Raw genomic sequence first — 45,099 nt, forward strand, 5'->3', positions numbered from 1 at the left:
GCCCACAGCTGGGCCTGGGATCGACCCTGGCCATGGGCGACGCGCTGGCCCTGGCGCGCGGGCTGCGGCGCACGGGCGACATCGAAGCGGGCTTCCAGGCTTACGCGCGGGAACGACGCAGGCGGGTGCAGGCCTTCCAGCTGCTGTCGCGCGCGCTCACGCCCTGTTTCCAGGCGGACCTGCCGGCGTGGTGGCGCGATCTGGCGTTCGGGCTGAGCGTGCGGATTCCGGGATTCAAGCGTTTGATGCGGGCCAGCGTCGGCGGCTGAGGCGGGCCTCGCGTGGGGAGCGCCGGGCGCGATGGTCCGCAGACCCGCCGCCTACCTCGCCATCACCGTCACCACCACATGCAGCACGAACTCCGGCCCATAGCAGGGCCGGCCGTCGCCGTGCTCCAGCCGCCAGATCGACGCCACCGTGCAGCTTTCCCTGGGCGCGGCGAACGACAGCTTCAGCCTGACGGGCTGCCCCGGCAGCGTGTCCGGCACGGCGATCTCGCGTTGCAGGCTGGCCAGGTGCACGTCCATGACGGCGTCCTGCAGGCGGCCCGCCGCGTCGCGGCGCGCGAGCACGTATTCGCCGTCCACGCGCGCGAGCCTGCGGCCGCGCCAGGGGCGGCTGCCCAGGTTCTGGATTTCCCAGACCTTCTCGAACACTTCGCCCGGCAGCACCATGCCCTGGTCGGGCATGGTCACGTCGGCGTTGAACACGGCCACGTCGCGCGGATCGTCCAGCCCCCGGGCCCGGTTGGTGGGCGCCAGCGTCGGCGCGCTTTGCGGCGCGCCCGACACGTCCGCGTAATAGCGGAACAGCAGCAGCGGCGACACGTCCAGCGCGCGCGACAGGCGCGCCAGGGTGCGCACGGACGGGTCCTGGGCGCGGCCCTCGGCCAGGGCATACAGGTGCGCGCGCGACAGGCTGGCCTCGCGGGCGATGGCGGTCATGGACTTGCCCAGCTCGCGGCCGCGCCGGGCGAGCAGCATGCGCAGGGTTTCCTGTTGCGTGACGGGCATGGTCGGCGGGTTCCGGGAATTCGATCGTTGCGATTGTTCCATCGTGCGACGCGCGCGTGGCCCGCGCGGCGAGCGCGTCGGCATTGATCGTAAAGCAAAGCAGACAGTCCGTATTCCCCCGTGGACGGGCGGCCGGGGATAGTGGCAGGCCTTGCGCGGCACCGCCGCGCGGCGGGCATTTTCTCGACCCACGGCTTATCCACAGATGACGCTTATCCACAGCGCGTCGCTTATCCACAGGAGCTTGCGCATGGCCCTTGCCGCTCACTTCACCGACGGACTGCTGCTCGGCCTGGGCCTGTTCGTCGCGCCGGGCCCGAAGGACACGCTGGTGCTGCGCCTGGGATTGGCCGGCGGCCCGCTGTGGCGCGCCGTGGCCATCTGCGTCGCCGCCGACGCGATCCAGATCGTGCTGGGCATGGCCGGGCTGGCGGCCGCGTTCTCGCGCCATCCGGCGGCGCTGTCGTTGCTGTTGCTGGCCGGCGGCGCGTATCTGCTGTGGTTCGCCGGCAGCCGCCTGCGCGCGGCCTGGCTGGGGCTGTCGGCGCAGGCCGCGCAGCACGTGGCGGCGGACCAGGGCGAGGCGCTGCGCAGCGTGGCGCGGCTCGGCTTCCTGAATCCCTATTCCTGGCTGGACACGGTCGTGCTGATCGGCCCGCTGGCGCTGGCTCGGCCGCCCGCGGGCCAGCCCTGGTTCGCGCTGGGCGCGATGGCGGCATCGCTGGCGTGGTTCGTCGTGCTGGCGCTGGCCAGCGCGCGGCTGGGCGGGGCGTTCCAGCGGGCCTGGACCTGGCGGGCGCTGGACCTGGGCGTGACGGTGATCGTCAGCATCCTGGCCGTGGATATCTTCATGGACCTGGCGCGGCGGCACTGGGCGGGCTGATCGGCGCGACAGCGCGTGGACAGGTTCCGCCGACGCGCACGATGAACCGTCACAATCCGTTCATCGCCCGCCGGCTCGCGGCGGCCTCATGGTCAGCCTCAAGCGCCGACCTGACGACGCACGGACCCGCTCAGCCATGCCCGCCCAGCAGCGCGAAATACTGCTGTTCCGCGTTGACGATGAACGCCAGCATGGCCGTCTTGATCTTGCGCGGATCGCGTTCCAGGAAGCCTTCGAGCAGCGCACGCATGCCGTCGACCACGATCTTCTGCGTGCCCGGGTCGCTCAGCGTGCCCAGCCGCACCTGCTGCGCGTGGTCGGTGAAGCGGCGGATGGTGTCCTGCAGGCGCGCGTTCTGCACGGCGCCCAGCCAGACGTCGCGGAACTCCATGTTGGCCTCGATCATCAGGGCCGCGTCGCGCTTGTCGTGGGCCTTGACGGCCTTCTGGAAGGCGCGCTTGAGCGCGGCGTCCTGGCGATCGTCCAGGATGGCGACGGCGCCGGCGGCCGCGCTGGGCTCGAGCAGGCGGCGCACTTCGAAGATCTCGTGGATGTCGTCGTTGGTCAGCGTGGGCGTGACGAAGCCGCGCGTGGTGCCGATCAGGTAGCCCTCGCTCACCAGCCGCAGCAGGGCCTGGCGCACGGGCATGCGGGTACAGTCGAATTCCTCGGCCACTTCGTAGTCCAGCACGCGGTCGTTCGGGCCGATCTCGCCGCGCTGCAGGCGCGAACGGATTTCCGCGTACACCGATTCGCTCAGCGTGGTCTGCTTGAGCGCGGTGCGGCGAGGCAATTTGACAACCTTGGCACTGTCTTGGGCCATCGTGAACTCCCGGCGGAACATGAATTCAGAATTCAAACGAGCCGGGGAATTATACGGTGGCGTGCAGGCTGCCGAAATTGCCATGGTGATAGACCAGGCTGGGTTGCAGCGCCGCGCCTTCGGCGGGCGTCACGCGCTCGACCGCGCCGATCACGATCAGGTGGCTGGCATGTTCGATCAGCTGGAACACGCGACACGAGAACGAGACCAGCGCGTCGTTAAGCACGGGCGTCTGGCCATCGGGCCGCGACCATGCGCCCAGCGCGAAGCGCGCCTCCTGGTCCAGGCCCAGCATGCCGCCAAAGGCGCGTGCCAGCCGCTCATGGCCGGCGCCCAGCACGGGGGCGGAGACGGCCAGGCCGGGCGGGAGGCCGCGGCGCGGGGCGGTGGCGCGGGGGACGGCGGCCGGCGGCGCGGCGGGCGCGGCGCTGAGCGAGCAGACGGCGGTCGCCGCCAGGCCGATAGGCGCGCCATCGGCGCCACTGGCGGCCAGCACGGTGACGGCGCCAGCCAGATGGCGCATGCCGGCGCGGAACGCCTCGGAGGAAATGCCGGCGGCCGGCGCGCGGGGCAGGGCGGGAGCGCTCATGACGAACCTCACGCGACGCGCAGGCCGGCGTCGCGCAGCAGGGGCAGGACCCGTTCGCAAAAGTAGGGCAGCTCCTGCACGTAGTTGACGAAGGTGAGCGCCGCGCCGCCGAAGCCGGCTTCGTGCATGCGCGCCAGCTCGGCCGCGATCTGCGCGGGCGTGCCGACCAGCGGATAACTGCCGGTGCCGGCGGCGAAGCGCTGCCGGTACTGCTGGTAGGCCTGCGCGTCGTGGCTGTTGGAAAAGCCCTGCTTCTGCTTCATGTGATAGTCCACCGCCGCCGTGTCTTCGTGCACGCGCGAGTAATGCTCGTAGTAGTCGCGCGCTTCCTGCTCGGTCTCGCGGCAGACCACGTGCGCGACCGTGTACACGCCGACGTCGCGCCCGGTCTTGAGCGCGCGGGCGCGCACGTCGGCGATGTGCTGGCGGCCGCCTTCGATGTCGGTAAAGGTGGTGAAGAGGTAGTCGCAATGCTGCGCGGCGAAGTCGCGGCCCGGCGGGCCAAAGGCGGCGTTCATGGTGACCGGGCGCGGCGATTGCAACGCGGCCGGCTTGGAGACCGCCTGCTTGAGCTGGTAGTAGCGGCCGTCGAAATCCAGCGGTCCCGTCGCGCTGTAGAGACGTTCCAGGATCTCGGCCCACTCGCCGGCCTGCACATAAGGCGTGTCGGTGAGCGTCTGGCCGAACATCGCAAACTCGTCGGGGTTCCAGCCGCAGACGATGTTCAGGCCGGCGCGCCCGTGGCTGATGTGATCGACCGTGGCAAGCGCCTTGGCCGCGTACAGCGGATGCACCAGCGGCACGTGCACGGTCATGAACAGCGCGATGCGCTGCGTGACGGCGGCCAGCGCGGCGGCGAAGGTGAAGGTCTCGAACGACCACTCGCGCGCCTGTGTCGTACCGCCGAAGCCCTTCCAGCGCGCGATGGGCAGGAAGAAGTCCATGCCGCCGCGATCGGCGATGACGGCGGCCTGCTGCACCTCGTCCCAGCGCGCGGCCCAGCGTTCCGGCACGGTGGTGAAGCTCAGGCCGCCATCGGCGTTGGCCGAGAACACACCCAGCTTGAATGGATTCGGGCCGCGCATGGGGTTGGGCAACAGGGCAGGGCTCGCATGCGGACGGGCGGTCGGATCGGGGATCTGGCTGGCGTGCTGGCTCATGGACGCTCCGTGGCGAAAAGGGCAGGCGGCGACTCGCCGCGAGGCGCAGGGTGGTGATCGCGCAATAAAAGAATTCTGAATTCAATTTATCGAATTGATGGCGGATTGTCGATCAGCGCAACGGCCGCCGCCATGCTCGGAATCCCTGAGGCGCCCAACCGCCCATTCACGTCCAGATGCTCGTTTACCCGCGATTTCACGCTTGCCGGCCAAAACAGGTTTGACTTTTCGCATAGGCATTCCTATGCTGAAAAAACGTACTGAATACTGAATTCAGAATAGACAAATCTGCGGCATCGGCGCCCTCGCCGCCTGCGGCACAGGAGCACCCTCCATGCTGTTTCCCTCCCTCAAGCCGATGCTGGCCGGCGACGGCTTCATCGACCTGATCTGGCTGTCGCTGGGCAGCGCGCCCATGGTGGCGTTCGCCGCGCATGCGCGGCCCGCCGCCATCGTGCTGGACCTGCAGCATGGCTTGTGGGAACGCGGCACGGTCGAGGCCGCCATCGCCTCGGCGGGCAATGTGCCGGTGATCGCCCGCTGCGCCGACAACACGCCCGCCGTCATCGCCCAGGCGCTGGATGCCGGCGCGGCCTCGGTGCTGGTGCCGCTGATCGAGACCGTGGACGACGCGCGGCGCGCGCTGGACGCCAGCCGCTACCCGCCCCACGGCAGCCGCTCCGCCGGCGGCGTGCGACCGCTGCTGGGCGGCATTGCCGCCATGCTGGACGCCGGCGCCCAGGTCGCGGTCGGCCTGATGATCGAGACCGTGACCGGCGTGGAGAACGCGGCGGCCATCGCGGCCCAGCCCGGCGTGGACTACCTGCTCATCGGCACCGGCGACCTGGCGCTGTCGCGCGGCACGTCCGACCCCGACGTGATCGCGCGCGACTGCGCCCGCGTGCTGGCGGCGGCCCGCGAGCAGGGGCTGCCCTGCGGCATCTATACCGGCAGCGCCGAGGCGGCGCGCCAGGCCCATGGCCAGGGCTACCGCATGGCGGTGGCGGCCAGCGACATCGACCTGCTCAAGCAGGGATTCCAGTCCGCCGTCACGGCGGCCCGCCTTTCCACGAGAGAAGGAGCATCGACATGCTGAAGATCCTGGCGCAAGCCCTGCAGAGCGGTTCCGTGCGCGTGGTGGACCTGAGCCAGACGCTGCACGCGCGCACGCCCATCATCCCGCTGCCGCCGCAATACGGACAGAGCGCGCCGTTCCGCCTGGACGAGATATCGAACTTCGACGAGCGCGGGCCGGCCTGGTACTGGAACAACATCTCCTGCGGCGAACACACGGGCACGCACTTCGACGCGCCGATCCACTGGATCACGGGCAAGGACTACCCGAACAACACCACCGAAACGATAGACGTGCAGAAGCTGGTGGCGCCGGCCTGCGTCATCGACGTGTCGGCGGAGGCGCGCGACAACCCTGACTACTTGCTCACCATCGAGCGCGTCGAGCAATGGGAAGCCGAGCACGGCCGCATCGCGCCGGGCAGCTGGGTGCTGATGCGCACGGACTGGTCGCTGCGCGACGATCCCGCCGCCTTTCTCAACCTGCGCGACGACGGCGCGCACACACCGGGCGGCCATCCCGATCTGCCGGCCTTCCTGGCGCGCGAGCGCGACGTGGTGGGCTGGGGCACCGAAGGCGTGGGCACCGATGCCGGGCAGGCCCATGCCTTCACGCAGCCCTTTCCCTGCCACTCGGTGATGCACGGCAACAACCGCTACGGGCTGGCCAGCCTGGTGAACCTGGACCAGCTGCCGCCCACGGGCGCGATCCTGATCACGCCGCCCTTGAAGATCCGGCGCGGTTCGGGCAGCCCGTGCCGGGTGCTGGCGCTGGTCGAGGCATAGGGCGCCGGTTCGGGTTTTTCCCAGGCTCCCGCGCGTCCGAAAACACGCTTGCGAGGTTTGACTTTTACCCGGGCCAGACCTAATCTTCACGCACAAAATAAAAACTGAATCCAGAATTCATAATCATGGGAGACAAGGCCATGAACCCCACCAGAGCATCGATCCTGACGATGCCCGATTCGCCCATCATCGATGTCTGGCGCCTGGGCCAGGGCCGCGCCGACGTCATCGGCCTGTGGGCCGGCGAGAGCGACCTGCCCACGCCCAAGGCCTACAGCGACGCGGCGGCGCAGGCGCTGGCCGCGGGCCATACCTTCTACTCGCAGAACCGCGGCATTCCCGCGCTGCGCGCGGCCATCGCCGGCTATTACGAACGCCTCTGCGGCGTGCGGCTCGATGACGAACGCATCGCCGCCACCTGCGCCGGCATGAACGCCGTGATGCTGGTGGCGCAGGCCATCGTCGAGCCGGGCGACAACGTGGTCTGCGTCACGCCGTCCTGGCCCAATATCCTGCGCGCCATCACCATCACCGGCGGCGAGGCGCGCGAAGTGGCGCTGGACCATGACGACAGCGGCTGGCATCTGGACCTGCAGCGCCTGTTCGACGCCTGCGACGGCCGCACCCGCGCCATCTACTACGCCTCGCCCGGCAACCCCACCGGCTGGATGCTCGAAGACGCGCAGCAGCGCGAGCTGCTGGCCTGGGCGCGCGAGCGCGGCATCGCCATCATCGCCGACGAGGTCTACCAGCGCATCGTCTACGACCGCCCCCACGCGCCGTCCATCCTGGAAATCGCCGCGCCGGACGACCCTGTGTTCGTGGTCAACAGCTTTTCCAAGTCCTGGGCCATGACGGGCTGGCGCATGGGCTGGCTGATCTATCCGCGCGGCATGGTCGACACCTTCGAGAAACTGATCCAGTTCAACACCAGCGGCGGCCAGGCCTTCCTGCAGGCCGGCGGCGTGGTCGCGCTGAACGAGGGCGAAGCCTTCGTGCGTACCTTCGTCGAGCGTTGCCGCGGCGGCCGCGCCATCGTGCTGGACCGGCTGGGGGCGCTGGATCGCGTGCGCATCGTGCCCAACAAGGCGTCCTTCTACGTGATGTTCGACGTGGACGGCATCGACGACTCGCTGGCGTTCTGCAAGCGCGCCGTGCACGAGGCCGGCGTCGGCCTGGCGCCGGGCATCGCCTTCGGCGCGGCGTCCGCGCGCCAGATCCGCCTGTGCTACGCGCGCAGCGACGCCCAGCTCACCGAGGCCATGGACCGCCTCTCCGCTTTCATCCGCCGCGCGCGCTGAACCGCCGCGGACCGGCCGGCCGCCTCATGCCGCGGCCGGCGCATTGCGCCGTCTTCGCTGTTCCACATACCGACAATCAGGGGAAGGTAGACCATGCAACGCAATCTCCGCGCGGCCGCGACGGCCGCGGGCTTGGCTTTGTGCGCCTGTGCGCAGGCCCAGAGCGCCAGCAACGTGACGCTGTACGGGATCATCGACCAGAGCATCCGCTACACCAATCACGTCGATGACGGCGGCGGCTCCAAGCTGCAGCTCGCCAACGGCGCCATCACCAACAGCCGCTTCGGCCTGAAGGGCGAGGAAGACCTGGGCGACGGCAGCCGCGCCGTGTTCCGCCTGGAGAACGGCTTCGATCCGCAGACCGGCATGGCCAACCAGAACGGCCGGCTGTTCGGACGCTACGCCTACGTGGGCCTGTCCAACGACCGCTGGGGCACGCTGACGGCGGGCCGCCAGGGCGCCGAGTCCTTCAACTTCTTCGGCGAGTTCGACCCGCTGACCGTGGGCAACTACATGGGCAATTCCTGGCCCTTCCTGATCACGGTCGGACGCCTGGACAACCTGCTGACCTACGCCGGCAAGTTCGGCGGCCTGAACCTGGGCCTGACCTACGGCTTCGGCAACCAGTTCGGCAGCATGCGGCGCGGCAGCTACTGGGGCGCGCGCGCATCCTACGACGCCGGCCCGCTGAGCTTTGGCGGCACCTACCAGGAAATGCGCGACCCCGACGACCGCGCCCAGCGCATGTGGGGCCTGGGCGCGCGCTACACGCTGGACGCGGCCAAGCTCTTCATCGGCTACATGGGCGGACGCGACGCCAGCGGCTTCGTCGACAGCCTGCTGAACGCGCCGACGCGCACCGTCGCGCAGGGCTCGCCCAGCGCCAACCCGCGCAAGGACATGACGCTGTACACCGGCCTGACCTACCAGGCCACGCCGCGCCTGGCGTTGACCGGCGCCTACTACTACAGCGACGCCAAGAACATCAACGGCTTCGAAGGCAACCGCGGCAAGCGCCACGCCGCCGTGCTGCTGGCCGAGTACAGCCTGTCCAAGCGCACCCAGGTGTACGGCACGGTGGACTTCAACCGGACCAGCGGCGGCGCCAACGCCGAGATGCCGAGCAAGAACAACCAGACCGGCCTGGGCGTCGGCCTGCGCCACATCTTCTGACGGCGCGCCGCGCCCGCGACATCCAAGGATCCCCATGAGCACGACACCCCAGGAACACGACAAGGCCGGCTGGCTGCTGTACCACTCGGTCGGCATGTTCCCCGGCCAGCAGGCCGCCATGCGCGCGGCGCTGGAAGGCTTCACGACCAGCTGGTGCAGGCCCGGCCTGCAACGCTGGGACGACGGCCTGGCGGCGCGCCGCCAGGTGCTGGACCTGTATGCGCGCCTGCTGCGCGCGCCGGCCGACGCGGTCTACGCGGCCGAGAACGTGACCCAGGCCTTCGCGCAGTTCGTCGGCGCGCTGGGTCGCGCACGGCTGGCCGGCAAGCGCGTGCTGATCGCCGCCGACTGCTTCCCCAGCCTGCACTACATGCTGACCGGCCTGGCGCCGCTGCTGGGCTACACGCTGGACACGGTGCCCGTGGACGCGGCCGCCGGCTACGTCACCAACGACGGCTACATCGCGCACTGGCAGGACGACGTGGCGCTGGCCATCATCACCCTGGTCACCTCGACCGCGTCCAAGCGCGCCGGCCTGCAAAGGCTGGCCGCCCATGGCCGCGCGCGGGGCAGCCTGATCGCGGTGGACATCACCCAGGCCGCCGGCATCGTCGACGTGGACGTCAGCGCCCCCGCCATCGACTTCGCCGCCACCACCACGCTCAAGTGGCTCTGCGGCGCGCCCGGCGCGGGCCTGGCCTACATCAACCCGGCGCTGCTGGACGAGCGCCTGCAGCCGCTGGTGCAGGGCTGGTTCAGCCAGCCCGATCCCTTCAACTGGGATCTGGACAAATACTCGCTGGCCACGCAGGCGCGCCGCTTCGACAACGGCACGCCGTCCTTCCTGCCCTATGTGGCCTCGGCGCCGGGATTGTCGTGGCTGCTGTCGCCGGCGGCGGACGGCATGCGCGCGCACAACCAGGCGCTGTCGCGCAAGCTGATCGCGCTGGCCGACGCCAAGGGCTACCGGCTGCGCTCGCCGCGCGAGGCGAACGAACGCGGCGGCAGCGTCATGGTCGAGCTGCCCGCGCATATCGACGCGCTGGCGCTGGAAGCGCGCCTCGCAACCGAGGGCGTGCTGGCCGACACGCGCGGCCAGGTGCTGCGCCTGTCGCCGGGCGTGCTGACGCAGGCCGCCGTGATCGATGAACTGGACCGCCTGCTGCCCGCGGCCTGAGCGCCGCGCCCTGAACTCATCCATCGCATCCATCGCACACCGCATATACACACACTAGGGGAACGCGGCATGGAATCATCCAACATCACCTCGCGCGAGGCCGGCCTGCACAAGGCGCTGACCAAGCGCCAGATCACCATGATCGCCATCGGCGGCGCCATCGGCACCGGGCTCTTCATGGGCAGCGGCATCGCCATCGGCTATGCCGGGCCGGCGGTATTGATCAGCTACGCCATCGCCGCGCTGATCGCGGTCATCATGGTGTTCAGCCTGGCCGAGATGGCGGTGGCGCATCCGTCGGCCGGATCGTTCGGCACCTACGCCGAGATGTACCTGAACCGCTGGGCCGGCTTCGTGGTGCGCTATACCTACTGGATCATCCAGGTCGTGGCCGTGGGCGGCGAGGCGGTGGCGGTGGGGCTGTACATGACCTACTGGTTCCCCGGCACGCCGGTATGGATGTGGTCGGCGGCGTTCGGGTTGATCCTGATCTACGTGAACTGCAAGTCGGTGGCCAACTTCGGCTCGTTCGAATACTGGTTCGCGCTGATCAAGGTGGCCGCCATCATGGCCTTCATCGTCATCGGGCTGGCGCACGTGTTCGGCATCGGCACCGGCCGGCCGCCGGTCGGCATGCACAACCTGACCGGGCTGGAGGGCGGCTTCATGCCGCACGGCTTCAGCGGCGTATGGATGGGCGTGTTGATGGCGATCTTCTCGTTCTACGGCGTGGAGATCGTGGCCGTGACCTCGGGCGAGGCGGAAAACCCCAAGCAGGCCATTCCGCACGCGCTCAAGTCCATGGTGCTGCGACTGACGCTGTTCTACGTGCTGGCGCTGGGCATCATGGTGGCCTACCTGCCCTGGACCGAGGCCGGCGCGAAGGTGGTGCAGCAAAGCCCCTTCGTGAAGCTGTTCGCGCACGCCGGCATCGCGCAGGCGGCGGGCATCATGAACTTCGTGGTGATCACCGCCGCGCTGTCCAGCATGAACACCAACATCTACCTGTCCTCGCGCATGCTGTTCTCGCTGTCGCGCGGCGGCTATGCGCCGGGCTTCGTCGGCAAGCTCACCGCCAACGGCACGCCGCTGCGCGCCACGCTGATCTCCGGCGCGGGCGTGCTGGCCACCACCAGCGTGTCCTTCTTCAGCCCGCACGCCTACAACTACCTGTTCGGCGTGGCGCTGTTCGGCGGCATCTTCGTCTGGATCATGATCCTGGTCACGCACCTGCGCTTCCGTCGCGCCTGGCGCGGCGCCGCGCTGCCGGTGCGCATGCCGCTGTTTCCCATCGCCCAGATCACCGGCATCGCGCTGCTGGTCGGGATCCTGGTCACGATGGGGCTGGACACCGAGTTCTGGAACATCTCGTGGATCATCGGCGTGCCATGGCTGATCGGGGTATCGCTGGCGTATGTGTTCTGGCGCCGGCGGCAGGGACCTGCCGGCGCGCCGGCGGTGGCGCGGGGGTAGGGCGTGACGCTCCCCGGGAGGCGGCGAATCCGTCGCCCCCGGGCCTCGGTCCCCGCAGTGCTGGTCTGCCAACAGGGTGGAAAAAGCAGGCTTGCCGTCGCGTTCCACAGGGAAAAGCCGCCACTTGCCCACACCCTGTCCACATCCTACGCACAGCCTGCCAACAGCTTGATCACAGACTAGCCAACAGGCTTATCCACAGGCATCCGGCCCGATTTCCCCGCAGCCGCATGGTTCCGGACGGATCCGTCCCCGTTCCTCCACAGCCTATTTTTCCTGCGCTCCGGTACAAGCCAGCGCCGCCCCCCGCTCATTAACGTAGCCCCATGGCCGTCCTCGAAGACGGCGCTCGATCAAGGGGAACATGATGAGCAAGCAAACCGCCGGCGCGCCGGTGGACCCGATCACGCTGGCCGTGGTGCGCGGCGCGCTGGAGACAGCGCAACGCGAGATGACGCTGACGCTGGAAAAGACCGGCCGCTCCAGCGTCTTCAACCTGGCGCACGACTACAGCAACGCGCTGTTCGACCATCACCCGGAAATGATCCTGCAGGGCCAGGACATCCCGATCCACCTGGGTTCGCTGATCCCGGCCATGAAGGCGGTCGCCGATTTCTTTGGCGACGACCTGCACGAAGGCGACATCATTTATCACAACGACCCGGTCTACCAGGGCAGCCACATCCTGGATTGCTGCATGTACAAGCCGGTGTTCCACGAGGGCGAGCTGGTGTTCTGGGCGGTCTGCAAGGGCCACCTGACCGATATAGGCGGCCCGGTGCCGGCCGGGTACAACCCGGATGCGCGCGACCTGTACGCCGAGGGGCTGCGGATCCCGCCGGTCAAGCTCTGGGACCGCGGCGTGCGGCGCGACGACGTGATCAACCTGCTGCTGTGCAATATGCGGGCGCGGCGCGACCAGGAAGGCGACCTGAACGCGCAGTACGGCGCCTGCCGCGTCGGCGAGCGCCACCTGCGGGCGCTGCTGGCCAAGTACGGGCTGGCCACCGTGCAGGCCGCCATCGCCGAGCTGAAGGACATGGCCGACCGGCACATGCGCTCGCTGATCGCGTCGATCCCGGATGGCACCTACCACGGCCGCGCGCGGCTGGAGGACGCCGGCCACGGCCATGGCGACATGACCATCTCGGCGGCGGTGACGGTCAATGGCGACAGCGTGCACATCCGCATCGACAGCCCGCCGCAGGTGCCGTACTTCATCAATTCCTACGCCGGCAATTCGCTGTCGGGCATCTACCTGGGCCTGATGATGTTCGCCCAGGTGCCGCCGCCCTACAACGCCGGGCTGTACCGCTGCGTGACGGTGGACCTGGGCGAATCGGGCACGCTGTGCAACGCGCGCGAGCCGGCGCCGCACGTGAACTGCACCACCACGCCGATGGAGACGCTGACCGACGCGGTGCGCCAGGCCTTCGAGGCCGCCGCGCCGGAGCGCGTGACGGCGTCCTGGGGCCATGCCAGCGGCGTCAATATCGCCGGCGTCGATCCCAAGACCGGCGAGCAGTACGTGACCATGGTGCTGGCCTCGATCATCTCGGGCGCGGGCGCCACGCGCCAGATGGACGGCTGGCACGCCTGCGGTCCGCTGTGCTGTTTCGGCGCCCTGAGCTCGGGCGACATCGAGCTGCTGGAATACGCCTATCCCATCATCATCCACCGCTATGGCCTGCAGCAGGACAGCGGCGGCGCCGGGCAGCATCGCGGCGGCAGCGGCACCGTGTGGGAAGTGGAGCCGATCGGCCACGAGATGACCGTGGTGGCCTTCGGCGAGGGCCGGCAGATTCCGACCGGGGGCGCGGCGGGCGCCTACAACTCGTTGCCCGAGCGCAAGCTGGGCCGACTGGAGCACCGCCACGCCGACGGCCAGGTCACCACGCATCGCAAGAACACCATCCTGAAGGTCGCGCCGGGCGAGCGCGCGCGCAACGTCAATCCGGGCGGAGGCGGCTACGGCGATCCCTACAGCCGCGCGCCGCTGGACGTGGCGCGCGACGTCGGCAACGGCCTGGTCTCGCGCGAGGCCGCGCAGGCCGAGTACGGCGTCGCCATCGGCGCCGACGGCCAGCCCGACCTGACCGCCACCCATGCCCTGCGCACCCGCGATCCCCGTTAAGGAGCCCACCATGCAAGGACAATATCGCCTCGGCGTGGACGCCGGCGGCACCTTCACCGATTTCGTGCTGGCGGGCCGCGACGGCAAGATCCGCCTGTTCAAGAGCGCATCGACGCCGCAGGACGGCACCCGCGCCATCGCCGCCGGCCTGGCGCAGATGGCCGAGGAACTCGGCCGCCCGGTCGAGGACATCGTGCGCGACTGCGATCTGTGCATCAATGGCACCACCGTGGCGCTGAACGCGCTGATCGAGTTGAAGGGCGTCAAGGTCGGCCTGCTGTGCACCGCCGGCCACGAGGACAGCATCGAGATCCGCCTGGGCCACAAGGAAGAGGGCTACCGCTACGACGCCGATTACCCGCCGGCGCCGCAACTGGTGCCGCGCCGGCTGCGCCTGCCAGTGCGCGAGCGCGTGCTGGCCGACGGCTCGGTGCGCCAGCCGCTGAACGAGGACGACGTGCACGCCGCCATCGAGGTCTTCAAGCGCGAGGGCGTGCAGGCGGTGGCGGTGTCCTTCGTCTGGGCGCCGGCCTATCCCGCGCATGAACAGCGCGCGCTGCGGATGGTGGCCGAGGCCATGCCGGATGTGTTCGTCTGCGCCGGCCATGAGGTTTATCCACAGGTGCGCGAATACACGCGCACGTCCACCACCATCGTCAACGCCTACCTGAGTCCGGTGATGGCGCGCTACGTGGCGCGCATCGACGACTATTTCCGCGGCCTGGGCGCGCGTGGCGCGGTGCGCTACTTCCAGTCCAACGGCGGGCTGGCGGGGGGCGAGATCATGCGCCGCCGCGCGGTCAACGCCATCAACTCCGGCCCGGCCTCGGCGCCGCAGGCGGGCCTGTACGTGGCCGCGCCCTTCGGCATCGACAACATCATCACCGTCGACATGGGCGGCACCTCGTTCGACATCACCCTGGCGCGCGGCGGCCAGACCAACCTGAACCGCAACATCGATTTCCTGCGCCACCGCATCGGCGTGCCGATGATCCACGTCGAGACGCTGGGCGCGGGCGGCGGCTCGATCGCCCACCTGAACGCCTTCGGCATGCTGGAAGTGGGGCCGCGCAGCGCCGGCGCCATGCCCGGGCCGGCCTGCTACGGCCAGGGCGGCGAGGAACCGACCGTCACCGACGCCAACATGGCGCTGGGCTACCTGCGCCCGGACGCGGTGCTGGGCGGCGCCATCCGCCTGGACCGCGAGCGCGCCGTCGCCGCCATCCGGCGCGGTGTGGCCGAGCCGCTGGGCCTGAGCCTGGAACGCGCGGCGCACGGCATCGGCACGCTGGTGAACCTGAACATGGCCAACGGCATCCGTCGCATCTCCATCGAGAACGGCTACGATCCGCGCGACTTCGCGCTGGTCTGCGCCGGGGGCGCGGCGGGCATGCACATCGCCGCGCTGGCCGAGGAAATCGGCAGCCGCAACGTGCTGGTGCCCAAGATCGCGTCCTGCCTGTGCGCCTTCGGCCAGGTGATCTCCGACGTCAAATACCACTTCCTGGCCAGCGCCGTGATGCGCCTGGATGAGCATGCCGACCTGGCGCGGCTGGACCAGCTGTTCAGCGACATGGAAGCGCGCGGCCGCGAGCTGCTGGCGGCCGACGGTTTCGCGCCGGAACGCATCAGCCTGGACCGCAAGGTCGAGATGCGCTATCAGGGCCAGATCCACGAATGCCAGGTGGACGTGCCGCCCGGCCCCGTCACCGCCGACACGCTAGGCGCGCTGCTGCGCGCGTTCCATGCGCGCCACGAGCAGCTCTACACCTATGCCGAACCGCACAACGTGGTCGAACTGGTGAACCTGGAAGTGATGGCGGCCGGCGCGGTGGACAAGCCCGCCTTGCCCGAACTGCCAAGCGGCGACGGCGATCCGGCGGCGGCGCTGGCGGACATGCGCGACATGCTGTTCGAGGGCGATGGTCCGTGGACCGCCACCCCGGTGTATGACGGCGGCAAGCTGCTGGCCGGCGACACGATCGCCGGCCCCGCGGTGATCGAGGAGCCCACCACCACCATCGTGGTGCGGCCCGGCTGGCATGCCTTGCTGCATGGCTCGGGTACGTACTTATTGACCCGCGCGGCCGGCTGATCCAGATTGGCGTTTGTTATGCACGCGGAGGGCTGCCCCGTGGACACCCGCTACGACACCGCCGGCCTGGCCGCTCCCGACCGCTCCCGCCACTGGGAGGCGGCGGTCGGAAACACCTACTTCAGCCTGCAACTGCAATTCCAGGACGCCGCGCGCTTCGAAGGCTCGCTGCGCTCCTGGCGGCTGGGCGCGCTGTCGCTGTCGCGGCTGGCCTCGTCGCCGCTGTGCTACCGGCGGCTGAAGACGCATCTGCGCGACTGCAACGATGAACAATATCTGGTGACGGTGCCGCGCCAGAGCGGCATACGCTTCGCCCAGGCCGGCCACGAAACGCTGTGCCAGCCCGGCGCGTTCCTGCTGGAACACGGCCACAGCCCGTATGAATTCTCCTATGCGCAGGACAACGCGTTGTGGGTGCTGAAGGTGCCCGGCGCCCTGCTGCGCGGCCGGCTGCGCACGCCCGACCGCTATTGCGCGCTGTCGTTCGACGCCAGCAGCGGCGCGGGCTGGTTGTTCGCGTCCTATGTGGACCTGGTCGGCCAGCAGCTCGGGCAGCAGCTGGATGGCGGCGACGGCCCGGCGCGCGAGCTCGCCGCACAGCAGTTGGTGGACCTGCTGGTCTGTTCGGTGCAGGCCGATGCGCGCGTGCTGTCCTCCAGCGATTCGGCGGTGCGCGCCGCGCACCTGTGCCGCATCGAGGACTACGCGCGCCGCCACCTGGGCGACCGCGACCTGACGCCGGAGCGTACCGCGCAGGCCTGCGGGATCTCCACGCGCTACCTGCACGCGCTGTACCGCGACGCGGGCCAGACCTTTGTCCAGTGGCTGCACGAGCAGCGCCTGGACCGTGCCGAGCAGGCGCTGCGCGGCGCCTCCATATCGGTGGCCAGCGTCGCGCATCAATGGGGCTTTGCCGACCAGTCGCATTTCTCGCGGCTGTTCAAGCGCCGTTATGGGCGCACGCCGGGTCAGGCCCGGCGCCGCCCGGACTGACGCGATGCGCGGCCGGCCATGCCGGCCACGCACCGTCTCCGTGATCTAGCCGGCCGTCGCCACCCGGCCCGCCGCCCCAGCGCACAGCCGATACACCAGCGCCGACACCACGAAGCTCGCCGGCGCCGCCAGCGTGGCCGCGAAGCCGGCCGTGTGCATCAGGGCCAGTCCGCAGATCGCGCCGGCGAACCAGCCCGTCAGGCCCGCCCGATTGAACGCCGCGCCGCCGGACGACACGGTCCCGTCATCGCCCGACAGGATGTGCACCAGCGCCACCGCGACCCAGGACACGACGAAGATGCCCTGGTAGGCCAGCGCCTGCAGCAGGTACGAGAACACGTCCAGCAGCATCAGCGCGTAGGTCACCGCACCCACCGCCACGGCCCAGACGGCCTTGGACCAACGCATGCCGGAAAAGCGCGCGAAGAAGGCCTGCATGTTGATGGTGGCCAGGTAGTAGTTGGCGGTATTGATGCGGGTCTGGGTTATCCAGACGAACAGCAGGCCGCCCAGTCCCATGAGCTTGAGCAGCGCCAGCACCACCGACACTTCCGACAGCGCCGCGTCGCTGGGAATCGTGCTGACCAGGTAGATGCCGGCCACGCCGTTGAGCAGGAAGGTCACCAGGTAGAACGGCATGCCGAAGTTGAAGCGGCTGTGGTACGCCTGATCCTCGCGCTTGCCGAAACGCGCGTAGTCGAAGGTGAACATCATCAGGATCCACACGCCCATGTAGTACACGAACGCGTCCCACCAGCCGCCATCCACGGGGCCGCTGGCGGGACCGAAGGACAGCCAGGCGTCGCTATAGCCGTATTCGCGCGTGGCCATCACCACGGCCAGCAGCAGGCCCAGCAGATAGAAGGGCAGCAGCACGCCGTTGAACTTGTCCAACCAGCGCTGCACGCTGCCGAAGATCAGCAGCACGCTGTAGATCACCACCGCCAGCGCCACCAGCCAGTACGGCACGGCGGGATAGAGATGGTGCGCCGCCACGGCGATGACCGCGCCTTCGAACACCGCGTAGTAGATGGCGGTGGCGAAGAAGATCAGCGTGGCCAGCGCCGCGCCGGACGTTCCGAACAGCTTGCGCGAGAACAGCGCCACCGACAGGCCGGTGCGGATCGCGTAGCGGCTGATGATGCCGTTGACGATGCCATAGCAGACCACCGACAGCGCCATGCCGATGATGGCGTTGCGCGCGCCGTACTTCAGCGCCAGCGTCGCCCCCACGACGATATAGAACATCGCGCTGCACACGGCCCACCACGCCATGGTGAGCGAATAGCGGGGCATGCGGTCGGCATCGGCGACGGCATGCAGGGAATTGTCCGTCTCGTCGGACGGTTTGTTGCGGACCAGGTTGGCCATGATCGATCTCCCGGCGGGAAACAGTGCTGCGATGAATGAAGCGACGGATGCTGCGTGCCTTGCTGCGGTTCAACTGCTACGGACGCGCCGACGCGCGCAACCCGTGCTGCGGGCTGCGACGTGGAACGTGAAAGAAAGCGGGGAAAACGCGCCGCTCAGGGCGCGGTCGAGGATGCCGGCGTCTTAACCGCTGAGCGCCTGCCGCAAACGGTCGTAGCGGGCGTGGTGCTCACGCCTGGCGGCCAGCGCCTGCTCCAGCGTCACCTTTTCGAAGCGCGCGCTCTGGTTGGGCTGCATCTGTCCGACCTTGTCCATGTCGGCGCTGATGACCGTGCCGATCATGGCGTAGCCGCCGCCGGACACCGCGTCGCGGTGCAGGATAATGGGCTCCACGCCGGCCGGCACCTGGATCGAGCCGATGGGATAGCAGGCGTCGACGATGTTGGACGGATCCGCGCCCGCGCCGAAGGGCTGCTCGCGCCCGCGAAAGCGCAACGCGCGGCCCTGCTTGTAGCGATAGCCGATACGGTCGGCCTCGGACGTGACGGTCCAGGCATCCTGATAGAACGTGGCGGCCGATTCCGGTTCCAGCCGATGGTCGTACAGCCCCGGCAATACGCGCAGCGTCTGCGTCTTGGGACAGTGCGCCGCCAGGTCCAGGGGCAATTCGCGCCCGGCCCGCGCGCGCGGCGAGGGTTGGCCAATGGCCAGCTTGTCGCCGGCCTTGAGTCGGCGGCCCTCATGTCCGCCAATGGCGCCCAGCGTATAGGTCGAGCGGCTGCCCAGCACCACCGGCACGTCGATGCCGCCGGCCACGGCCAGGCAGGCGCGCGCGCCCGCCGAGACGAACTCGAACGACAGGCGGCTGCCGGCGGGCACGGCCAGCGCCGTGTTGCAGGGCATGGGCTTGCCATCGATCTTCGGCGCCATGGTGGCGCCGGTCACGGCGATCAGCGCGGCGCGGTGGAACAGCAGTTCCGGGCCCAGCAGCGTGCATTCCAGCACCGCCGCGTCCTCGGCATTGCCCACCAGCAGGTTGGCCGCCGCCAGCGCATACTGGTCCAGCGCGCCGGACGGCGGAATGCCCAGGTGGTAGTAGCCCTGGCGGCCCTTGTCCTGCACCGAGGTGGCCAGTCCGGGCTTGAGGACTTCGATGTGGAAAGCGTCAGCCATGTAGCGTCTCCAGCAGGCGGGCGTTGCACGATTGCGGCGCTCGCAGGAATTCCGCGAGCGAGAAGGACACCGGACGGATGCGCAGCGCGAAACTGCCGTCCTCGACCTGGGCCTCGGCCCGGTCGTATTCCTCGCGGTTGATGGGCTTGAACTTGACGATGTCGCCGGGCCGGAAGAACACCATCGAATCGCGCAGATGCGCCAGGCGCTGGCTGGGCTCGAAGATCGGCGCGGGCGTCACGCCGAACATCTGATAGCCGCCGGCGCCGCGCACGGAATAGATGCAGCCGAAGCAACCGCCATGTCCCACTGTGTGCTTGGGCGTGTCGGTGCGAGGCCGCAGGTACTTCGGCACCTGCAGCTGGCGCTCGCGCTCGACCATCTGGAACATGAAGGGCAGGCCGGCCACGAAACCCACCATGGAAACGAACCAGGGCGAGCCGGCATGCGCGTCGATGAAGGCCTGCACCGACGCAAAGCCGTTGATGCGCGCGGCGTATTCCAGGTCGGTGGATGCCGGGTCCTGGTGCCGCTCGCGAAAGCGCATCAGTGTCTCGTGCGTCCAGGGATCGTTGTAGTAGACCGGGACTTCGATGATGCGCGTGTCCAGGCTGAGGTTGGCCGTGTCGATGCCGTCCTCCAGCTCGCGCAGCAGGGCCAGCAGCGCGTCGGGCGCGATGCGGTCGGGGTCGTAGCGCACCTGATAGGACGCGTTGGCCGGGCAGATCTCAGTCACGCCGTCGACCGCGCGCTCGCGCAGCGCGCGGGCGATGGCCATGCCCTTGAAGAAGGATTCCAGCGACATGTCCTCGCTGATCTCGGCGAAGATGAATTCGTCGCCGCCATGGGTGTAGCGCACGCTCATCGCTGCTCCTCCCGATCCGCCCGCATCCAGGCTTCCAGCCAGTTCGTGTGGTAGTTGCCCGCCGCCACCTCGGGATCCTGCGCCAGCGCGCGGTGCAGCGCCAGCGTGGAATGCACGCCGTCCAGCTCGACCTCGTCCAGCGCCCGCGACAGCCGCGACAACGCCGCGCCACGGTCTTCGTCCCAGACGATGAGCTTGGCCAGCAGCGAATCGTAGTAGGGCGAAACGGTGCAGCCCGGATACAGCATGGAATCCACGCGCACGCCCGGTCCGCCCGGCCAGCGCAGCTGATCGACGCGCCCCGGGCTAGGCGCGAAATTGCGCTGCGGGTCTTCCGCGTTCAGCCGGCATTCGATGGCCGCGCCGCGCAGCTGGATATCCTGCTGGCGCCAGCGCAGCGACTCGCCATCGGCGATGCGCAGCATCTCGCGCACCAGGTCCACGCCGGTCACGGCCTCGGTGATGGGATGCTCTACCTGGATGCGCGTGTTCATCTCGATGAAATAGAAATCCTGCGCGCCACGGCTGTCGTCGTACAGGAACTCCAGCGTGCCGGCGCCGCGATAGCCCACCGAGCGCGCCAGCTGCGCGGCCGATTCGCACAGGCGCTGGCGCGTGGCGGCGTCCAGCGCGGGCGAGGGCGCTTCCTCGAACACCTTCTGGCGACGCCGCTGCAACGAGCATTCGCGTTCATACAGATGGATGGCGTTCTTGCCGTCTCCCAGCACCTGCACTTCGATGTGCCGCGCGCGCGGCAGATAGCGTTCCAGGTAGACGCCGCCATAGCCGAACGCCGCCTGCGCCTCGGCCTGGGCCTGCGGCATCTGCGCGCGCAGTTCGCCCTCGTCCTGCACCACGCGGATGCCGCGCCCGCCGCCGCCGGCAGCGGCCTTGATCATCAGCGGATAGCCCATGCCCGCGGCATGCGTCAGCGCTTCATCGAGCGAGGACACCACGCCCGCGCTACCGGGCACGGTGGGCACGCCTGCGGCTTGAGCGCAGGCGCGCGCGGCGGCCTTGTCGCCCATTTTCCGTATGGTGTCCGCATCCGGGCCGACAAAGATCAGGCCCGCGTCGCTGACCGCCTGAGCGAAGGCGGCGTTCTCGGACAGGAAGCCGTAGCCGGGATGCACGGCCTGCGCGCCGGTTTCGCGCGCGGCCTTCAACACGGCGTCCACGTTCAGGTAGCTGCGCGTGGCATGGGCCGGGCCGATGTGCACGGCCTCGTCCGCCATGCGCGTGGCCAGCGCGTCGCGGTCGGCGTCGCTGTAGACCGCCACGCTGCGCATGCCGAGTTCGCGGGCGGCGCGAATCACGCGCAAGGCGATTTCGCCACGGTTGGCCACCAGCAACTTGTGGATGCGGCGCGGGCGATAGGAAGTGTCGATCACGGACATGAAACGCTTACTCCTTGATGCGCAGCAGCGGCTGGCCAATATCCACCGGGTCGCCATCTTCAGCCAGGAAGGCCTCGACCACGCCGGCGACCGGTGTTTCCACCTGGTTGAACTGCTTCATCACCTCGACGATGCCGATCACATCGCCCGCCGCGACCGTCGCGCCAGGCTCGACGAAAGGCGGCGCGTCGGGGCTGGGCCGGCGATAGAACGTGCCGGGCAAGGGGCTGGGGATTTCCTGTGACGACATGGTTTTCTCCTTGGAATATTCGTATGGGCTGCGAGCGCGCCGACAGCGCGTGAATGCACGGGAGCGCCTGGGTTCAAGGCCCGGTGACGCTGGGCGGCGCGACATGGATGCCGGCCTCGTCCAGCGCCGCGCGCGTGGCGCGCACCAGCGCCAGCGCGCCCGGCGTGTCGCTGTGGATGCACACGGAATCGAAGTCGATGGCAATGTCCTGGCCGTCAACGGTGCGGACCTTGCCGTCGACGCAGGCGCGCAGCACCTTGGCGGCGACCTTGTCCGGGTCCAGCGGCTGCGGGCGGCGGGTGAAGACGATGGAGCCGCTGGCGTCGTAGTCGCGGTCGGCATAGAACTCACGCACGACGGGCTGATTCAATTCGCGCGCGATGCGGCAGGTCACCGAGTTTTCCATGCAGTACAGAGCCAGCGTCGGCTCCAGTTCGCGCAGCGTCTCGACCAGCCGGCGCGACAGCGCCTCGTCGCGCGCGGCCAGCATGTACAGCGCGCCATGCGGTTTCACATGCTGCAGGCGCAGCCCATGCAGGCGGGCGAATTCGCGCAGCGCCCCCAGCTGGTAGACGATGTCGTGGACCAGGGTATCGGCGCTTTCGCGCAGGTCGCGGCGGCCGAAGCCGACCAGGTCGCGAAAGCCGGGATGGGCGCCAATGCATACGCCATGCTCGCGCGCCAGCAACACGGTGCGGTTCATGATGTTGGGATCGCCGGCGTGAAAGCCGGTGGCGATATTGGCCGAGCTGATCAGCGGCATGATGGCGTCGTCCACGCCGTCTCCGATGGTCCATGGGCCGAATCCTTCGCCCATGTCGGAATTCAGGTCGATGCTCCGCTTGCGCATTGTGGAATGTCTCCGTCTTGTTGCGGGCCGCGTGTGGCGCGGCGCTTGACGTGAACAGTAGCCAAGGCGGACGGGGATAAAAAGTTCTTTTTATTGATCGTTCAGTATCTGAAATTCAGATACGACGCAGTTGCGACGAAGCGTATCAATTTGGCCTTTCCCTATGAAAACCAAGGGAAATCCCTAGATTTTGGTTTCTGGCTCCAGCCAGGATTAATAGATATTCTGCGTTCTGGATATCGATTAATCAGATAGCACCCTCCATGTCGATCACGCTGCGCCAGCTCAAGTACTTCGTCGCCGCGGCCGAACTGGGCCAGATTTCGCAAGCGGCGATCCAGCTGGCGATCTCCCAGTCCGCCGTCACCAGCGCCATCCGCGAGCTGGAGGAAACCGTGGGCGCGGCGCTGTTCGAACGCAGCGCCCACGGCGTGACGCTGACGCATAGCGGCCGAGGCTTTCTCAACCACGCCTACAACATCCTGTCCTCGGTCGACGAGGCGTTGCGCATGCCGAGCGCGGCCGAGGACGTGTCGGGCCGCCTGCTATTGGCCGCGTCCTATACCGTCATCGGCTATTTCCTGCCGTATCACCTGCAGCGGCTGTCGCAGCTGTATCCGCGGCTGGACATTCAGCTGCACGAGCTGAACCGCAGCGCGATCGAGGAAGGCTTGATCGCCAACCGCTACGACATGGCGGTGCTGCTGACGTCCAACGTGGCCAACCCGGACCTGGCGGTCGAGCATTTCTTCGGTTCGCCCCGGCGGTTATGGCTGCCGGCCCGGCATCCCTTGCTGGAACGCGATACCGTCACGCTGGAAGACGTGGCGCGCGAGCCCTTCATCATGCTGACGGTGGACGAGGCAGCCTATACGGCGCTGCGCTACTGGAACGAAACGCCATTCAAGCCGGACGTGCGGCTGCGCACCTCGTCCGTCGAAGCAGTGCGCAGCATGGTGGCCAACGGCAGCGGCGTGGCGGTGCTGTCGGACATGGTCTACCGGCCCTGGTCGCTGGAAGGGCGGCGCATCGAAACGATCCAGCTCAAGGACCCGATTCCGCCGATGAACGTGGGACTGGCCTGGCGCAAGGGCGCGGAGATATCGCCCGCGATGCGGGCGGTGCGCGAGTATTTCCGGCATGCCTATACGGCGCAACGGGTAGGCCAGGCTTGATTATGAGCAATAGCTCATATTAAGAGAACAAGCCACTCAGGAAGAACGGCCACTCCCATCCCGCCCTCCGCCGAATCTTTCACGCGCCAACCGGTTGCTCGCCAGCGACTTCGCGTACACGGACGCCGGCCGTATCCGCTGCGCCAGGGCATACCCCGTGATGCAGGCCAGCATCAGCGGCAGCATCACCTCATAGCTCAGCGTCATCTCGAAGATCATCAGGATGGACATCAGCGGCGCATAGGTCGTGGCGGCCAGCATCGCCCCCATGCCGACCACGGCATAACTGGCGGGCGTGGACACCGCGCCCGGCGGCAGCAGGGCCTGCAAGCCCATGCCATAGAGCGAACCCAGCGCCGCGCCGACGAACAGGGTAGGCGTGAACACGCCGCCGACCGCGCCCGAACCGGCGCTGGCCGCCGTGGCGATGATCTTCAACAGCAGAATGGCGGCGACCGCCGACCAGGCCCATTGCGTATGCAGCATGCTGTTGACCACGCTGTAGCCATTGCCCCAGACCTCGGGCTTGTACAGCGACAACGCGCCGACGATCAGGCCGCCCAGCGCCATGCGGGTCCACAACGGCGCGGGCAGGCGGCCAAAGCCGGCGCGCGACAGGTCGAGCAGGCGCAGGAACTGCGGCGCCAGCAGGCCGGCCAACAGGCCCAGTCCCAGATAGCTGGCCACTTCCCAGCCGGACACGAAGTCGAAGGGCGGCATGTGGAACACCGCGTCGTAGTGCAGGATCTGCCGCGTCACGATATTGGCCACGACCGAGGCCACCACCAGCGGCACCAGCGTGGCAGAGGAAATCACGCCATAGACGATCTCGGAAATGAACAGGGCGCCGGCGATGGGCGCGTTGTAGGCGGCGGTGATGCCGGCCGTCGCGCCGCAAGCCACCAGCAGGCGCAATTGCCGTGGCGGCAGGACCAGAAAGCGGCCGCTCAATGAGGACAGCATCGCCGCCAGCTGCACCATAGGCCCTTCGCGCCCGATGGAAGCGCCGGATCCGATGGAAAACAGCGAGGACACACTGCGCGCCAAGGTCTGGCGAAAGCCGATAACGCCGCGCCCGACGGCGATGGCTTCCATGTAGTCGGCCGCGCCGCGCCTGGGCAGCCAGCGCGAGGCCAGCTGCAGGACCAGGCCGGCCAGCGCGCCGCCGGCCGCCGGCAACAGCAGCCGCTGCCAGGACTCCAGGCCGCGTGCCAGATAGACCATGCCATGCGGCGTGTCCTCTCCGCCCAGCACCACCTGTATCCAGGAAAGCAGCTCGCGGAACACCACGGTGGCCAGCGCGCCCAGCAGTCCCATCAAGGCGGCTGTGAACAAGGTGTAGGGCAGGTTTTCGGCCACCAATTGGCCGCGCAACGCGCCGGCCCAGCGGAATTTTCCGATTCGAATTTCTTTTGCCATGGCCGGAATTCTACGGCGGACGCTGCTCACTTTTTGTTCAGCGGACCGTCAACCGAGCGCGCGCATGGGGCCTGGAATGCCTGCCCGCGAACGCGCCTCACAGGGCTTTCTGGAGGCTCCCAGGGGGTGAAAAACAGGATGGGCAAAGCGGGTTTTTCAGGGGTAAAAATGGCGATCCGGAGCCTGTCCGGCAAGAATCAGCCTGTGGATAACTACTGGGGCGCGTTGTTGTGCACATGTTGTGGAGGCAAGTTGAACAAGCGGGGGTTTTGGCGGGGTCGCCAAATCTTGTCCAACTTCGACTTTTTTCCCACACAGAGTTCTTGCACAGCCAAAAACCGTCCTAAAGCTATGAAAAAAAACAGGTTTTCAAGGTTAAGGTAGTTATCCACAGGCCTTATTAATCATTAGTCTTTATATAAAGAGAACTACAGGGAAAAGACAAACATGCTCTCTTTCACCTCCCAGCCACTCCCCCCCGGACTTCGTCCATGCGCATCCTTCTGATAGAAGACGAAGCTGAACTTGCCCGCTGGTTGGCACGCAGCCTGGCCCGTCACGCGGGTTTCGTTGTGGAATGGGCAGATGACGGGCTGGTTGCCGAACGGCGTTTGGCAATGGAAGAATTCGACGCGGTCGTGCTCGACCTGGGATTGCCGGGCATGGATGGCCATTCCTTGCTGGCCAGGATGCGCGCGCGCGACGATCGAACGCCGGTGCTGGTCCTCACTGCGCGCGACTCACTCGCCGAAAAAATCGGCACGCTGCATGAAGGCGCCGATGATTTCCTGCCAAAACCCTTTGTTGTGGAAGAGTTGGAGGCGCGTTTGATCGCGCTGATCCGGCGCAGCCGAGGACGCGAACGTCCGCGGCACATCCTGGGAAACCTGGTTTTCGATACCGCTACGCAAAAATTCACGGTCCACGGACAGCCCCTGCAGTTATCCCCACGTGAACACGCGGTGCTGCGCACGCTGATCCAGAAAAGCGGCGAACCGATCAACAAGCAGCAGATCCTGGACCGGATCCTGACCGACGATGCGGACATCAACCTGGAAGCGATCGAAGTGCTGGTCCACCGCTTGCGCAAGAAATTGGCGGATACCGGTGTGCAGATCGTGACCATGCGCGGCATGGGCTACTGCCTGGAGAACGCTGTTGACAACCCGTAGTACGGAAAAAATCGACGCGAAAAACAGCCTGCCGGCACAGGGCAGGCGCCCCCGGACGCTGAAAACGCAGTTGCTCTGGTGGCTGATTCCGACGCTGGTCCTGGTGATGATCGGCGCGCTGTGGCTGTCGAACCACCAGCTGCGCAACCAGGTCGACACGGCCTATGACCGTTCGCTCGCCGGAGCGCTGCGCGCCATCGACCACAACATATCCACAGCCAGCGGTGGATTAGCCATGGAGCAGCCGTACCTGATGCTGGAATTCTTCGAGCTGACGGCCAATGGCAGCGTGTTCTACCGGGTGGCCACCGAGGACGGGCTGGCCGAGATCGGTCATCCGGACCTGCCCATGCCCGACCGGCCGCTGGAATCCGGCGAGGCGCAGTTTTTCTATGCCGACTACCTGGGCACGCCGGTGCGCGTCGCGGCGCTGGCCCGTCCGATGGATCCGCCGCTGTACGCGAATAAAGGGGGACGTATAATCGTGCAGGTCGCGGAAGGGCTGGGCACCCGCCAGGAATTCCTGCACCGGGTGCTGTTGCGCTCGGTGGAACGCGACCTGGCGGTGATCGTCATCAGCGTCCTGGTGGTCATCCTGGGGGTTTTCATGGCCCTGAGGCCCCTGGAACGACTGCGTCAGGATGTGGAAAGGCGTTCCTCGGACGATTTAAGCCCCGTAGACGCATCGGACATGCCAGGTGAGGTCCTACCCCTGGTCAGCGCCATAAACCTCCACATGGCCCGTTTTGCGGCTCAGGCGAGGGTGCAAAGCCAGTTCCTGGACGACGCCTCGCACCAACTGCGCACGCCTTTGTCGGTTTTGCGGACCCAGACTGCCTATGCCTTGCGCGAAACAGACCCCCAGGAGGTCCGTACAGCCCTTCTGGCGATGCAGGAGGGCTTGGACAGGGCCGTGCGTACCACCAACCAGATGCTGGCCCTGGCGCGCGCCAAAGACGCCTCCCTGGCCGAAGGCGGGTTCGTGCCCGAGCCGGTGGACCTGGCCGAGACGGCGGACGCCGTCATACGCGCCCTGCTGCCGGCGGCCCGTACCCGCCAGCTGGACGTGGGCATGGATGCGCCGCCCGGACCGGTCAAGGTGCCGGCGGCCGACTGGCTGTTGCGGGAGGCGGTCAGCAATCTGGTGGACAACGCCATCCGCTACAGCCCGCAGGGCGGGGACCTGACGGTCCGGGTGCAAGTCGGGGACGGGACGGCAAGGCTGGTGGTGGAAGACAGCGGCCCGGGCATGTCGGCCGAGGACATCGCCCGCGCCTGCGTGCGTTTCCGCCGGGGAGCGGCGGGCAAGAACAAGCCGGGCGCCGGCCTGGGCCTGGCCATCGTCGGCACCATCGCCGAGATCCTGGGCGCGAAGCTGGTCCTGGAGAACCGGGCGCCGCAGCCCGGCTTGCGCGCGGCGCTGGTGTTTACCCTGGAAAACACCGCGGATGCTGCAATGCATCACGAAAATCACAGAATTTGAAAGGTGTTGGAAAGGTTCCGTTTTGTACGGTTGCGTCCGCGGGGCCAACAGAGCCTCGCCCGGGACGGCCGGCCGGCAAGGCGGGCATCGAACCCAGACCCATAAATTTTGGAGACGCAACAATGCAGACGAGCTTGAAGCTGCGCCTGGCCGCCGCCACGGCGCTGGGCGCCCTGACCCTGTCGCTGGGCGCCGCCCAGGCCGCCGCCGAACCCCGCCGTCCGGAGTGCATCGCCCCCGCCCAGCCCGGCGGCGGCTTCGACCTGACCTGCCGCCTGGCCACCGAGGGCCTGAAGCAGAGCGGGGCGCTCAAGACCGCCATGCGCATCGTCTACATGCCGGGCGGCATCGGCGCCGTGGCCTACAACAACATCGTGGCCCAGCATCCGAACGAGCCGGGCACCATCGTGGCCTTTTCCGGCGGTTCGCTGCTCAACCTGGCGCAGGGCAAGTTCGGCAAGTACAACGTCGACAACGTGCGCTGGCTGGCCGGCATCGGCACCGACTACGGCGTGGCCGTGGTGCGCAACGATTCGCCGTACACCGACCTGAAGGGCCTGATGGAGGCCTTCAAGCAGGATCCGACCAAGATCGTGCTGGGCGCCGGCGGCACCGTCGGCAGCCAGGACTGGATGAAGGCCGCGCTGACCGCCAAGGCGGCGGGCGTGGACTTCAAGAAGATGCGCTTCGTGGCCTTCGAAGGCGGCGGCGAGGCCGTGACCGCGTTGCGCGGCGGCCATATCCAGGCCTACATGGGCGACGCGGCCGAAGCCTTCACCATGCTCGAGGGCGGCGCCCCCATCCGCGTGCTGGCCGTGTTCAACGACCAGCGCCTGCCGGGCAAGCTGAACACCGTGCCCACCGCGCGCGAGCAGGGCTATGACATCGTCTGGCCCATCATCCGCGGCTTCTACGTGGGTCCGAAGGTATCCGACAGCGACTATGAGTTCTGGGTCCAGGCGTTCAACAAGGCCACGGGCACGCCGGAATTCGCCAAGCTGCGCGAACAGCAGGGCCTGTTTCCCTTCAGCAAGACCGGCGCCGAGCTGGACGCCTACGTGAAGCAGCAGGTGAAGCAGTACGGCGAACTGGCCGAGAGCTTCGGCCTGGTCAAGAAGTGACCTGGGCCGCCGGCCTTCATTCCAACCCGAACGCTGCGTTGCAGCCCGCCCGCGGTTCATCCGCGGGCGGCGGGGCGAGGCTACGCCGCGTTCCGGCCATTACGGAAAGACATCACCATGAACGATCGAACCCTGGGCATCGCGGCGCTTGCGCTGGCGGCCTTCATGACCTGGGCGGGATGGGACATCGAGGCGCCGTTCGCCTACGAGCCCGTCGGCCCGCGCGCCTTTCCGCTGCTGCTGGCGCTGATCATCGGCCTGTGCGGCCTGCGGCTGGCCATCAAGGGCGGTAATCCGGTGGAGGCCAACGCGCCCGGCGCCAACGGGCGCATCGCGCTGATGGTGCTGTTCTGCGTGGGCTATGCCTTCCTGTTCCAGTGGCTGGGCTTCGTCGTCGCCACCGCGTTGATGACGGTGGCGGTGGGCCGGCTGTTCGGCGGCGGGTGGGGCAAGTGCGCCATTGGCGGCGTGGTCATGAGCGTCTTCTTTTTCGTGCTGTTCGACAAGGTGCTGGACGTGGTCCTGCCCGGCGGACTGCTGGAGAACCTGATATGAGCGGCATCCTTGATCATCTTTCCATCGGCTTTGGCGTCGCGTTCTCGCTGACCAACCTGCTGGTCGCGGCCATCGGCTCGTTCTTCGGCACGCTGGTGGGCGTGTTGCCGGGACTGGGCCCGATCAACGGCGTGGCGATGCTGATTCCCATCGCCTTTGCCATGAACCTGCCGCCCGAAACGGCGCTGATCCTGCTGGCGGCCGTATACGTGGGCGCCGAGTACGGCGGCCGCATCACATCCATCCTGCTGAACGTGCCGGGCGAAGCCAGCGCCATCATGACCACGCTGGACGGCTATCCGCTGGCGCGCCAGGGCCTGGCCAACGTGGCGCTGTCGCTGTCGGCCTGGTCGGCGTTCTTTGGCGCCATCGTGTCGGTGGTGGGCATCATCCTGCTCGCGCCGCTGCTGGCCAAATGGGCGCTGGCCTTCGGTCCCGCCGAGTATTTCGTGTTGATGATCTTCGCGTTCTGCTGCCTGACCAGCCTGCTGGGCAAGCAACCCGTCAAGGGCGTGCTGGCGGCGATGATCGGCCTGTCGATCTCGGTGGTGGGCGTGGACGCGAACTCGGGCGTATACCGCTATACCTTCGACCTGGTGCACCTGTCCGACGGCATCGAGTTCGTGGTGGTGGTGATCGCCCTGTTCGCGGTCAGCGAGATGCTGGAAATGCTGGAGAAGGTCGTGGCCGGCCATAGCGTCGAGGTCAAGCCCAGCGGCCGCAAGCTGTTCAACCTGAAGGAGCTGGCGTTCACCTGGTGGAGCGTGGTGCGCAGCGCCTTCGTCGGCTTCGGCGTCGGGGTGTTGCCGGGAGCGGGCGCCAGCGTGGCCGCGGCCGTGGCCTATTCGCAGGAAAAGCGCATCATCGAGGCCAAGGATCCGGACGCCAAGTTCGGCAAGGGCGACATGCGCGGCCTGGTCGCGCCCGAGGCGGCGGCCACGGCCTCGGCGGTGGGTTCCTTCGTGCCGATGCTGACGCTGGGCGTGCCGGGCTCGGGCACGACGGCGGTGATGATGGGGGCGCTGACGCTCTACAACATCACGCCGGGGCCCGTACTGTTCGATTCCAAGCCGGAGCTGGTCTGGGGCCTGATCGCCTCGCTGTTCGTGGCCAACGTGCTGCTGTTCATCATGAACGTGCCGATGGTGCGGCTGTTCTCCAAGGTGCTGTCGGTGCCGGGTTGGCTGATGGTGCCGGGCATTCTGTGCATCAGCTACATCGGCGTGTATGCGATCAACGCGGGCACGTTCGACCTGCTGCTGGTGGCCGGCATCGGCACGCTGGGTTATTTCCTGCGCAAGTTCGGCCTGCCGATGGCGCCGCTGGTGCTGGGCGTGGTGCTGGGCAACATGATGGAACAGAACCTGCGGCGCGCCTTGTCCATCACCGACGGCAACGTGTCGGTGCTGTTCAACAGCCCGGTGGCCATAACGTTGTGGGTGGCCGCCGGCGCCGTGGTCGTGGTGCCGCAACTCATGCGCCGCCTGCGCACGCAGAAGAAGGTTGCCGCCGGGCCGGCATGACCGGACGCCCCGGCGGGCCGCGGGCCGGCAGGCGCGGCACCGTGGGGCGCCTCTGCCGGTTCTTGCACAGGGCGCCTTGCGGCGCCCTTTTTTTACGCGCGAATTCTCGAAGGGTTTGTGTTCGACAGACCAATAGCGAGTATTTGCTCGTATTGATGAAAATGAAAAGAGCGCGCCGTGTGGCGCGCTCTTTCTGGTTGCTGCGGCGCTTGGACTATACCGAAGCAAGCCGCTCCAGCGCGGCATCCAGCGTCGCGTCCTTCTTGGCGAAGCAGAAGCGCACGATGCGGTGATTGGATTCCGGCGCGTCGGGTTGGCGGTAGAAGGCCGAAACGGGAATCACGGTGACGCCGTGGTTCACGGTCAGGTCGCGCGCGAAGTCGGCTTCAGCCTGCTTGGAGATATCGCTGTAGTCGGCCAGCAGGAAGAACGTGCCGGGGCTGGGCAGGGGGTGGAAGCGCGTCTTGGCCAGGCCTTCGGAAAGGCGGTCGCGCTTGGCCTGGTAGAAGGCCGGCAGGTCCAGGTAGGGCTTGGGATCGCGCATGAATTCGGCCAGCGCGTACTGCATGGGCGAAGGCACGGTGAACACCATGAACTGGTGCACCTTGCGCAGCTCGGCGCTGAGCTGGCGCGGCGCGCAGCAGTAGCCGATCTTCCAGCCGGTGGTGTGATAGGTCTTGCCGAAGGAAGAGATGACGAAGGCATGCTCGGCCAGCAGCGGACGGCGCGCGACGCTGGCATGAGGCTTGCCGTCGAACACGATATGTTCGTAGACCTCGTCCGACAGCAGCAGCACGCCGGTGTCGCGCACGATGGCTTCCAGCGCGTCCAGGTCGCTGTCGTCGAGCACGGCGCCGGTGGGGTTGTGCGGGAAGTTCAGCATCAGCAGGCGCGTCTTGGACGTGATGGCGTCGCGTACGCGCTGCCAGTCGATGCGGTAGTAGGGATCGTCGGCCGTGGGCGCGCGCAGCGGCACGGGCACGGCGGTGCCGCCGGCCAGGCGGATGGCGGGCAGGTAGGAGTCGTAGCAGGGCTCGATGACGACGACCTCGTCGCCGCTGCCGACGGCGGCCAGCACGGTGGCCATCAGCGCCTCGGTGGCGCCGCTGGTGACGGTGATCTCGGTCTCGGGATCGTAGGCGTGGCCGTACAGTTCGCGCGCCTTGGCGGCGATGGCTTCGCGCAGCGGCGCGACGCCGGGCATGTAGGGGTATTGGTTGTGGCCGTCGGCCATGGCCTTGGATACCAACGCGCACAGCGCCGGGTCGGGATCGAAATCGGGAAAGCCCTGGCCGAGGTTGATGGCCTTGTGCTCGATGGCCAGCCGGCTCATCACGGTGAAGATGGTGGTGCCGACGTCGGGCAGTTTGGATCGGATCATGGTTGGCGCAAGAGTGGACGCGAGAACGCGATGAGAGTTTTCGTAAGTATCCCACTAACTCATAATCTGTTTTTCTCATGAGCATATGCGTGGACAGGATGGCGGGCAGCAACGCGGGATGGCGGGTGGTGGCAGGTTTGCTGATTGCGTTGGCGGGCGCGCTGGCGGCGGTATGGGCGCACATGCCCTTGCCGTGGATGCTGGGCGCCTTGCTGGTCACGGCGGCCACGCGCATAGGCGGCTTGGGGACGGTGTGTCCGCGCCCGGCGCGCAACGCCGGACAGTGGGTCATCGGCACGTCGCTGGGCCTGTACTTCACGCCGCAGGTGGTCGGCCATATCGGCAGCAATGCCGGACCGATCATCGCGGGCATGTTGTTCGCGCTGGGGCTGTCCTTCATCGGCACCGCGATCCTGCGCCGCTATACGGACGTGGATTTCAAGACGGCATGGTTCTCGTCGGCGATCGGCGGCGCCAGCGAGATGGCGAACCTGGCCGAGCGCCATGGCGCGCGCATCGATCGTGTGGCCACGGCGCACAGCGTACGCGTGCTGCTGGTGGTGGTGATGGTGCCCTTCCTGTTCCAGTGGTGGGGCGTGGCGGGGCTGGATCCGACCGTGCCTGGGCCGCGCGTGCTGCATTGGCCTGGGCTGGCGGCGCTGGTGGCCTTGACCTGCATGGGCGGGTTGTTGTTCATGAGGCTGCGGCTACCCAATCCCTGGGTGCTGGGATCGATGTCGGTGGCGATGGCGCTGACGCTGTCCGGCGTCGAGTTGTCGGCGCTGCCGGACTATGTGCCGAAGATCGGGCAGCTGTTCATCGGCTGGTCCCTGGGGGACCGCTATCGCCCCGATTTCTTTCGCGCCGCGCCACGTTTCATCGCGGCCGTGGCGGTGTTCACGGTAATCGCATTGGCGATGGCGTTCGGACTGGGCGCATTGCTGTCGCTATGGTCGGCCGCGCCGGTGCCCACGCTGATACTGGGTACGACGCCGGGCGGCATCGCCGAGATGGCGATCACGGCAAAGGTGCTGCAGCTGGGGGTTCCGGTGGTAACGGCGTTCCACGTGACACGCATGGTGTTCGTGGTGCTGGTGACCGGACCAATGTACAAATTCCTGGCGCGCAGGCAGCGTGATTCCGCATAACGGTATTACCCGAACACGTCCGACGAGTCTGAAAAATGCGACATTCGGGTAAACAACTATATGACTCTGTAATGTGTGATGAGTATGCTGATTCTGCAGTTGATTCAAGCAGCGCGCGATCGCGTTCTGTCGTCTTTTGACGAACGTGAACGCAGCAGCAACGCAGGTATCCCTACCGGTCGTTCAGTTGTCACGGCGTCCTTGATTCATTGCAATCTCGTTAATTACAGGACGCTAGGAAAATGGCTCAGAAGGGCAAAGTCAAGTGGTTCAATGCTGACAAGGGTTACGGCTTCATCACGCCGGACGCCGGCGGCACCGATGTTTTCGCACACTTTTCCGCCATCCAAGGCCGCGGTTACCGTAGCCTGAACGAAGGTCAGGAAGTCGAATTCGAAGTCAAGGATGGTCCGAAAGGACCTCAAGCGGCCGAAATTCGCCCGCTCTAAATCGGGAAATCCCAATTTCCCGTCTGCCAGGTTGAATCCTGGCTACAACGCCCCAAGACCTTACGGTCTGGGGCGTTGTTTCATTTGGGCCTGTCCTTATCGGTGTTGATCCCGCGCTAGCGGCATTTTCGGACTTGCCGACGATGATGTTAGTGAATACTAACTTAATGTAAATCCTCTGGATAAGTCTGTGGATAATTTTCTCGGACTGGTCTTGGTTTTGTGCGCAATCTTGGATCAATAGATGTCCGTCAGCGTGGTTTTGCACAGTTTTTTGCGGTGGCTTGAATGACCTGTCTGCCGGGCCTGCGTTTCCCATGAAACCTGGCATATCGCTTTCCACGCAGGGGGATACCTGCTTTTTCCCTAGGAAATTCGGGCTCTTACCTGTTATCCGAGGCCTCAGCTGGGTGTGAGCAGCAATAAGGCGGAGGCGACCAGGCCGTCCATATGCGCGGTTTTTGGCGGTCCGGCGCATGGTTGTTCACAAAGATATCCCCATCTTGGTTATGCACAGAATTCCCCGTAGTTTGCACAAAAACGGGGTATCCGGTCTGTGGATAGAAATGGGGATATCGGCCGGCGGCCGGTGAATTATTCCGGTTTGCGTGAACGTCTGAGTGAGGGGAATTACAAGGCGCCGCGAACAATAAATAGAAGTCGGCGGGCCGTGGTCGGAACGATCCGTGGGGATTGCTGCTTGAAAAAATGAATCAGGAACGGCCCATGGATTTGTCCACAGCGTTTTCCCGTGGATCAGCCAAAAGGATGAGGGCGGCCATATCCAGGGCTGCGCAATGAAAATCGCGCGGCGGGTGTTCGAGTATGGGATCGGGATGTGGCAGCAAGATGTCTGGCGCGCGATAACAACTTTGTGGAAAAGTCGTAGAACAGCCTGACGTGAGAGCAGGGCGGTTGGACAGGGAATTTACTCGCTAGTTCCCATGAGTCTGGACGAGGGGTTGTTCACAGAATTCAGCTTAGTGCAATCTTGCCTATCGCAACCATAGGCTGCTGCTTATCCACAATGTCCCGCCGCCGTGAGCTACCGCTGGGAATCAGCGTATCCATTGATTCAAAAGCCATTTTTCTGCCCAGGATCATCCGTGAAGGAATAGACAGCCTATTCGACGGGCTGTAGTGGATGATGCGTTGAACGTATCGTCCAAGGCCGAAGCTCGGGTTGTCCACTTTTTTGTCCACAGATCGGCTTGGCCTCGGGCGGGACGTTTCATGTGGATAAAGTGAAGTCAGATATTCAACGTTATTTTTGGTACTTCACTGCACTCACGTGCGTGTTGAAAAAAGAATCGTGCTGCTTCACATGAAAATGGGTACGGCTGTCGCTGATCTTCGGAAACATGCTGATGTTGTGGATAAAGCGTATCACGGTCATCGTGTCTATTCTGGCGGGCGATGTTGGAGTGAACGGATTCCGGACATTGGCAGATTCTTATGAATCGGGTGCGACATAGACAGCATGAATTCGAGGATCAGTTTGCTTAGTGCGATGGAGATGAAAGGGTGGCTCTGCGGCGTGGGAGGTCTTGCTTTCAGAAATGAGCCAATTGTTTTGGATAGGGGTAGGGTAGGGGTGGAAATCTGTGTTTTCCATGGAATGTTTCACGTGAAACGCGAATGCGGGTTGCCTGGTCGTGCTACGGATTCAATCGGAGATGCATAGAACGGATCATCGTGGTTTCGCGTGAAACATGACAGGCCTCGGCTCAATTGTCAGCAAAGTGATCTGGGTGGATGTTCCACGTGAAACACGGAACGGCAATCCAGCCCGCTGCATCGACTATCAGCTAGGTGCGATGTTTCACGTGAAACATGGATATCTACGTCATTCGATCCAGCCACTTGCCATGGGAGTCATGTTTCACGTGAAACATCAGCAAGAGGAATCCCCCCATTCGTAGAGAAGGGCTACGGCATATCCTTGGCTGATGTTGATGTAGGGTCTTGTCTATGTTTCACGTGAAACATTGAAATTGAGATGCGCGGAAAATTCCTAAATACTCTGAGAGTTAGCCCCGAGATACATCCATCGGAGACCAAGGCTTCGAGTTTGCCTGTCTAGGGGAGAGCGGGCACCCTTCAATCAATACCTGACCAAGGCATCAACTGTTCCACGTGAAACATAAGACTTGGGCAGATGCCGACATATTTACCCTCTACGGTTTGTCTCCACGTCGCGCTTTTCTCACACCAGACCAACGTGACAGACGAATCCAGGCACGGTAAAGCATGTTTCACGTGAAACATGCCCCCCCTGCCTCTATAATGAGCACCGAACGCTCTCTTATCTTCTCCCCCCATCATGGATTACCCCCGCGAATTCGATGTCATCGTTGTCGGTGGCGGTCACGCCGGCACCGAGGCGGCGCTGGCGGCTGCGCGCACTGGCGCACAGACGCTGCTGCTGACCCACAACATCGAGACCCTAGGCCAAATGTCTTGCAATCCCTCCATCGGCGGGATCGGTAAGGGACATCTCGTCAAAGAGGTCGACGCGCTGGGCGGCGCCATGGCGTTGGCAACGGACGAGGCCGGCATTCAGTTCCGCATTCTGAACGGCTCCAAAGGGCCGGCAGTGCGTGCGACGCGAGCCCAAGCCGACCGTGTGCTGTACCGCAAGGCCATCCGCGGCCGCCTGGAAAATCAGCCTAATCTCTGGCTGTTCCAGCAGGCGGTCGAAGATCTGATGGTGGAGGGCGATCGCGTCGTGGGCGCCGTAACCCAGGTCGGCCTGAAGTTTCGCGCCAAGACGGTTGTCCTGACAGCTGGGACGTTCCTGAACGGACTGATCCACGTGGGTCTGCAGAACTATTCCGGCGGTCGTGCCGGAGATCCGCCGGCGATTTCCCTGGGCCAGCGCCTGAAAGAACTGAAGCTTCCGCAAGGCCGCCTCAAGACCGGAACGCCGCCCCGTATCGACGGCCGCACGATCAACTACTCGATCCTAGAAGAGCAGCCGGGTGATCTGGATCCGATTCCCGTGTTCTCGTACATGGGCAATGTGGCCATGCATCCTCGGCAGCTGCCCTGCTGGATCACGCACACCAATGCCCGCACGCACGACATCATCCGCGGCGGGCTGGATCGTTCACCGATGTATAGCGGCGTGATCGAAGGCGTGGGTCCGCGCTACTGTCCGTCGATCGAAGACAAGATTCATCGCTTCGCCGACAAGGAGTCGCACCAGGTATTCCTGGAGCCGGAAGGGCTGGACACGCATGAGGTCTATCCCAACGGCGTCTCCACCAGCCTGCCGTTCGACGTGCAGTTGGACCTGATCCATTCGCTGCCCGGCCTGGAGAACGCACATATCCTGCGTCCCGGCTATGCCATCGAATATGACTACTTTGATCCACGTGGATTGAAGAGCACGCTGGAAACCAAGGCGATCGAAGGCCTGTACTTCGCCGGCCAGATCAACGGCACCACGGGTTACGAAGAAGCCGCGGCCCAGGGCTTGCTGGCTGGCGTGAATGCCGCGCTCAAGTCGCTGGACCGCGAGCAATGGACGCCGCGTCGCGACGAAGCCTATCTGGGCGTGCTTGTCGACGATCTGGCCACGCGCGGCGTGACCGAACCCTATCGCATGTTCACCTCGCGCGCCGAGTACCGTCTCAGCCTGCGCGAAGACAATGCCGACCTGCGCCTGACCGAAATCGGTCGCCGCCTTGGCATCGTCGACGATGCGCGCTGGGATGCGTTCAATCGCAAGCGTGATGCGGTTGCCGCCGAAGTCGAGCGCTTGAAATCGTTCTGGGTCAATCCGCGCGTGTTGCCCGCCGAAGTCGCGGAACCGTTGCTGGGCAAGGCGATAGAACGTGAGTACTCACTAGCTGACTTGCTGAAACGGCCAAGCGTTTCCTATGAAGCGCTGATGGCCGCCCGCAACCTGGATGGTTCGCTGCTCGCCGGTCCCGGCGTGGTTGCCGACGAGGTGCTGGCCGAGCAGGTCGAGATCCAGGTGAAGTACGCCGGCTACATTGCTCGCCAGCAGGACGAAGTGCAGAAGCAGATCTCGCACGAGCTGCAGCCCATTCCCACCGATGTCGACTACGACGCCGTGACCAGCCTGTCGTTCGAAGTGCGCCAGAAGCTCAAGACGCACCGGCCCGAAACCATCGGCCAGGCGGCTCGCATTTCCGGCGTGACCCCGGCGGCGATCTCGCTGCTGATGATTCATCTCAAGCGCCTGCACTATGGCACGCGCAAGCTGAGCCGCGATGCCTCGTCCGAGGCGGGCCCCGAGGAGGCCGCGGCATGACGTCACAAGCGCAAGCGGCCGGCGCCGAAATGGCCGGCCGCTTGTCCCAGGCATGCGCGCAACTCGGCCTGCCGGTCGACGCGCAAGCTGTGGACAAGCTGCTCGGTTATCTGGCGCAGATGCAGCGCTGGAACCGCACCTACAACCTCACCGCCATCCGTGACCCGCAACAGATGCTCATCCAGCATCTGTTCGACAGCCTGTCCGTCGTGGCGCCGTTGAGCGCCGCACTGGGCGAGGCGCCTGCCAAGATCTATGACGTGGGTTCGGGCGGCGGCCTGCCCGGCGTGGTGCTGGTCATCATGCGGCCGCATTGGTCCGTGACCTGCATCGACGCCGTCGAAAAGAAAACCGCATTTGTGCGCCAGATGAGCGGCGCGCTGGCCTTGCCCAATCTGCAGGCCCGCCATGCCCGCATCGAAACGCTGGAGCCCGGCGAGTGCAATATTGTGACGTCGCGCGCCTTCGCATCCCTGGATGATTTTGCCGAACTCGCGGGTCGCCATGTGCGCAAGGATGGTACCCTCGTTGCGATGAAGGGCAAGGTCCCCGACGATGAAATTCAGGCGTTGCACGCGCGCGGGACATGGCAAGTCGACCACATACAGCCGCTCCATGTGCCGGAGCTGCAAGCAGAACGCTGCCTGATCTGGATGCGCCGCAGTCAAGGAACCCTATGAACAACATTCCCCCCAGCGAAACCGCCCGCGTTTTCTGCATTGCCAACCAGAAGGGCGGTGTGGGCAAGACGACGACCGCCATCAACCTGGCGGCCGGCCTTGCCACGCACAAGCAACGCGTGCTGCTGGTGGACCTGGATCCGCAAGGCAATGCCACGATGGGCAGCGGCATCGACAAGAACTCGCTGGAGTCCAATCTCTATCAAGTGCTGATCGGAGAATCCACCATCGCGCAGGCGCGCGTGCGCTCCGAGTCGGGCGGCTATGACGTGCTGCCGGCCAACCGTGAACTGTCGGGCGCGGAAATCGACCTGGTGCAGATGGACGAGCGCGAGCGTCAGCTCAAGGCCGCCATCGATTCGATCAAGCACGAGTACGATTTCGTGCTGATCGATTGCCCGCCCACGCTGTCGCTGCTCACGCTCAACGGCCTGGCCGCGGCGCACGGCGTCATCATTCCCATGCAGTGCGAGTACTTCGCGCTCGAAGGTCTGTCCGACCTGGTCAACACCATCAAGCGCGTGCACCGGAACATCAACGACGACCTGCGCGTGATCGGTTTGCTGCGCGTGATGTTCGATCCGCGCATGACGCTGCAGCAGCAGGTGTCCGCACAGCTGGAATCGCACTTCGGCGACAAGGTATTCAAGACCGTGGTGCCGCGCAACGTGCGCCTGGCCGAAGCGCCCAGCTATGGCATGCCCGGCGTGGTGTACGCCCGCGGCTCGCGCGGCGCGCAGGCCTATATCTCGTTCGGCGCCGAAATGATCGAGCGCGTCAAGGAACTCAACTGACGCCGCAGCCATGTCCGCAGCAACGCTCTTTTCCCGCCCCGCCGCAGCGCCTGCCGCGCGTCCTCAGGACGATGCGCGCGACCGCCTGCGCGTGCGGCTGGAAGAGGCCGCGCTGAACGCCACGGCCGTTTCCGCGCAGGTGCTCTACGACGGCTGGCTGGTGCGTTTTGCGCCGTCAGCGGCCAAGCGGGTGCGCAGCATCAATGTGCTGGGGTTATCCACACGTCCGCTCGATGAGCGGCTGGCGTATTGTTCTTCGTTGTACGCGCGCCGCGGCCTGCCGATGCTGTTCCGCCTGACGTCCATCGGACCGGATTTTTCCCTGGACGACGAACTGGCCGCGCGCGGCTATGCACTGATCGAAGAAACCCGCGTCATGTCCGCGCCATTGGCGCCTCGGCCGCAGGCCGCGCCTGCCGGGCTGACGTTCGCAATGGCGGACCCGGTCCGCTTTGCGGACGAAGTCGGACGCATGCGCGGCTCCTTGCCGCAGCATGTCGAGGAACATCGCGCACGCGTGGCGGGGTTGGCTGTGGATATCTCGCCGGTGCTGGCGCATGCCGGCGATGGCCGTTGCGTGGCTGCGGGATTGGCCGTGCGCGACGGCGACTTGCTGGGGCTGTTCGATATCGTTACGCATCCCGAGGAACGGCGCAAAGGCCATGCCGGCGCGCTGGTGGAATATTTGCTGGCCGCAGGCGCGGCCGATGGCGCGGCAACCGCCTATTTGCAGGTGGAGCCGGACAATGCCGCCGCGCGCGCCTTGTACGCCCGCTACGGTTTCAAAGACTGTTACGCGTATTGGTACCGCCTGCCCGCCGAGCAGGCGGCCGCCTGAGCCCGGCTCGGGATACAAAAAACAGAAGGAAAGAGGATTTAACTATGGCCACCAAGAAACCCAAGGGTTTGGGTCGCGGACTGGATGCCCTGCTGGGCGCCGACGCGCCCGCCATCGAGAATATCGGCAAGGCGCAGGCCAAGCCCGAGGGTCCGCCGTCCACCTTGCCCGTCTCCAAGATGCGCGCCGGCAAATATCAGCCGCGCACGCGCATGGACGAGGGCGCCTTGGGCGAACTGGCCGAATCGATCCGCACACAAGGCATCATGCAACCCATTCTTGTGCGCGAACTGGGCGAAGAACCCGGACAGTACGAAATCATCGCCGGCGAGCGGCGATTCCGCGCGGCGCAGCTGGCCGGCCTGAAGGAAGTGCCGGTGCTGGTGCGCGAAGTGGCGGACGAGCACGCCGCCGTCATGGCGCTGATCGAGAACATCCAGCGCGAGGACTTGAACCCGCTTGAAGAAGCGCATGGCGTGCGCCGCCTGCTCGACGAGTTCGGCCTGACGCACGAACAGGCGGCCCAGGCCATCGGCCGTTCGCGCTCGGCCACCAGCAATCTGCTGCGCCTGTTGAACCTGGCCGCGCCCGTGCAGACCATGTTGCTGGCCGGCGATGTGGACATGGGCCATGCGCGCGCGCTGCTGGCCGTGGACGCGGCCACGCAGATCCAACTGGCCAACCAGATCATCGCCCGCCGCCTGTCGGTGCGCGAGGCCGAGAAGCTGGTCGCCAAGACCGCCAAGGATGCCGAGTCGGCATCGGCGCCGCGCAAGAGGGCCAATGGCGTGTCGCGCGACCTGACGCGCCTGGAGGAAGCCTTGTCCGATCATCTGGGCACGCGCGTCGCCCTCAAGGTCGGCGCCAAGGACAAGGGCCAGATCGTGATCGACTTCCACGGCTGGGAACACCTGAATTCCCTGCTCGAACGCCAGGGCCTGTCCGGAGTGGTTGATGCCTGACGCGCTGCCCGTGGTGGCGGTGCTGGCGACCGGCGGCACCATCGCCGGCGCCCAGGCCGACGCGACCTCGGCCGGCTACAAGGCCGGCTCCTTCTCGGTGGATGATCTGCTGGCCGCCGTGCCGCAGCTGGCGGGCATTGCCCGCATTCGCGCCGAGCAGGTGGCCAACGTCGGCAGCCAGAACATGACGCATGAGGTCTGGCGCGCGCTGGCCGCGCGCGTGGATGCCTTGTGCCAGGATGCATCCGTGGCCGGCATCGTCATTACCCACGGCACGGATACGCTGGAAGAGACCGCGTATTTCCTGAGCCTGGTCGTGCGCCACGACAAGCCTGTCGTGCTGGTTGGCGCGATGCGCCCGGCCACCGCGCTGGGCGCCGAAGGTCCCGCCAATCTGTACAACGCGGTGGCGCTGGCGCGCCATGCCGAGGCCCGCGGCCGCGGGCCGCTGGTGGTGATGAACGAAGACATCCACTATGCGCGCGAGGTGCAGAAGATCGCCAGCGCCGGCCTGTGCGCGTTCAGCTCGCCCAATCGCGGCCGGGCTGGCGTCATGCACGGCGGCGCGCCGAAGTTCTATTCTCGCAACGCTACCACGCATTCCGCGCAAAGCGAGTTTTCACTCGCATTGTTGGAAAAATCGGGTTGGCCCCGCGTGGGCATCGTATACGCGCATGCGGACCTGCAGGCCGACGTGATCGATTTCATGGCATCCGTGTGCCAAGGCATCGTGCTGGCAGGCGTCGGGGACGGCAATGCGACCGACGCGGCCATCAGCGCCCTGACGCGCGCCGCCGCTTCTGGCGTGGCCGTGGTCCGCTCCAGCCGCGCTGGCAGCGGCTTCGTCGCGCGCGATGTCGAACTCGATGACGCCGAGCTGGGCTTCATCGCGGCGGCAGATCTGAACCCGCAAAAGGCGCGCATCCTGTTGATGCTGGGTTTGTCCGCCACGCGCGATCCGGTGGCGCTGCAGCATTGTTTCGAACGCTACTGATCAGGCCGCGCGCCGTGCGCTCGACCTGAGCGCCTGGCGCGGCCATGCGCCGTCAGGCAATCGACACCGCGCCCACCACGGATTCCAGCGCAGCATAGGCGGGCAAGGCTTGCGCCGACGCGTTGGTGACGAGGTGGTCGATGCGGTCCGCGGCGCAGTACGACATGCGGCTGCACACGCCGATCTTGCTGAAGTCGGCCAGCAGCACCCGCTGTCTGGCGTTGTCTGCCATGGCCCGCGCCACGTCGGCTTCGCGCAGGTCGTAGCTGGTGGCGCCGCATTCGGCATCCACGCCCACCGGCGACAGCAGCGCCAGGTCCGCGCGATAGCGGTGGATCTCGGCCACGGTGACGCCGCCGGCGGTGGCGCAGACCGGGCCGCCCACCGTTCCGCCCAGCATGAGCACTTCGTTGGCGCCGTTGCCGGCGGCGCCGATCTTGCGCGCCACGTCGAAGGAGTTGGTGATGATGGTCAGCCCGCTCTGCGTGGCCAACTCGTCAGCCAGCACGCTGGTGGTGCTGCCGGCGTCCAGGAACAGGGTCTGGCCGCTGGCGGTCAGGCTGGCGGCAAGGCGCGCGATGGCGCGCTTGTACTTCACGCGGGTATGCACGCGCTCGGCGATGGGCGGCTCGCTGTGCACCGGTACCGCGCCGCCATGCACGCGGCGCAGTTCTCCCAACGCTTCCAGCTCGAGCAGATCGCGCCTGACGGTTTCCCGGGATACGCCCAATTCGCCGACGATGCGGTCGGTCGAGACTTGCTGCAATGTAGACAGCAGCGCGCGGATTCGCTGATACCGCTCTTCTTGCCACATAACGGATGCTTCCTATCTATAGCCGGCGCGTTGCACGCCGGGTGCCCGGGAGGGCCGATTCACGCGTAGCCGTCCCGGCGCAGTTGGCATGATACGGCCCGGGCTTGCCACGCAGGTCCCCGGGACGGGGAATTCGTCCGGGCACGGAACGGCGAGCGCCCGCCGCGGCAATGGCAGATTCAAGTCGGGAGGCAGGCCAACAAAAGCTGCGCAAGCAATTGCCCACAGACTTGTCCACAGGGTTGTTCGGAAACAGGTCGGATCGCATGGGGTCAGGCAGCCCTGATCTTGAAACCGTCGCAGGCGCGAGTCGCGTCGTCAGCGCGGCCCATTCGCGGCATCATGGAGCGACGCCGCGCGCCCGGAACGGGCAAACATCCGCCTTATCGCGGGCTGCCATCCAGATGTCAGAATCCGGGTTGTATTTCTAGGTATATTTGCAAATTTGTGGCAAAACGTCCAGCCGGGATCTCTTTGCCTGCAACGGAACAGGCGCTTTTGCGTCGCCGAACAGCAGGCAGGCGTTCGAGTCGGTGCGCGGCGCTTGCCTGACGGGTCCATGTATCCGGGCCTGCCCTGTTTTGGAGTACAGCTATGCATACCTCGACGCCGCTCGCGGCACAGCAGTTGGCCGCCTACGCCGCATTTGCCCAGACACTGGCGGACCGGGTCCGGCCCTTGTCGCGGCAGTGGTTCCGACATCCCCTGTCCATCGACACCAAGGCCGACGAGAGCCCGGTCACCCAGGCCGACCGCGAAGTCGAAGCAGCGTTGCGGGCGGCGATCTCGCAGCAGTATCCCGAACACGGCATTTTTGGTGAAGAGTATGGTGTGCAGCAGGCCGAGGCGGAATTCGTGTGGTCGCTGGATCCCATCGACGGCACGCGCGCCTTCATTTCCGGCAATCCCTTGTGGGGCACCTTGCTGGCGTTGCTGCACCGGGGCAGGCCGGTGCTGGGCCTGATCGATGTGCCGATGCTGGACGAGCGCTGGATCGGTACGCAGGGTGGCGTGTCGACCTTGAACGGACAGCCTTGCTCGGCCAGCCGCTGTGAAAGCCTGGACCAGGCCATTCTGTACGCAACCTCGCCCGATATCTTCAATGCCGCCGAACTGGCCGCATTCGACGCCCTGGCGCGTTCGACGCGCATGCGTCGCTATGGCGGCGATTGCTACAGCTATGGCTTGCTCGCCAGCGGCCATGTCGACCTGGTGGTCGAGGCGGGATTGCAGCCCTATGACTATCTGGCGTTGATGCCGGTGATCGAAGGCGCGGGCGGCGTCATCACCGATTGGGCCGGCCGGCCGCCTGGCCTGGATTCGGACGGTCGCGTGATTGCCGCCGCCACGCCACGGTTGCATCAACAGGCCATGCGCGCGTTGGCGCACCTGGCTTGAAACGAATCGGAACGGCAGCGATTCGAGCGCCGCGGTCTCGTGTTGAATGCGAGCAATCGCTTTACTTCGTGCGTTGAAGTTTTACGAGCAAAGCGTCGGATATTTTGCGAGTAAAGATTTGCATATGAAAATTCATGAGCTAAAGCTTACTTATTTAAATAAGCGAGTAAAAGCTCATGAATTGGGCGGGGCGATGTATCGCAAGAAGATGGCGGGTTTGGCTTGGTGCGTCTGGATTGCGAGAATTGCGCCATTTCTTCGGCCGGGGAGCGCATGAGGATGGGGCGCGGGTCGGGCGCATTGCCGAGCTTGTGATCGTTCGGTGTGCGGG

General features: G+C 66.2%; 38 protein-coding genes and 2 pseudogenes. 26 read left to right on the plus strand and 14 right to left on the minus strand.

Annotated elements, in window-relative coordinates; translation table 11 throughout:
- Nucleotides 1-269, plus strand: a pseudogene (locus KDH83_RS32460) (FAD-dependent monooxygenase); the annotation flags it as partial.
- A 51-nt stretch (nucleotides 270-320) separates the two neighbouring features.
- Here the strand turns inward: KDH83_RS32460 and KDH83_RS04735 are convergent.
- Nucleotides 321-1,013: an NBR1-Ig-like domain-containing protein gene (locus tag KDH83_RS04735; RefSeq protein WP_249204854.1), complete on the minus strand. Its 693-nt coding sequence runs from the start codon at nucleotides 1,011-1,013 to the stop codon at nucleotides 321-323.
- Nucleotides 1,014-1,263: 250 nt separating this feature from the next.
- Between KDH83_RS04735 and KDH83_RS04740 the strand changes: the two genes are divergently transcribed.
- Entirely contained in the window at nucleotides 1,264-1,896 is a 633-nt protein-coding gene (locus tag KDH83_RS04740; protein WP_212313141.1) for a LysE family transporter, read from the plus strand.
- Nucleotides 1,897-2,026: 130 nt separating this feature from the next.
- Here KDH83_RS04740 and KDH83_RS04745 read toward each other — a convergent pair whose 3' ends face one another.
- Genes KDH83_RS04745 through KDH83_RS04755 form a run of 3 tightly spaced genes read right to left on the minus strand, consistent with a single transcriptional unit; the run spans nucleotide 2,027 to nucleotide 4,468 of the window.
- Nucleotides 2,027-2,719 carry a GntR family transcriptional regulator gene (locus KDH83_RS04745; protein ID WP_212313143.1) on the minus strand — a complete coding sequence of 231 codons (693 nt, stop codon included), beginning with the start codon at nucleotides 2,717-2,719 and terminating at the stop codon, nucleotides 2,027-2,029.
- Between the two features lie 49 nt (nucleotides 2,720-2,768).
- Nucleotides 2,769-3,308, minus strand: a complete 540-nt coding sequence (locus KDH83_RS04750) for a flavin reductase family protein (RefSeq protein WP_212313145.1) — start codon at nucleotides 3,306-3,308, stop codon at nucleotides 2,769-2,771.
- Between the two features lie 8 nt (nucleotides 3,309-3,316).
- Nucleotides 3,317-4,468, minus strand: a complete 1,152-nt coding sequence (locus KDH83_RS04755) for an LLM class flavin-dependent oxidoreductase (RefSeq protein ID WP_212313147.1) — start codon at nucleotides 4,466-4,468, stop codon at nucleotides 3,317-3,319.
- Nucleotides 4,469-4,802: 334 nt separating this feature from the next.
- On the opposite strand from KDH83_RS04755, the gene KDH83_RS04760 reads away from it, so the two are divergent.
- The 9 genes from KDH83_RS04760 to KDH83_RS04800 all read left to right on the plus strand — a co-directional run bounded on the left by KDH83_RS04760 (nucleotide 4,803) and on the right by KDH83_RS04800 (nucleotide 16,674).
- The gene (locus KDH83_RS04760) at nucleotides 4,803-5,564 is read left to right on the plus strand and encodes an aldolase/citrate lyase family protein (RefSeq protein WP_212313149.1); all 762 of its coding nucleotides are present in this window, start codon (nucleotides 4,803-4,805) and stop codon (nucleotides 5,562-5,564) included.
- Nucleotides 5,558-6,328, plus strand: coding sequence for a cyclase family protein (locus KDH83_RS04765; protein WP_212313151.1), 771 nt, complete (start codon nucleotides 5,558-5,560; stop codon nucleotides 6,326-6,328). Before KDH83_RS04760 ends, KDH83_RS04765 begins: the two co-directional genes overlap by 7 nt.
- Nucleotides 6,329-6,468: 140 nt before the next feature.
- Nucleotides 6,469-7,629, plus strand: a complete 1,161-nt coding sequence (locus KDH83_RS04770) for a pyridoxal phosphate-dependent aminotransferase (protein ID WP_212313153.1) — start codon at nucleotides 6,469-6,471, stop codon at nucleotides 7,627-7,629.
- Between the two features lie 93 nt (nucleotides 7,630-7,722).
- Nucleotides 7,723-8,802, plus strand: coding sequence for a porin (locus KDH83_RS04775; RefSeq protein WP_212313155.1), 1,080 nt, complete (start codon nucleotides 7,723-7,725; stop codon nucleotides 8,800-8,802).
- A gap of 34 nt (nucleotides 8,803-8,836) precedes the next feature.
- The gene (locus KDH83_RS04780) at nucleotides 8,837-9,979 is read left to right on the plus strand and encodes an aminotransferase class V-fold PLP-dependent enzyme (RefSeq protein WP_212313158.1); all 1,143 of its coding nucleotides are present in this window, start codon (nucleotides 8,837-8,839) and stop codon (nucleotides 9,977-9,979) included.
- Between the two features lie 69 nt (nucleotides 9,980-10,048).
- Nucleotides 10,049-11,452: an amino acid permease gene (locus KDH83_RS04785; protein WP_212313159.1), complete on the plus strand. Its 1,404-nt coding sequence runs from the start codon at nucleotides 10,049-10,051 to the stop codon at nucleotides 11,450-11,452.
- A gap of 367 nt (nucleotides 11,453-11,819) precedes the next feature.
- Nucleotides 11,820-13,586, plus strand: coding sequence for a hydantoinase B/oxoprolinase family protein (locus tag KDH83_RS04790; protein WP_212313160.1), 1,767 nt, complete (start codon nucleotides 11,820-11,822; stop codon nucleotides 13,584-13,586).
- A gap of 10 nt (nucleotides 13,587-13,596) precedes the next feature.
- Entirely contained in the window at nucleotides 13,597-15,681 is a 2,085-nt protein-coding gene (locus KDH83_RS04795) for a hydantoinase/oxoprolinase family protein (protein ID WP_212313161.1), read from the plus strand.
- 39 nt (nucleotides 15,682-15,720) lie between these two features.
- The gene (locus KDH83_RS04800; RefSeq protein ID WP_349291601.1) at nucleotides 15,721-16,674 is read left to right on the plus strand and encodes a helix-turn-helix domain-containing protein; all 954 of its coding nucleotides are present in this window, start codon (nucleotides 15,721-15,723) and stop codon (nucleotides 16,672-16,674) included.
- Between the two features lie 45 nt (nucleotides 16,675-16,719).
- Here the strand turns inward: KDH83_RS04800 and KDH83_RS04805 are convergent, their stop codons facing one another.
- From KDH83_RS04805 to KDH83_RS04830, 6 genes are all read right to left on the minus strand, one after another.
- Nucleotides 16,720-18,045, minus strand: a complete 1,326-nt coding sequence (locus tag KDH83_RS04805; protein ID WP_212313163.1) for an allantoin permease — start codon at nucleotides 18,043-18,045, stop codon at nucleotides 16,720-16,722.
- A 183-nt stretch (nucleotides 18,046-18,228) separates the two neighbouring features.
- The gene (locus KDH83_RS04810) at nucleotides 18,229-19,218 is read right to left on the minus strand and encodes a biotin-dependent carboxyltransferase family protein (RefSeq protein WP_212313164.1); all 990 of its coding nucleotides are present in this window, start codon (nucleotides 19,216-19,218) and stop codon (nucleotides 18,229-18,231) included.
- Entirely contained in the window at nucleotides 19,211-20,083 is an 873-nt protein-coding gene (locus tag KDH83_RS04815; protein WP_212313166.1) for a carboxyltransferase domain-containing protein, read from the minus strand. The genes KDH83_RS04810 and KDH83_RS04815 overlap by 8 nt, the downstream gene beginning before the upstream one ends.
- On the minus strand, nucleotides 20,080-21,480 hold the full coding sequence (locus KDH83_RS04820) for an acetyl-CoA carboxylase biotin carboxylase subunit (RefSeq protein WP_212313167.1): 1,401 nt from the start codon (nucleotides 21,478-21,480) through the stop codon (nucleotides 20,080-20,082). Before KDH83_RS04820 ends, KDH83_RS04815 begins: the two co-directional genes overlap by 4 nt.
- Before the next feature lie 7 nt (nucleotides 21,481-21,487).
- Nucleotides 21,488-21,730 carry an acetyl-CoA carboxylase gene (locus KDH83_RS04825; protein WP_103271774.1) on the minus strand — a complete coding sequence of 81 codons (243 nt, stop codon included), beginning with the start codon at nucleotides 21,728-21,730 and terminating at the stop codon, nucleotides 21,488-21,490.
- Between the two features lie 73 nt (nucleotides 21,731-21,803).
- Complete coding sequence (locus KDH83_RS04830) at nucleotides 21,804-22,580, minus strand: 5-oxoprolinase subunit PxpA (RefSeq protein WP_212313168.1); 777 nt, start codon at nucleotides 22,578-22,580, stop codon at nucleotides 21,804-21,806.
- 263 nt (nucleotides 22,581-22,843) lie between these two features.
- On the opposite strand from KDH83_RS04830, the gene KDH83_RS04835 reads away from it, so the two are divergent.
- The gene (locus KDH83_RS04835; RefSeq protein ID WP_212313169.1) at nucleotides 22,844-23,755 is read left to right on the plus strand and encodes a LysR family transcriptional regulator; all 912 of its coding nucleotides are present in this window, start codon (nucleotides 22,844-22,846) and stop codon (nucleotides 23,753-23,755) included.
- 36 nt (nucleotides 23,756-23,791) lie between these two features.
- On the opposite strand, the gene KDH83_RS04840 is transcribed toward KDH83_RS04835, so the two are convergent.
- Nucleotides 23,792-25,174 carry a ClcB-like voltage-gated chloride channel protein gene (locus KDH83_RS04840; protein ID WP_212313170.1) on the minus strand — a complete coding sequence of 461 codons (1,383 nt, stop codon included), beginning with the start codon at nucleotides 25,172-25,174 and terminating at the stop codon, nucleotides 23,792-23,794.
- 491 nt (nucleotides 25,175-25,665) lie between these two features.
- On the opposite strand from KDH83_RS04840, the gene KDH83_RS04845 reads away from it, so the two are divergent.
- From KDH83_RS04845 to KDH83_RS04865, 5 genes are all read left to right on the plus strand, one after another.
- The gene (locus KDH83_RS04845) at nucleotides 25,666-26,346 is read left to right on the plus strand and encodes a response regulator (protein ID WP_212313171.1); all 681 of its coding nucleotides are present in this window, start codon (nucleotides 25,666-25,668) and stop codon (nucleotides 26,344-26,346) included.
- 106 nt (nucleotides 26,347-26,452) lie between these two features.
- On the plus strand, nucleotides 26,453-27,829 hold the full coding sequence (locus tag KDH83_RS04850; RefSeq protein WP_212313196.1) for a sensor histidine kinase: 1,377 nt from the start codon (nucleotides 26,453-26,455) through the stop codon (nucleotides 27,827-27,829).
- A 122-nt stretch (nucleotides 27,830-27,951) separates the two neighbouring features.
- Complete coding sequence (locus KDH83_RS04855; RefSeq protein ID WP_212313172.1) at nucleotides 27,952-28,950, plus strand: tripartite tricarboxylate transporter substrate binding protein; 999 nt, start codon at nucleotides 27,952-27,954, stop codon at nucleotides 28,948-28,950.
- Nucleotides 28,951-29,067: 117 nt separating this feature from the next.
- Nucleotides 29,068-29,505 (plus strand): tripartite tricarboxylate transporter TctB family protein, encoded by a 438-nt coding sequence (locus KDH83_RS04860; RefSeq protein ID WP_212313174.1) that lies wholly within the window; start codon nucleotides 29,068-29,070, stop codon nucleotides 29,503-29,505.
- Nucleotides 29,502-31,028 carry a tripartite tricarboxylate transporter permease gene (locus tag KDH83_RS04865; protein WP_212313176.1) on the plus strand — a complete coding sequence of 509 codons (1,527 nt, stop codon included), beginning with the start codon at nucleotides 29,502-29,504 and terminating at the stop codon, nucleotides 31,026-31,028. Before KDH83_RS04860 ends, KDH83_RS04865 begins: the two co-directional genes overlap by 4 nt.
- Nucleotides 31,029-31,242: 214 nt before the next feature.
- On the opposite strand, the gene KDH83_RS04870 is transcribed toward KDH83_RS04865, so the two are convergent.
- Nucleotides 31,243-32,409 (minus strand): pyridoxal phosphate-dependent aminotransferase, encoded by a 1,167-nt coding sequence (locus tag KDH83_RS04870; RefSeq protein ID WP_212313179.1) that lies wholly within the window; start codon nucleotides 32,407-32,409, stop codon nucleotides 31,243-31,245.
- Nucleotides 32,410-32,507: 98 nt separating this feature from the next.
- Between KDH83_RS04870 and KDH83_RS04875 the strand changes: the two genes are divergently transcribed.
- From KDH83_RS04875 to KDH83_RS04910, 8 genes and pseudogenes are all read left to right on the plus strand, one after another.
- The gene (locus KDH83_RS04875) at nucleotides 32,508-33,557 is read left to right on the plus strand and encodes an AbrB family transcriptional regulator (protein ID WP_249204857.1); all 1,050 of its coding nucleotides are present in this window, start codon (nucleotides 32,508-32,510) and stop codon (nucleotides 33,555-33,557) included.
- A gap of 242 nt (nucleotides 33,558-33,799) precedes the next feature.
- The gene (locus tag KDH83_RS04880) at nucleotides 33,800-34,006 is read left to right on the plus strand and encodes a cold-shock protein (protein WP_006389561.1); all 207 of its coding nucleotides are present in this window, start codon (nucleotides 33,800-33,802) and stop codon (nucleotides 34,004-34,006) included.
- 2,323 nt (nucleotides 34,007-36,329) lie between these two features.
- A pseudogene (gene mnmG, locus KDH83_RS04885) lies at nucleotides 36,330-38,216 on the plus strand (tRNA uridine-5-carboxymethylaminomethyl(34) synthesis enzyme MnmG); the annotation flags it as partial.
- Between the two features lie 68 nt (nucleotides 38,217-38,284).
- Complete coding sequence (gene rsmG / locus KDH83_RS04890) at nucleotides 38,285-38,968, plus strand: 16S rRNA (guanine(527)-N(7))-methyltransferase RsmG (RefSeq protein ID WP_212313184.1); 684 nt, start codon at nucleotides 38,285-38,287, stop codon at nucleotides 38,966-38,968.
- Nucleotides 38,965-39,762: an AAA family ATPase gene (locus KDH83_RS04895; RefSeq protein WP_212313185.1), complete on the plus strand. Its 798-nt coding sequence runs from the start codon at nucleotides 38,965-38,967 to the stop codon at nucleotides 39,760-39,762. The genes rsmG and KDH83_RS04895 overlap by 4 nt, the downstream gene beginning before the upstream one ends.
- A gap of 139 nt (nucleotides 39,763-39,901) precedes the next feature.
- On the plus strand, nucleotides 39,902-40,600 hold the full coding sequence (locus tag KDH83_RS04900) for a GNAT family N-acetyltransferase (protein ID WP_349291602.1): 699 nt from the start codon (nucleotides 39,902-39,904) through the stop codon (nucleotides 40,598-40,600).
- A gap of 44 nt (nucleotides 40,601-40,644) precedes the next feature.
- Nucleotides 40,645-41,562, plus strand: coding sequence for a ParB/RepB/Spo0J family partition protein (locus tag KDH83_RS04905; protein ID WP_212313187.1), 918 nt, complete (start codon nucleotides 40,645-40,647; stop codon nucleotides 41,560-41,562).
- Entirely contained in the window at nucleotides 41,555-42,556 is a 1,002-nt protein-coding gene (locus KDH83_RS04910) for an asparaginase (protein WP_212313188.1), read from the plus strand. Before KDH83_RS04905 ends, KDH83_RS04910 begins: the two co-directional genes overlap by 8 nt.
- Nucleotides 42,557-42,608: 52 nt before the next feature.
- Here the strand turns inward: KDH83_RS04910 and KDH83_RS04915 are convergent, their stop codons facing one another.
- The gene (locus tag KDH83_RS04915) at nucleotides 42,609-43,370 is read right to left on the minus strand and encodes a DeoR/GlpR family DNA-binding transcription regulator (RefSeq protein ID WP_212313189.1); all 762 of its coding nucleotides are present in this window, start codon (nucleotides 43,368-43,370) and stop codon (nucleotides 42,609-42,611) included.
- Between the two features lie 594 nt (nucleotides 43,371-43,964).
- On the opposite strand from KDH83_RS04915, the gene hisN reads away from it, so the two are divergent.
- Nucleotides 43,965-44,768: a histidinol-phosphatase gene (gene hisN, locus KDH83_RS04920; RefSeq protein WP_212313190.1), complete on the plus strand. Its 804-nt coding sequence runs from the start codon at nucleotides 43,965-43,967 to the stop codon at nucleotides 44,766-44,768.
- 146 nt (nucleotides 44,769-44,914) lie between these two features.
- On the opposite strand, the gene KDH83_RS04925 is transcribed toward hisN, so the two are convergent.
- Nucleotides 44,915-45,099 (minus strand): hypothetical protein (locus tag KDH83_RS04925; protein ID WP_212313192.1); only part of this gene is annotated, 185 nt, incomplete at its 5' end.

The sequence above is a fragment of the Achromobacter sp. Marseille-Q0513 genome, from assembly GCF_018195695.1.
Lineage (GTDB): Bacteria > Pseudomonadota > Gammaproteobacteria > Burkholderiales > Burkholderiaceae_B > Achromobacter.

Excerpts from the sequence above, each read along its gene's own strand:
- KDH83_RS04740 (WP_212313141.1), top strand. The coding sequence starts at position 1,264 with ATGGCCCTTGCCGCTCACTTCACCGACGGACTGCTGCTCGGCCTGGGC.
- KDH83_RS04855 (WP_212313172.1), top strand. The coding sequence starts at position 27,952 with ATGCAGACGAGCTTGAAGCTGCGCCTGGCCGCCGCCACGGCGCTGGGC.
- KDH83_RS04875 (WP_249204857.1), top strand. The coding sequence starts at position 32,508 with ATGGCGGGCAGCAACGCGGGATGGCGGGTGGTGGCAGGTTTGCTGATT.
- KDH83_RS04850 (WP_212313196.1), top strand. The coding sequence starts at position 26,453 with ATGATCGGCGCGCTGTGGCTGTCGAACCACCAGCTGCGCAACCAGGTC.
- KDH83_RS04915 (WP_212313189.1), bottom strand. The coding sequence starts at position 43,370 with ATGTGGCAAGAAGAGCGGTATCAGCGAATCCGCGCGCTGCTGTCTACA.
- KDH83_RS04845 (WP_212313171.1), top strand. The coding sequence starts at position 25,666 with ATGCGCATCCTTCTGATAGAAGACGAAGCTGAACTTGCCCGCTGGTTG.
- KDH83_RS04785 (WP_212313159.1), top strand. The coding sequence starts at position 10,049 with ATGGAATCATCCAACATCACCTCGCGCGAGGCCGGCCTGCACAAGGCG.
- KDH83_RS04870 (WP_212313179.1), bottom strand. The coding sequence starts at position 32,409 with ATGATCCGATCCAAACTGCCCGACGTCGGCACCACCATCTTCACCGTG.
- KDH83_RS04780 (WP_212313158.1), top strand. The coding sequence starts at position 8,837 with ATGAGCACGACACCCCAGGAACACGACAAGGCCGGCTGGCTGCTGTAC.
- KDH83_RS04795 (WP_212313161.1), top strand. The coding sequence starts at position 13,597 with ATGCAAGGACAATATCGCCTCGGCGTGGACGCCGGCGGCACCTTCACC.
- KDH83_RS04815 (WP_212313166.1), bottom strand. The coding sequence starts at position 20,083 with ATGAGCGTGCGCTACACCCATGGCGGCGACGAATTCATCTTCGCCGAG.
- KDH83_RS04775 (WP_212313155.1), top strand. The coding sequence starts at position 7,723 with ATGCAACGCAATCTCCGCGCGGCCGCGACGGCCGCGGGCTTGGCTTTG.
- KDH83_RS04805 (WP_212313163.1), bottom strand. The coding sequence starts at position 18,045 with ATGGCCAACCTGGTCCGCAACAAACCGTCCGACGAGACGGACAATTCC.
- KDH83_RS04770 (WP_212313153.1), top strand. The coding sequence starts at position 6,469 with ATGAACCCCACCAGAGCATCGATCCTGACGATGCCCGATTCGCCCATC.
- KDH83_RS04820 (WP_212313167.1), bottom strand. The coding sequence starts at position 21,480 with ATGTCCGTGATCGACACTTCCTATCGCCCGCGCCGCATCCACAAGTTG.
- rsmG (WP_212313184.1), top strand. The coding sequence starts at position 38,285 with ATGACGTCACAAGCGCAAGCGGCCGGCGCCGAAATGGCCGGCCGCTTG.
- KDH83_RS04910 (WP_212313188.1), top strand. The coding sequence starts at position 41,555 with ATGCCTGACGCGCTGCCCGTGGTGGCGGTGCTGGCGACCGGCGGCACC.
- KDH83_RS04830 (WP_212313168.1), bottom strand. The coding sequence starts at position 22,580 with ATGCGCAAGCGGAGCATCGACCTGAATTCCGACATGGGCGAAGGATTC.
- KDH83_RS04840 (WP_212313170.1), bottom strand. The coding sequence starts at position 25,174 with ATGGCAAAAGAAATTCGAATCGGAAAATTCCGCTGGGCCGGCGCGTTG.
- KDH83_RS04905 (WP_212313187.1), top strand. The coding sequence starts at position 40,645 with ATGGCCACCAAGAAACCCAAGGGTTTGGGTCGCGGACTGGATGCCCTG.
- KDH83_RS04810 (WP_212313164.1), bottom strand. The coding sequence starts at position 19,218 with ATGGCTGACGCTTTCCACATCGAAGTCCTCAAGCCCGGACTGGCCACC.
- KDH83_RS04760 (WP_212313149.1), top strand. The coding sequence starts at position 4,803 with ATGCTGTTTCCCTCCCTCAAGCCGATGCTGGCCGGCGACGGCTTCATC.
- KDH83_RS04860 (WP_212313174.1), top strand. The coding sequence starts at position 29,068 with ATGAACGATCGAACCCTGGGCATCGCGGCGCTTGCGCTGGCGGCCTTC.
- KDH83_RS04880 (WP_006389561.1), top strand. The coding sequence starts at position 33,800 with ATGGCTCAGAAGGGCAAAGTCAAGTGGTTCAATGCTGACAAGGGTTAC.
- KDH83_RS04825 (WP_103271774.1), bottom strand. The coding sequence starts at position 21,730 with ATGTCGTCACAGGAAATCCCCAGCCCCTTGCCCGGCACGTTCTATCGC.
- KDH83_RS04790 (WP_212313160.1), top strand. The coding sequence starts at position 11,820 with ATGAGCAAGCAAACCGCCGGCGCGCCGGTGGACCCGATCACGCTGGCC.
- KDH83_RS04895 (WP_212313185.1), top strand. The coding sequence starts at position 38,965 with ATGAACAACATTCCCCCCAGCGAAACCGCCCGCGTTTTCTGCATTGCC.
- KDH83_RS04865 (WP_212313176.1), top strand. The coding sequence starts at position 29,502 with ATGAGCGGCATCCTTGATCATCTTTCCATCGGCTTTGGCGTCGCGTTC.
- KDH83_RS04745 (WP_212313143.1), bottom strand. The coding sequence starts at position 2,719 with ATGGCCCAAGACAGTGCCAAGGTTGTCAAATTGCCTCGCCGCACCGCG.
- KDH83_RS04735 (WP_249204854.1), bottom strand. The coding sequence starts at position 1,013 with ATGCCCGTCACGCAACAGGAAACCCTGCGCATGCTGCTCGCCCGGCGC.
- KDH83_RS04765 (WP_212313151.1), top strand. The coding sequence starts at position 5,558 with ATGCTGAAGATCCTGGCGCAAGCCCTGCAGAGCGGTTCCGTGCGCGTG.
- KDH83_RS04750 (WP_212313145.1), bottom strand. The coding sequence starts at position 3,308 with ATGAGCGCTCCCGCCCTGCCCCGCGCGCCGGCCGCCGGCATTTCCTCC.
- KDH83_RS04755 (WP_212313147.1), bottom strand. The coding sequence starts at position 4,468 with ATGAGCCAGCACGCCAGCCAGATCCCCGATCCGACCGCCCGTCCGCAT.
- KDH83_RS04835 (WP_212313169.1), top strand. The coding sequence starts at position 22,844 with ATGTCGATCACGCTGCGCCAGCTCAAGTACTTCGTCGCCGCGGCCGAA.
- hisN (WP_212313190.1), top strand. The coding sequence starts at position 43,965 with ATGCATACCTCGACGCCGCTCGCGGCACAGCAGTTGGCCGCCTACGCC.